Source organism: Sphaerisporangium corydalis (assembly GCF_025506355.1).
Lineage (GTDB): Bacteria > Actinomycetota > Actinomycetes > Streptosporangiales > Streptosporangiaceae > Sphaerisporangium > Sphaerisporangium corydalis.
The window spans coordinates 1-43,013 of record NZ_JANZYP010000080.1 but is presented as its reverse complement, the minus strand read 5'-3'; the positions used below and the strand labels follow the sequence as shown (position 1 = coordinate 43,013).

Below are 43,013 nucleotides of genomic sequence, written 5' to 3'. Positions count from 1 at the left end.
AGGGGCGGAGGGGCGGAGGGGCGGTCAGGGGAGGGTGAAGGGGAGATCGATGCCGTCGAGGGCGGTGCCGCAGGGGCAGGTGCGGTCTGTGGGGAGGTCGGCGGCCACTGCACCCACGAGGGCGCGCATGCGCTCGCTGTTCGCCGCGAAGAATGCGAAGACCTCGTCTTGGGTGACGCCTTCGCCGGTGTCCACGCCGGCGTCGTGGTCGGTGACCAGGGCGAGCGTGGTGTAGCAGAGGGCCAGTTCGCGGGCGAGGACGGCTTCGGGATAGCCGGTCATGCCGACGATCGACCAGCCGTTGGAGGTGAACCATCGTGACTCCGCCCTGGTGGAGAAGCGGGGTCCTTCGATGACGACGAGAGTGCCGCCGTCCGCGGTGTTCCAGCCGCCGGATTCGGCCTTCGCCAGGGCCAGGGCTCTGCCGTTCGGGCAGTAGGGATCGGCGAAGGGGACGTGGACCGCGCCGCTCGCGTCGTAGTAGGTCTGCGCGCGGCCGGAGGTGCGGTCGACGAGCTGGTCGGGGATCACCAGGGTTCCCGGGCCGTACTCCAGGCGCAGGGAGCCCACGGCGCTCGGGGCAAGCACCTGGCGGACGCCGAGGGAGCGGAGGGCCCAGAGGTTGGCGCGATAGGGGATGCGATGGGGAGGAAATCGGTGGTCACGGCCGTGACGGGGCACGAAGGCCACGGCACGCGAGCCGATGTGCCCGATCGTGATGGTGTCGCTCGGGGGCCCGTACGGCGTCACGACGTCGATCTCCTCGGCGTCGTCGAGGAGGGAGTAGAACCCTGAGCCGCCGATGACGCCGATGTCCGCTCTCATGACCATGGCGCAGACACTAGCGTCCGGATCTCGTGGCGAAGAAGCCGGAAGCGGTACCTGTGGATAACTCGCGCCGGAGGGGGAGGGAGAGGGGTTGGTTGTCCTTTGGCGCCAGGGGTCAGCTGGCCATGGGCGCATCCTATTTCGATCGCCCGATTTGCTACGTCACCTGATTGCCGGCTGGCCGCCGTTGGGCGGCGCCGAGTTCGCCGTACAGCTTCCCGCCGCCTCGGCGCCGGGTGGTGGTGGCAACGAGGTGGCATGGCGCTGGGTTGGGCGCGCGAGAACGTAACGAGGTGGAATCGCGCGGGGTTGGGCGCCCGACGTAACGAGGTGGAATGGCGCTGGGTTGGGCGCGCGAGAACGTAACGAGGTGGAATCGCGCGGGGTTGGGCGCCCGACGTAACGAGGTGGAATGGCGCTGGGTTGGGCGCGCGAGAATGTGCCGCGAACCGGGGTGGCATGAGGTACGAGGGATGTGCGGGTGGGTTGTACGGCGAATGGGCCGTACAACCCGGAGGGTCAGGCGGCGGAGCTGGCGGCGGGGGTGGAGTCCTTCTTGGTGGTGCTGGAGCTCTTGGAGTCGGAGTCCTTCGAGCCGCTGGAGCTCTTGGAGTCCGAGTCGCCGGATCCGCCGGAGGAGGACGAGGAAGAAGAGCCACCGGAGGCCGTCGCGGGCACGGAGGAGTTGGACGAGCGGTTGTCGGTCCGGTAGAAGCCGGAGCCCTTGAAGACGATGCCGACGGCCGAGAACACCTTGCGCAGCTGGCCGTCGCAGCTCGGGCACTTGGTCAGAGGGTCGTCGGTGAATCGCTGGACGACCTCGAGCCCTTCACCGCAAGCGGTACAGGCGTACTGGTAGGTGGGCACGGACTCCTCCTCGTGTGGCTCGCGCAGACTGGCACTCTACCCGTGCGACTGCTAATGGTACGCAGCCGATTAGGCTAAACGCCACCCAGGCGGGTTCTAATCCCCGGCAGGGACTCGGCCTGCCGCCGCCTGAGACTCCCTGGGAGGCTCGGTGTGATCGGGCGGCGTGGGGCCTGTAGGAGGCGCTGTTCGCTCCTGACAGTGGGGTCCGTGGGATTCTAGGGCGCCTCCGGGCTCCAGGTCCGGCGAAGCGGGACGAGGCCCGTCGCTTCTACGGACTGGGGCTGCTGATCGCGTCCGGGTTGGGGCGGTTCGCGGCGGGTGTTGGGGAGACCCCTGCCCGAGATCACCGTCTTGCGCCGACGGCTTTCCGGGCTGGGACGCCCTCATGAGTGCCTGTCCCCTGCCAAACACTGCAATATCCAGACAGGGACGGTTCTCGCTGCGGCTCGGGCGTTGAGCCTGACGGCCGACGGCCTATCGCCACTCCGGCACTCCGTTCACCGGTCCATCGCCGCACAAGGCGCCGGAATCGCCGTACCCCGTCGCGCCGCATCGGCGCCCAAAACACGCCAGTGTGTGCGAGGAGATGATCGTGAGATCGGGAGCCGGGAGTCGGGCCGGGGGCCGGGATTCGAGGGTCGGGGGTCGGGGGTGGGAGTTTTGGGCCGAGGGTTGGAGGGCTGGAGTCGGGGGGCGGGGGTCGGTGGGGCAGGGGAATGGCGGCAGGGCCGGTAGGCCATGGGGATACTGCCCGAGCCGAAGGCGAGGACCTTTTCACCGGTTCGGCGCCGTACAGGGCGGCGGCCTCGCCGTACCCTGTCCTGCCGCGTCGGTGCCCAGTACAGGCCAAAGGGTGCGAGAGGTGATGATCGCGGGATCGGGGGGACGGCAGGGCCGCTAAGCCTGGGAATATGCCCGAGCCGAAGGCGAGGACCTTATTCGCCGCGTTCGCCGTACCAGCCGGCCAGTTTGCCTCGGCGGCTGACCGCTCGCATGCGGCGTTCGACCGTTTGCCGGTACGCGGCGGTGGTGACGATCAGGAGCTGGTCCTCGGCGCGCAGGCGGGTGGAGCCTTCGGGGACGAACGAACGGCCCTCGCGTACGACCATCGTGACCGCCGCGTCCGACGGCAGCCGCAGTTCGAAGATCTCGACGCCGTGCAGCCCGGACCCCGGCGGGATGGTGATCTGGAGCAGGTCGGCGTTGAGCTCTTCGAGGGGTGCGGCCTCGACGCCGAGGTCGCGGGCCTCGTCGGGCGCGCTCACCCCCAGCACCCGGGCCAGGAACGGCAGCGTGGGTCCCTGGACCATCGTGAAGACGATCACGATGACGAAGACCTCGTTGAACACGCCTTTCGCGCCGATGAGCCCGGTCGCCCAGGGGATGGTGGCCAGGACGATCGGCACGGCGCCGCGCAGTCCCGCCCATGACAGGAAGGCCTGTTCCTGCCAGGAGAGCCGGTCGATCCGTCCCACCCGTACGAGCAGCGCCGAGACCATGACCGACAGCGGCCTGGCCAGCAGGAGCAGGGCGAGCCCGGCGATCAGCCCGGGGACGATCGCGGCGGGCAGTTCGTGCGGGCTGGCGAGCATGCCCAGCATGACGAACAGGCCGATCTGGGCGAGCCACGCGGCCCCTTCGGCGAAGCCCCGGGTGGCGGCCCTGTGGGGCAGCCGTACGTTGCCCAGGACGAGCGTCGACAGGTACACGGCGAGGAACCCGCTGCCGTGCAGGAGGGCGGCGCCGCTGTAGGCGACGAACGCGAGGGCGAGCACGGCGATGGGGTAGAGGCCGGATGAGGGCAGGGCGACCCGGCGCAGGGCGTATCCGCCGAGCGGGCCGATGCCGAGGCCGACCGCGCAGCCGACGGCCAGTTCGAACGCGGCGTCGAGCACGACGTTCCCGACGGTGGGCATCGGGGTGTTCACCTGGCTGAGCATCGCGACGACGATCACGGTGGGCGCGTCGTTGAACCCGGACTCGGCCTCCAGGATGCCCGCGAGGCGCTGCGGGAGGGGGAGCCGCCGCAGGACGGAGAACACCGCCGCGGCGTCGGTCGAGGCGAGGATGGCGCCGATGAGCAGGGCCGTGCGCCAGTCCATGTCCAGCAGCCAGTACACGGCACCCGCGAGCGCGAGCACGCTCACGGCGACGCCCGCCGTGGCGAGGACCAGCGCGGTCGGTACGGCCCGGCGTACGTGCTGCCAGTTGGTGGTGAGACCGCCCTCGGCCAGGATCACGGCCAGGGCGGCGAGGCCGATCTGCTGGGCGAGATGGGCGTTCTCGAACTGGATGCCCAGTCCCGCCTCGCCGACCAGCAGCCCGATGGCGAGGTAGATCAGCAGGCTGGGCAGCCCTGTGCGGTGCGCTACTCGTACAGAGGCGATGGCGGCGATGACGACGACGGACGCGAGGAGTAGCCAGACGTTCAGGTTCACCTGCCTCCTCTCTCGCGTCACGTCCGTCCATTGTGTCGTATTCGTATACGCCACTACCATGATGAACGGCTATGGGCTACCGTCACACGCGACACATGCGGTGCTATGGCGACGGGTATCAGGTGACGGCGTGATCGACGAGACTTCCCCGGTTCTGGAGAACGCGAGGAAGGACGAATCGGCCGCCGACCAGGACGTCACCCCGGCGAAGCCGCCCAAGAGGAAACGAAGCCTGGTCCGCCGGCTCCTGATCGTGACCGGCCTGATCTTCGCCATGGTGTTCGCCGCGGGGTTCGCTCTGGTGATGGAGCGTCAGATCACGCTGAACGGCAACATCGAGCGCATCCCTGGAGCGTTCCCCGAGGAGGCCGGGCGCCCGGCCAAGGCGGCGGGCGACGCGCAGAACTGGCTGCTCATCGGTTCTGACAAGCGTCCAGGCGAGTCGGGCAACCAGCGGGCCGACACGATCATGATCGTCCACATCCCGGCCGACCGGGACCGGCTCACCCTCATCGGCATCCCCCGCGACTCTTATGTCCGGATCCCCGGTCGCGGAAACAACAAGATCAACGCGGCGTACGCGTTCGGTGGCCCGCAGTTGCTGATCAAGACGGTGGAGAACCTCACGAAGGTCCGTGTCGACCATTTCGCGGCCCTGGACTTCCAGGGGTTCGTCACCATGACGCAGGTGATCGGCGGCGTCGACGTGGACGTGGCCCGCAAGGTGTACGACCCGATGAGCAAGATCACCTGGCCGCAGGGCCGCGTGCATCTGGAGGGGGAGAAGGCCCTGCTGTTCGTCCGGCAGAGGTACAACCTGCCGGGTGGCGACTTCGACCGGATCAAGCGCCAGCAGGCGTTCATCGGGGCGATGGGGCACAAGATCATCAGCAGGGAGCTGCTGACCGATCCGTTCAAACTGAACGGGTTCCTGGAGGCGCTCACGCGGGCGGTCAGCGTCGACTCCGGGGTGACGCTGGGCACGCTGCGCGACCTCGCGCTGGAGCTCAGGGACATCCGGCCGGACACCGTCGACTCCACCACGCTGCCCACGCTCGGCACCGCCACCGTCAAGGGCGCGAGCGTCGTCCGCCTCAACAGGCAGGCGGGGGCGCTGTTCTACGAGGCGATCAGGAACGACACGCTGGGGGAGTACTTCAGGGAGAGCGGCGGCCTGAACGACCTCACGATCCTCCCCTGACGACCGGCGACCGGCGCCTCACGACCACGAGCGACGGCCGACGCCCCACGACCCACGACCCACGACCCACGACCCAGGCCTTACGCCGGGCGAAAGGGTCAGCCCGGGATGGGGACGATTCCCGACGGCAGGGCCGCCACCGACACCGCCTGGTCGTGCGGCTCCGCGGGGACGCCGCCGATCAGCTCCCCCTCGTGCAGCAGCGCGACCCTCGGCACGTTCGGCCCCACCCGTGCCAGCGCCCGGTCGTACGAGCCGCCGCCGCGTCCCAGCCTGATGCCGGTGACCGGGTCGACGGCCAGCGCGGGCACGATCACCAGCGCGGCCGTGCGGATGGTGTCGACGCCCCGCCGGGTGTCCACCGGCTCCATGAGGCCGCGCGGCCCGGGGGCCAGCGAGCCGGGCCCGTCGTAGACGGCCCAGTCGAGGTCGCCGTCCGGCTGGAGCACGGGCAGGATGACCGTGGCGCCGTGCTTCCACAGGGCGAACACCAGTCCGTGGGTGGCCGGTTCTGTGCCCATCGACCAGTAGCACGCGACCAGCCCGGCCATCTGCACCCAAGGCTGGTCGAGTAGCGTTTCCCTGATCGCGGTCGCCGGGCCGCGCGGATCGGCGAGCCCCGCACGTGCGGCGACGATCCTCCGGCGCAGCTCCGCCTTGTCCACTCGGCCCTCCATTAAGGTGCATCCATGGCTGACTACGATCCTGTGACGAAAGTCGTCATCCCCGCCGCCGGTCTCGGTACGCGCTTCCTGCCGGCCACCAAGGCGACCCCCAAAGAGATGCTTCCGATCGTCGACAAGCCGGCCATCCAGTATGTGGTCGAGGAGGCGGTGTCGGCCGGGCTCCTCGATCTCCTCATGGTGACAGGCCGGAACAAGCGCTCCATCGAGGACCACTTCGACAGAGCGTACGAGCTGGAGGAGGTGCTCGCCGCCAAGGGTGATTCGGAGCGGCTCTCCCAGGTGCTCGAACCCGTCGAGATCGCCACGTTCCACTACGTGCGGCAGGGCGAGCCGAAGGGCCTCGGTCACGCCGTCCTGTGCGCGAAGCAGCACGTCGGCAACCACCCGTTCGCCTGCCTGCTGGGCGACGACCTGATCGACCGCCGCGACCACCTCCTCAAGCGCATGATCGAGGTGCGGGACACCTACGGCGGCAGCGTGGTCGCGCTGATGGAGGTGCCGAGGGAGCAGGTCTCCCTGTACGGCTGCGCGGAGATCTCGCCGACGTCGGAGGACGACGTGGTCCGGGTCACCGGCCTGGTGGAGAAGCCCGCCCCGGACGAGGCGCCGTCCAACTGGGCGGTCATCGGGCGGTACGTCATCGACCCCGCGGTGTTCGAGGTGCTGGAGAACACCCCTCCGGGGCGTGGCGGCGAGATCCAGCTCACCGACGCCCTGCTCGAGCTCGCGGGCCGTTCCACCGAGGAGGGCGGCCCCGTGCACGGCCTGCTGTTCCGCGGCCGCCGGTACGACACGGGCAACAAGCTCGACTACCTGCGCACGGTCGTGCAGTTCGCGGCGGACCGGCCGGACCTGGCCCCGGACTTCATGCCGTGGTTGCGCGAGTTCCTGGACGAAGTCGCGCCGTGAGCCCCGTATGCCCCGTATGCCCGGTGAGTTCCGTGGAACCGGCCGATCCCTCCCCCCGCCGGCGGGCGCGATGAAGACGGTCGACGCGCACCTGGCCGAGATCCTCGCCGCGGTCCGCCCGCTGGACCCGGTCGAGCTGGACCTCGACGCGGCGCTCGGCGCCACACTGGCCGAGGACGTCACCTCGCCGGTCGCCCTGCCGCCGTTCGACAACTCGGCCATGGACGGGTACGCCGTGCGCGCGGCGGACGTCGCGGCGGCGGCCGACGACGCCCCTGTGGTGCTGCCGGTCACCGTGGACGTGGCGGCCGGCGACACGGCGCCGAGGAGGGTGGAGCCCGGCCTGGTCACGCGCATCATGACCGGGGCGCCGCTGCCCGATGGCGCCGACGCCGTGGTGCCCGTCGAGTGGACCGACGGGGGCACCGTCAAGGTCGCGATCCGCCGGGCCGCGCCCCTGGGCAACGCCATCCGCAGGTCGGGGGAGGACGTCCTGGCGGGCGGCCTCGTGCTCACGGCGGGCGCCGTGCTCGGCCCGGCCCAGCTCGGCATCCTCGCCGGGGTGGGCCGCCGGACGGTGCTCGCCCATCCGCGTCCCCGGGTGGTGGTGCTGTCCACCGGCGCCGAGCTCGTCGAACCGGGTACGCCGCTGGGGCACGGGCAGATCTGGGAGTCCAACAGCTTCACCATGGTCGCGGCCGTACGGCAGGCGGGCGGGGAGGCGTACCGCCGGCGCGCCGTCGGCGACGATCCCGCCGAGTTCCTCGCCACCCTGAACGGCCTGCTCGGCGAGGCCGACGCCGTGATCACGACCGGCGGCATCTCCATGGGTGCCTACGAGCCGGTCAAGGAGGCGCTGTCCCCGCTGGGGCCGATCCGGTTCGAGAAGATCGCCATGCAGCCGGGGATGCCGCAGGGTTTCGGGCTGCTGGGCGAGCGCGGCGTACCGATCTTCACGCTGCCCGGCAATCCCGTCTCGTCGTACGTCTCGTTCGTGCTGTACGTGAAGCCTGCCCTCGCCCGGATGCGCGGGCTGCCCGCGACGCCGCCGGCCACCGTCACGGCGACGACGATGGCGCCGCTGCGCTCGCCGGCGGGCAGGCGTTCCTTCCTGCGCGGGGTCCTCGGGGTCGCGGACGGGGGTGCGGCCACGGTGGTCCCCGTGCACGGGCAGGGGTCCCACCAGCTTGCGGCGCTCGCGGGGGCGAACGCCCTGATCGTGGTGCCCGAGGACGTCACCGGCCTGCCTGAGGGCGCGACGGTGGAGGTGATCCCGCTGTGAACCGGCGACCCGGGCCCCGCTGTGAACGCGCGAGCGGGTTCCGCTGTGAACGCGCGAGTGGGCTTCGCTGTGAACGTACGACCGGGCCCCGCGACAGTGGAGAGGGTTCCGGCGTGAGGGAGGTGGTGCGCTGTGGGTGAGCTGACGCATCTGGACGAGTCCGGCGCCGCCCGTATGGTCGACGTGTCCGCCAAGGACGTCAGCGTCCGTACGGCGCGCGCCTCCGGGCGGGTGCTGCTGTCGGCGGACGCGGTGGCGGTGCTGCGGTCCGGCACGGTCCCGAAGGGGGACGCGATCGGGGTCGCCCGCATCGCCGGGATCCAGGGGGCCAAGCGCACCCCCGACCTGATCCCGCTGTGTCACCCGATCGCGTTGCACGGCGTCAAGGTGGAGATCGCCGTGGTCGACGCGGGCGTGGAGATCATCGTCCGGGTCAAGACCGCCGACCGTACGGGCGTGGAGATGGAGGCGCTCACGGCCGTGACGGTCGCGGGCCTGGCGATGATCGACATGATCAAGGCGGTGGACCCGGCGGCGGTGATCACCGACGTGCGGGTCGAGGAGAAGACCGGTGGCAAGACCGGCGTCTGGACCCGCCCGTGAGGGCCCTCCGTGGCGGGGGTCGCCGCCGGGCTCCGTCCCTGGACCCGACCGCGAGGACCTTCGCCGGGATTCGCTTGTGAGGGCCCTGGTGGTGACGGCCTCCACCCGGGCCGCCGCCGGGGTCTACCCCGACAAATCAGGGCAACTGCTTGCCTCGTTGCTCGCCGAGGCGGGCTGCGAAACGGTGGACGGCCCTCGGGTGGTGCCCGACGGCGAGCCGGTCGAGACCGCCCTGCGCGAGGGCGTCCGGGACGGGTACGACGTGATCGTCACCACCGGGGGCACCGGCCTCACCCCGCGGGACCTCACCCCGGAGATGACCCGCAGGGTGATCGAACGGGAGATCCCCGGCATCGCCGAAGCCGTGCGCCAGGCGAACCGCGACAAGGTGCCCACCTCGATCCTCTCGCGCGGGCTCGCCGGGCAGGCGGGCACGACCCTCATCGTGAACCTGCCCGGATCATCGGGGGGCGTACGGGACGGGATGGCCGTTCTCGCCCCCGTGCTCCGGCACGCCGTCGACCAGATCAGGGGCGGCGACCACCCCCGCCCCTGAGCGGCCCCCGGCCATGGGAGGCGAGGTCGTGACGGCCGCCATGGCGAATTGGGGGCCGGACAGGGGATGATTGATCCGTGGATCGACTTCGCGGCTGGCCGGTGACCCTTGACGAGGGACCGGTGGGCCTCCGGCCGCTGCGTCTGCGTGACGTCAACGCCTGGCGGGAGACGCGGCTGCGCAACGCCGACTGGCTGCGGCCGTGGGAACCCAGCAACCCCGAGACCCCGCTGTTCCGCACGGGCCTCGGGCCGTACATCTCCATGGTCGGCACGCTTCGGCGCGAGGCGCGGCAGGGGCTCGCGCTGCCGTGGGTCGTGACCTGGCGCGGGGCGTTCGCCGGCCAGCTCACGGTGGGCGCGATCGTCTGGGGCTCCGCGCGGTCGGCCCAGGTCGGCTACTGGGTGAGCGGGGCGCTGGCCGGGCGCGGGATCACCCCGACGGCGCTCGCGATGGCCGTGGACCATTGCTTCTTCACGGTGGGCCTGCACCGGCTTGAGGCGAACATCCGGCCGGAGAACCACGCCAGCCGGCGCGTGGTGGAGAAGCTCGGTTTCCGCGAGGAAGGGGTCCGGCGGCGGCAGCTCCACATCGACGGCGCCTGGCGCGACCACATCTGCTACGCGCTGACCCTCGAGGACGTGCCCCGGGGGCTGCTGGCCCAGTGGAGGCAGACCCGGGAGAAGACCGCTCACGACGGCTCCTCCTAGCCAGCTATATACAGGTTTGACGCAGGCCTGGGGATAAACAGGTTGACGATCTCGCGACACACCGCACTGAATACTCGTCAACCAGTGACACGCGGTCCTACGGTGCGTGACGTGAGCACATTTGCGACGGCGCCCGCCCCGTGGTGTGTTCACGCTGCCCGGGGGTGGGCTGATGCTTAGCGCCTTCCTCTATCTCGGCATCGTGCTCATGTGGTTGTGCGTCCTGGTGCCGATGTGGTTGCGCTATGACCGCCACACGGTCGACATCGACGATCTTTACGAGGAGGGCGAGGAGGGCGAGGAGTCCGACGGCTCCGCCGAGTCGGACGGCGACACGTTGTGCGACGTCCCCGTGCACGAGATCCCGGCCGCCCGCGCGCCGCTCGACGCCGACGCCGACGACGAGGTCACCGTGGAACTCGCCCCCGCCGAGCCACGCGCCGAACAGCGTGCAGAGCCTCGCACCGAGCGGCGCACCGAGTCTCGCGCAGACCAGCGCGCCGACGCACGCTCCGAGCAGCGTGCGGGGCTTCGTGGTCATGCCTCCGATGCGTCGTCCCCCGCGGAGAGGGACGCCCAGGGCCCGGCCGAGGCGTCCGGTCCCGTCGCGCCGCCGGTTTCCGGGGTGTCCGAGCAGGTTTCCGATGTGCCGTCCGATGGTTCGTCCGGTTCCCCATCAGGTATCAATGGGAAGGTGCCGCCGATCGAGTTCCGCCGCCGGGCCAGCGTGATGGCCCGGCGTCGCCGCTGGCTGCTCTGGAGCGTGCTACTGCACATCGCCTCTCTGGTGACGGCGGCCGTGGGCGTGGCGCCGTGGTGGAGCGTGGCGCCTTCCGTCGTGCTGCTGGTGTCCTACCTCGCGGTCCTGCGCGTCGCCGTCGGGGCGGACACCGAGCGGCGCGCCGAGGCCGCGCGGGCCCGCGCGGAACGGGAGCGCCAGGAGCGCGAGCATCGGCTCGCCGTGGAACTCGCCGCGCAGCAGGCCGAGGCCGAGATCATCGAGTTCCGCAGGCGCGTCGAGCCTTTCGACCAGTACGCCGACCGCACCCGCCGCGCCGTGGGCGACTGATCAAGCCTCGGCGGGCACCGAGTCGGCCGTGGCGAGGCGGTCAGAGCCTAGCTCGGGACGCTGCGGCCCTCCGTCCTGGTGATGCTGATCCCGCCGGACGAGCCGCGCAGCCCGAAGCCGTAGCGGTACTGCTGCCGTGCCTGCGCGGTCGTGAGGACGTCGCCGATGGCGGCGGTGCCGAGCCGGCGCCACACCCCGGCGCTCTCCGCGTACGAGGTGATCATCGTGCCGGAGAGCAGGAGTGCGAAGCGGTCGCCCCGCCGCAGGGTCAGCGGCGTCTCGCCGGGAGTGCTGACGAAGGCGCCGCCCACCTGCACGTTGAGCCCCGACTGTTTGCGGGTGTTGTTGTACCAGGCGGTCACGTAACTGTTCCCGTCCTTCACCCAGCCCACGAAGATGCTGTCCTCCGGCGCGCCGGTGCCGGCGAACGTACCGGCGGTCACGATGCTGACCGCGGTCCCCGAGGACGGCAGCCCGGGCCCGGCGATCATGCCGAAGAACGGCTCGGAGTCGGCGCCGGTGAACCTGCCGTCGCCGCTGCTGATCACCGGGATGGTCTCGTTGTTCTCCGGCCGGTACGCGGCGTACGCGCCGGAGGTGTCGTCGGTGAAGCGGTCGAGGACGTCGACGTGCGAGAACGCCGCGAGGGTGAAGGTACCGTCGCCCGGCGCGGCCGCCTCGGCCCCCTTGTCGCCGCCGTGCAAGGAGGGTACGAAGATCACCGCCGCCGTCACGGCCAGCGCCACGGCCGCGGCCGCCGCCGCGAGCACCGGCCACCGGCGCGCGAGCGGTCCGCGGGACGACCTGGTCCCGGCGGCCCTGACCCCCGGCGACGTCGGTTCGAGATCCGGACCGGGCGGTGACCCTGGATCGGTGCCCGGACCGCCGGGCTGCCGCTCCAGGAGGGTGCGGGGGGTGGCGTGGTTGCCGGTGAGGTCGCGCAGCAGGCGCGCGGCGGGCGGGCGGGCCGAGGGCTCCTTGGCCAGGCAGGCGAGGACGATCGCGCGCAACGGATCGGGCACGCCCGAGACGTCCGGCTGACCGTTCAGGATGGCGTGCAGGATCGCCGGGACGGCCTTGGCGGGGAACGCCATCCGCCCCGTCGCGGCGAAGACCATCGTGCTGGCCCACGAGAACATGTCGGACGCCACCGTGACCGGCGCCTCGGTGAACTGCTCGGGCGACATGTAGGCGGGGGTGCCGACCAGGTGGGTGCTGCTCGTCATGTGGTCGAGCGCGCGGGCGATGCCGAAGTCGATCACCACCGGGCCCTCGGGGCCGAGGATCACGTTGGCCGGCTTGAAGTCCCGGTGCACGATCCCGACCTGGTGGATCGAGGCCAGCGCGGTGAGTGTGGCGACCGCCAGCCGTTCCAGCCCGCTGCCGGTGCGCGGCCCGTCCGTCTTGACAAGGTGGTCGAGCGAAGGGCCGGGGACGTACTCGCTGACGATGTACGGCCGGTCGCCCGCCATGCCCGTGCTGATCACCCTGGCCGTGCAGAACGCGGCGACGCTCGCCGCGACCTCGGCCTCGCGCAGGAACCGCCGCCTGACCTCGGCGTCGGGGGAGAACCGGGCGTGCAGCAGCTTGATGGCCACCTGCGTCCCGTCGGCTGATCGCCCGAGGTAGACCGTGCCCTGGCCGCCTTCGCCGAGCAGCGTGGAGATCCGGTAGTCACCGATGCTTTCGGGCTCGCCGGACCTCAGCACGCGAGGAACCGTCACCGCTTCACCCCGCACAATCGGATGATCACCCTATGCCCCGGCCCACCGTAGTCCGTGGCCCTGGACCGGCGCCGGAGAACGACGACATTCCACCGCCTTCCACCTGGAGGTCGGCGACCACAACCCTCATCTCGGCCCCGCCGAAACACCCCTGTCGCCAGGCCGGGCGTGGTGCACGTCGATAAATATTGATGACCGGTCGGTCAGATTGTTTGGTAGAGTCGGGGCATGATCGACGGACGACTTCTGCGCGGGGAACGGACCCGCCAGGCCGTGCTGGACACCGGGGTCTCACTGGCCTCGGTGGAGGGTCTTGAGGGCCTGTCCCTCGCCCGGCTCGCGCAGACCCTCGGCGTCAGCAAATCGGGGCTTTTCGTGCACTGGCCGGACAAGCAGGGTCTCCAGCTCGCGATCATCGAGCACGCCCGCCGGCAGTTCATCGAGCAGATCGTCCGGCCCGCGCTGCGCGCCCCCAAGGGGTTGCCGCGGCTCTGGGCCCTGCACGAACGCCGCCTGGCCTTCTACGAGGCCGGGACGCTCCCCGGCGGCTGCTTCTTCGCCGCCGTCGGCGCCGAACTCGACGACCGGCCGGGTCCCGTCCGCGACTCCGTCGTCCAGGCCAAGGACGAGTGGATGGACCTGCTGAACCGGCTCACCACGCAGGCCGTCGAACGGGGAGAGCTCCGGCCCGGCACCGACGCCGGCCAGCTCGCCTTCGAGGTCGAGGCGCTCGGCGAGGCCGTGGTCGTCCACCACCACCTGCTCCGCCGTGAACGCAGCTACCTCTACGCCCGGCGCGCCGTGCTCGACCGGCTCCGGGCCCTCGCGACCGACCCCAGCGTCCTACCGGAGGCCTGAAATGACCACCGCCCTGCGCATCGGGCACACCCAGCCCGTCCAGATCCACTTCGAGGACCTCGACGCGATGGGCGTCGTCCACAACGGCCGCTACGTGCTGCTGCTGGAACGCGCGCTCACGGCATACTGGGCCACGCACGGCTGGCCGTTCGACCCGGCCCTGCCGCACTTCGCCGAGGTCTTCTTCGTGGTGCGCGAGTTCACCATCACCTACCACGTCCCCGTCACCACGGTGGGCGAGGTCGCCGTCCACTTCTGGGTCGAACACCTCGGCACGACCAGCGTGGTGTACCGCTTCCGCGTCCTGTCCGGGGACCACACGGTCGTCCACGCCGAAGGCCGCCGCGTCCAGGTGAAGATCGACCAGACGACCCTGAACCCCAGCCCGATCGGCCCCTCCGTACGCGAGGCCATCGTCCCGCTGATGCACACCTCGTGACGCACTCCCCGGTGACCGTTTCTCCGCCGATGGTCCAGGCCGCTCACAAGCCGGGACGGCGGGCCATCATGGCCTCGGGTCCCCTTTCTTCACCTGCTCGAAGAGCCCGACCGACCATCGGACGGGCCGGCCGGTCGGCGCGCCGGGCATTTCCCACCTGAGCCGCACCGTGATCCACTTACCCGCGGGCGCGTCGAATTCGCTGATCGCCATGGGGTACGACCCGGTCGTCCATACGGCGCAGTCGCCGGCGACGCCGAGGTCGCGGCCGTTCACCTGGTAGGTGTAACGCATGCGGTCGGCCAGCGTACCCGTGCAGAGCTGGTCCAGGCCCAGCTTGCGGCCCCTGCCCATGACCTTGAACGTGGCCTCCGAGTTCTGCGGCCACGTGCCGTTCCGCACCTCAAGGAGCTTCTCCCCCTCCACACGCTCGGGAAAAGCCTTGGGCGCCCGCGGCCGGCTGGGCGTCTCCGCGGGCAGCCACTCATAGATGGCGAAATGCCAGACGGCTTGGTCCTGCGGTCCGGTCACGGGTTCACAGGTCTTCTTGCCCGAGCCCTGCACACAGGCCGAAGGTTCGCCCCGGCTTATGGTGAACTTGATCGTCACCTCACTGGCGCCCTTGGGCACTGACAGCGGCTTCAGCGTCATCTTCTTCGTGCACGGCCCGATGAAGCTCGATTCGATCGACACCTTCCCGTCGATCGAGGTGATGGGAGGGACCTGTGCCTTCTCACCGCCGTCGCAGGTCGCCGCGATGTCGAGAGGTCTGCCCGACACCGGCACCGTAACGATGGCCTTCGGCCGGCCGGGCGGCTCGAGCCTGGTGACGGCCAGGCGTGTGTACTCGGCCCCGTCGTCGGCGGTGAACCGCCCAGGAAGGTCGGGGGACGGCCGCACGGCCGCTGTCGTGGTGTCGCGGGGCCGGCCGGGCGTCAGGTCCACCAGCGGCAGGGCCATCACGCTCACCGCGGCCAGTACCGCGGCCGCCGCCGCGCCGCGCCGGCGCCGCCGGGTTCGCCTGATGCGCGCCTCGACCTGGGCGTATCGCGCCGGATTCGGCGCGGGCGCGTCATCGCCACGCTCGCGCAGGACACTGCGCAACTCATGCATGCTCATCGACACAGCTCCTTCACGATCGAGTCGTCCATTCGCAGCTTGGCCAGCGCTTTCGCGGTCTGGCTCTTGACCGTGCCGATCCCGCAACCGAGCACATCGGCCGCCTCGGCCAGCGAGAGATCTTCGTAGAAGCGCAGCACCATCACCGCGCGCTGTCTCACCGGCAGCCTGCCGAGGGCACGCCACATCGCGTCGCGCTCATCCGATTTCTCGCTTCCGTCACCGGCGCGTACGCCTTCCGGCAGCTCATCGCTCGGGAGCTCGTGCCGCCAGCGCCTTCGCCGCCAGGAGACATACGTCGTCACCAGCACCTTGCGCGCGTACGCTTCCGGCTCGCTCAATCTCGGCCAGGCGAACCACGTCTTGACCAGCGACTCCTGGAGGAGGTCCTCCGCGGTCGCCCAGTCGTGCGTCAGCATGTACGCGACGCGCAGCAACCGATCGGACCGCGTCGCCACGAAATCCGCGTAGATCGCTCGATCTGCCAAACCCTGCCTCCAGCCACCGCCCGTTGACGGTACTGACGCATCGAGCACGCCCGGAGGTTGTCCGCGCGAGACATCGGATACGCGACGGGTTTCCGCGTCGTCAGTCGTTCTCCAGGTCGAGCAGGCCTCGGCGAAAGGCGACGGCGACGGCGGCCGCGCGGTCGTTCACGCCGAGTTTGAGGTAGATGTGCAGCAGGTGGCTCTTGACGGTGGCCTCGCTGACGAAAAGGCGCGCGGCGACCTCGCGGTTGGTGGTGCCCTGGGCGATGAGGTCCAGGACCTCCAGTTCCCGCGCGCTCAGCGGGTCGGCGGGAGCGCGTACCTGACCGAGGAGGCGGGTGGCCACCGACGGGGACAGCACGGCCTCGCCCCGCCTCGCCGTACGGACGGCGCGGATGAGGTCGTCGCGCTGGGTGTCCTTGAGCAGGTAGCCGGTGGCGCCGGCCTCGATGGCCGTCAGGACGTCCTTGTCGGTGTCGTAGGTGGTGAGGACGAGGACGCGTGCCGTGACCCCGAGCCGCGCGAGTTCCTTGATGGCCGCGACGCCGTCCATCTTCGGCATCCGCAGGTCCATGAGGATCACGTCCGGCTTCAGGGCCCGTGCGAGCTCGACCGCCTGCGCGCCGTCTCCGGCCTCGGCGAGCACCTCGAAGCCCGGGTCGCCGGCGAACATGCCGCGGAGGCCGTCACGGACGATGGGGTGGTCGTCGGCGATCAGCAACCGGATCGGGGGCTCAGCCACGGGCCATCGCCGGAACGCTGGCCGAGATGGCGGTGCCGCCACCGGGCTCCGACTCGATCTCCAGGGTGCCCGCCAGGCGGCTGACGCGCGTGCGCATCGAGGTCAGGCCGAAGCCGCCGCCGTCCCGGACGCGTTCCGGGTCGAATCCGGCGCCGTCGTCGCGCACGTCCAGGGTGACCACGTCCTCCATGTACGAAACGGTCAGCCCGACCCGGGACGCGCCCGCGTGCTTGGCCGCGTTGGCCAGGGCCTCCTGCGCGGTGCGGAGCAGGGTCTCCTCCACCACCGGATGCATGGGACGGACCGTACCGGTCATGGTGACGTCGGCGCGCACCCCGTTGAGCTCGCTCCACCGGGCCACGAGCTCGCGCAACGCCTCGGGCAACGGCGTCGTCTCCAGCTGGCCGGGTCCGACCGCGTTGACGGAGCGCCGCGCTTCGGTGAGGCTCTCCCGCGCCAGCCGTACGGCGTTGTCCACGCGGTGCCGCCAGTCCTCGGCCCGCTGCGCCGCCTGGAGCTGGGTGATGATGCCGGCCAGGCCCTGGGCGAGGGTGTCGTGGATCTCCGCCGCCATGCGCTGCCGCTCGTCCAGCACACCCGCCTCCCGCGCCTGTACCAGGAGCTGGGCCTGGAGACCGGTGTTCTCCTTCATCGCCTTCTCAAGCTGCGCCACGGTCCGCTTCCGCTCGGCGCTGCGCTCGGCCGTGATGTCGCCGAAGAAGCTGAACAGGCCGACCACGGTCACGATGGCGGCGGTGAAGAACAGGTAGGTGAAGATCGCGGATGGGGTGGGGTCGGGCAACCCGCCGTTGTACGCCGCGACGCTGATCGCCGCCGTGGCGGTCACCCCGGCGAACCGCCACGTGCCGTTCAGGTACTGCCATGAGTGCAGGTACCCGGCGAAGCCGAAGAAGCTGGCGAACCATATCCCCTGCGTGCAGAGCACTCCGACCAGGACCACCAGGCCCGTCACGTAGACCACGCCTCGCGGCACCAGCCGGATCCAGGCGGCGGCCGACGCGGCCAGCGCGATCGTCTGCCACGACCGGCCGTTCACGAGGAGGGCGAGCACGGTGGAGATCGTCAGCAGGATGTACGGCGCGGCCGCCATCTGGCGGTCCAGGAGTTTCTCCCACTGGTCGAGCCGCCCGGTCATCTCTCACTCCCAGCGGAAGAACTTGGCCGCGGCGATGCTGATGACCAGGGCGTACGCGGCCATCACCACCAACATCAGCGGATCGGGGGCGCCGCCCGCCCAGACATCCTGCATGCTCTGCCGGAAAGCCCCCAAAGGGGTGTATTCGCCAATACGAGCCAAGATAACGGGCATTTTATCCGTGGGCTGCATCAGTCCCGCGAGAAACGCCATCGGGAAGTACAGCAGGACACCCACCCCGTTGGCGGCCCGCCCGTTCGGGGCCAGGGCCGCGATGAGCAGCCCGATGGCGAACATCGCCGCCGTGCCGAGCAGGAACGTCACCGCGATCAACGGCCCCCGGGTGGGCAGGTGAGCGCCCAGGACGGTGCCTGCGAAGATCACCAGCAGGCCGCAGGAGACCACCGCGAGGACGAACTGCAGGATCAGTTGCACGACCAGCATGCTCGCGGGACGTACCGGCGTGCTCGAAAGCCTGCGCAGGATGCCCCTCTCGCGGTAGGTGGCCATGGTGGTGGGCAGCATGTACAGGCCCACGAGGCCGACGGCGATCGCGAGCGCCATCGGCAGGAGCATGGTGTCGCCCGGCCCGATCGAGCTTCCGAAGATCACCAGAATGAACAGCGGGATGAGAAGCGAGAACATCGCTCCCGGCTCCCGGACCAGCAGCTTCAGTTCGACGAAGGTGAGCTTGGTCATGGTGGTCCTCCGTCAGTGGGTGGGGCCGAACGAACGGCCGGTCAGCGCGATGAACGCGTCGTCGAGGGTGCGCTTGTCGATGCGCAGGTCGCTGACCAGGATGTGATGCCGGGCGAGCCGGCCGGTGACGGCCGTGGCGAAGTCACCTCGGCCCCTGACGACCACCCGGTTTCCGTTCCTGCTCACGCCGGTGACGCCAGGCAGGTCGCCGAGTTCGACCAGGTCGCCGTCCATCAGCGTGAACCTCATGTGGTGCTCGGCGTCGGTCCCGTCGACCAGCCCGGCCGGGGTGTCGATGGCGACGACACGGCCGCCGTCGAACACCGCGACCCTGTCGCAGAGCTCTTCCACCTCGTCCATGAAGTGGCTGACCAGCACCACCGTCACGCCGCTCGCGCGGACCCGCTTGATCAGCTCCCACGTGGCACGGCGGGCCTGCGGGTCGAGTCCGGTGGTCAGCTCGTCGAGAAAGGCCACCGTCGGGCTGCCGACCAGCGCCAGGGCGATGAACAACCGCTGCTTCTGGCCACCCGACAGTTTCCCGAAACGGGCGGTGCGCTTGTCGGCCAGCCCCCACTCCTCGAGAAGCTCGCGCCAGTCGCGCGGCTTGGCGTAGAAGGAGGCGTAGAGGTCCAGCGCCTCCCACACCTTGATGTTCTCCGGCAACTGCGTGTCCTGGAGCTGCACGCCGATCCGCTCACGCAGCCGCCGCCCGTCCTTGACCGGGTCGAGCCCCAGCACCCTGATCGACCCGCCGTCCGGCCGCCGCAGCCCCTCCACGCACTCCACGGCGGTGGTCTTGCCGGTGCCGTTGGGCCCGAGGATGCCGAAGATCTCGCCCTCCGTCACGGAGAACGACACCCTGTCCAGAACCGTCAGATCCGCGTACCTCTTGTGGAGATCGGTGACCTCGATGACTGCCATGGATCAAGCATCTTCGGCCCGCGCTTCGGGCGAATCGGCCTGCCGGGTGTGATCATCCCTGGATGCGGCTGACCGGAGAACCAACCGAATGGTTGATGCCCCGGCCCGAGGTGTTCACCATCCGGCGGCGGGCAGGTGATCGTGCCAGGCGCACCTCGCGGCGGCGGACAGTAGGGTGAGCGCGGCCGCGCCGTGCGCTCCACCGGACACGAGATCCGGCACGAGAAAGAGGGGAAGACCATGGGTACCTTCGTGCTCATCCCAGGGATGTGCCACGGCGGCTGGTGCTTCGAGGAACTCACCGGCGGGCTTCGCGCGCACGGGCATGCCGTCCACCCGCTGACGCTGACCGGGGTCAGCGAGCGCGGCCACCTGCTGCACGGCGGAGTGAACCTCGACACGCACATCCAGGACGTGACTGCTGTGCTGGCCGCCGAGAACATCCAGGACGCGGTGCTGGTCGGCCACAGCTACGGCGGCATGGTGATCACCGGTGCCGCCGACCGCGCGCCCGACCGCGTGGACGCCCTGGTGTACATGGACGCCATGGTGCCGGAGGCCGGCGACTCCGCCTGGAACATCGTCTCCGACGACGAGCGGGGCTGGTACATGGACGTGGTGGAGACCGGCTACGCGGTACGGCCGCTGCCCTTCTTCGACCCACGGGCCACGCCCCACCCGATCGCCTCGCTGCTCCAGCCGCTCCGGCTCACCGGCGACCTCGCGCACATCCGCCGCAGGGACTACGTTTACGCCGCCAACTGGAACGGCGAATCACCGTTCACCCCCGTCTACCAGCGGCTGCGCGAGGACCCCGCGTGGACGACGCACGCGCTGGACGGCGGGCACAACCTCATGCGGGACGCGCCGAACGACCTGCTGAAGGTCCTCCTCCAGGTCGCCGACTCCACCGACGGCGCGGACCGCGGCTGACCACGCCGCGGAACCCCGACTGCGCGGGCCGTGCTGACCACGCCGCGGAACCCCGACTGCGCGAACTGCGGCTGACCACGCCGCGGAACCCGGCCGACGCGGGCCGCGGCGGGCTCGAGGCGGACCGGCCTAAGCCTCGGATCGCTTCTCCAGCCGGCTGCCGCGCGGCAGGGTGACGGTCATGATGTTGCTGGGGGTGTCCAGCTCGATCCGGTGCCCCCGCCCGCGCGGGACGATCGCGGCGGTCCCGGCCGTCAGCCTGATCTCCTCCTCCTGTTGTCCCGGCCGCTCCGGACGCAGGTAGAGCCGGATGATCCCGATAAGGCAGGACACGACCGTCTCGGCCTCGGGGTTGACCTCCCAGTGGTCGGAGTGCACGTCGGCATTGGTCTTCGCATGGAAGGCCGACAGCTGCCAGCCGTCCTGGCCGGAGCCGAGCGGCCGGTTCCCGGCGTGGATCTCGCCTTGGTGGAGGCGGAGGAACGACGCGAAGAGATCGATCGGGGTGACGGTCATGCCGACACGTCCTTCGAGCGGCGGTCTTCCGCTCAGTGGCTCGCGTGATGCGGCGGCCCCCGGGCTCATGTAACGGCGACTCGCCCTGACTTGAATCGTGAGCATGCCACCATCGTGGTCTTCAAGCGGGCCGCGGTCGTCCTGCCCGGGGAGACTCCTCCGTCCGGCACCTGGGCAGTAGAGACGGCCCCGATACATCGCCGGGAGTAGTGTCCGCTCAGATGCGGGATCAGTCGCGACGAGAACCTCCGCTCCGCCACAGGTGAGCCGGTCGGCGTTACCGGTATGGGCGGTCGATCGCCAGGTCCGCCGGCGGTGGGCTGACGTCGGGGAACGAGCCGTCGCCGAACATGATCCGCGCCGCCAGGGCACGACCGGCACGACCGCGCAGGACGGTCACCGCAGCCTCTGCCGCGACAGGGGAGCGGATGCCGGCGAACACGCGGCGCAGCGTCAGCCGGACGCGGAACCGGGTCCGCAACGCGTTCCCGTCGTACCGGCCCAGCATGCGCCGGTCGCCGGTACGCAGGTACCCGGCGGTGACCGCCGCGGCCAGTTCGGACATGCGCAGGCACGGGTCCAACCCGCCGGCCGTCAGCGGCGACACCGCGCCCGCCGCGTCTCCGACGAGCAGCCCGGCGGGGCACGCCAGCCGTCGCAGCACACCGCCGACCGGGATCGGCCCCCCTCGGCGCTCGACCGGCCCGGCGGGCGGGGTACGGCCGGGTGCGTCCGCCGCGAAAGCGTCCAGCAGGTGGCGGATGCCGGTGCGCATCGCGTGCGGATACCCCGCGACGCCGACGTGCGCGTGCCGTCCGTCGTCGATGACCCATCCCAGGTACCCCGGAGCGATCCGGGGATCCAGCACGCAGTGGAACGCCGGGGTGGTCGTGCCCGACGCGACCGGGTGGACGAGCTCGGCACCGACGAGGAAGCGCCGGTTGACGTCAAGACCGAGATCACGGGCCACCCGGGACCGAGCACCGTCCGCACCGACGATGAACCGGACCGCCACCGGTTCCGCACCCGCGAACCACACAAGGCCCATCGACGCGCCGACATACCGCACGCCCAGGTGAACCCGTGCCCCGGCCGACTCCGCCGCGCGCCGCGCGTGCTCGTAGACGGCCGCCATGTCGGCCACGCGGTACTCGTCCCGGTCACTGGTGAGCCGGACCGGCGCCCGCCGCGACGGCGGATACAGCAGCACGTCCCGGACACCCGGCCCGAGCAGGTGATCCGGCACGTCGAAGTCATCGAGAGTCCGGCGGACGAAGATCCCCGTCGTACGGATGCCCACCGACAGCGACCTGCGCCGGTCGACCATCATCACGTCAAGTCCCCGCAACGCGAGCAAACGAGCCGTATGCAACCCGGCCAGCCCCGCCCCCACGACCAGCACATCCACGGTCCGCATACTTAGCGACGCTAGGAGCGATATCTCACCCACACGATGATTTGCACGCTACCTGCCGCATACCTCCCCACCACCGCCACAACCGACCGTGGATATCCCCTCAAGACGCATTGCAGGCGCTCGCAGCGATCCAACACCACCGATGGCCGCCGTTCACGGGCTGCGGGGTTGTGTCATGAGGGAAGCCATGCGGGCCACCACGGTAGAACGCAATCGCCTGGGGTGCCCTCTGTGGCCAGGTCGTACAGGGTCATCGCTACCGGTCCGGCGACGGAACCGGCGACGGTGAGAGCGAGCAGGATGAGGCTCGACCATATGCGCCCGGCCGGCCAGGGCAGCCGGGCGACCAGATGGAATGACTGCGCGAGAAGTGCTGACAGTACTGAGACGATCGGAAAGATCACTAATCGGCTCAGGGACCACAAAGTGCCGGCGAAGTTCTCTCCCGAGCTCAGGTCGCCCAGGCAGTAGACCTGCGCGTGGGCCACCAGGTAGATGTCGAGGAAGGTGCCGAATGTGGCGCACGCCACGGCGATGATCGTGGAGAGCCCGCATCCGAACGTCCAGTAGATCTCGCGCGCTTCTGGCGCTCTCCATTTGATCATGACGTCAGCAAAGCAGACACGTATGCGAGCGACGTGCAGCCCTTGTGAGGACATGGTGCAGACGTGGTGGCGTTCGTGAAGGCGTCGGCCGTTGTCTGAGGGCCGCAGTTGTTGCCGCTGGTCACAGCCGGGCCGTCGTCGTCAGGGTGGCGGCGGTCAGGGTGGCGAGCAGGGTCCAGGCGGGGGTGAAAGTGCCGGTCAGGTCTGTGAGCAGGCCGAGCACGGGGGGCGCCAGGATGACCGCCACCTGGTTGACGGCCATGGCCAGGCCGAGGGCGAAGCCGGTGTGGTCCGGTGGTGCCGATTCGGCGGCGTAGGCGACCCAGGGGCCGTACCAGCCGATTCCGAAGAAGCCGAGCCAGACGAAGAGCAGGCAGGCCGCGACGGGGGATCGGCCGATGGGGGTCGTCAGCACCGTCATCCCGATGATCACGGCGGCCAGGCAGGTCAGGACGCAGGTATAGCGGCCGGATCGGCGGCGGTCGCTCCACGCCGCCAGGCAGATTCGGCCCAGCGCGCCCGCGCACTGAACCGCGACGTAGACCAGCGCCGCCGAGGCGGGGTCCATGGACGTCACCTCGTGCAGGTACAGCACGGTGAGGACGCCCACGCCGCTGTGCACCGACACCATGCTCGTACCGGACAAGATGATCTTCTTCATGTACGGTTCGCGGAGCGGTTCCAGCCGCAGACGGGACGTGGCCGGCATCGGGCGTCGGTCCGGTGGGCGGCGGTAGAAGGTCATGAAGGCGACGGCGCCCGACAGGGCGACGAGCGAGCCGGCCACGAGCGTCGACCGCCACCCGAAGGCCGTCGCCAGTGCGGGAAGGGCGAAGGCGGCGAAGACGCCCCCGAGCGGGAGCCCCGCCTGGCGGATGCCCATGGCCAGGCCACGCTGCGAGGCGTCGAACCAGGACGCGACCGATTTGCTGCCGCCCGGCTGAATGGTGCTGTACCCCGCGCCGACGATCAGCAGCACGACGAGCAGGGAGACGTACCCGGGGGCCGCGCTGCCGGCGGCCAGGGCGGCGGCGACCACGAGAGCACCGATCCCGACGACCCAGCGTTCGTCGTGGCGGTCCAGCAGTCGTCCCGCCACGAGGAGTCCGGCCAGCGGAAGTAGCTGGGCCGCCGACAGCAGCAGGCCCAGTTGGGTGGTGTTCAGCTCCAGGTCTCGTCGCAGGAGAACGCTCATCGCGCCGATGCCCTGCACGAAGAACGCGGCCGCGGCCTGGGTGAAGGTCGCGACACCCAGAATGACCCAGCGGTACCGCGATGAGTTCACGGCTTCCAGCACAGTAGGGGATCGGGGTGGTCGGAGAATCCGAGCTGCCGATAGAGCGGTTCCGCCTCGTGGGAGGCGGTGAGGTCGACCCGTACGGCGTCGCGGTCGCGGAACCAGTCGAGCAGGCCGAGCATGATCGCCCGGCTGTGCCCGCGCCGCCGGTACGACGGGTCGGTGACCATGCCGATGACGTGGCCGATCCGCCCGTTGCGGGAGTGGGGGCCGGGGAACCACTGTTCGATCGTGCCGATGCCGCAGGCGGCCAGGCCGGTGTCGCCGTCCACGACCAGGATCTGGCAGTCGGGTTCGGTCAGCTTCCGCGTGGAGACCCGTGCGAGCGTGTCGCGCCAGTCGTCGCCGGCGTTCGCGGGGGTGAAGAAGTCTCCGCCGAGGTCGTCGAAGAGCAGCGCCCTGAGGCGGACGAGTTCCGAAATATCGTGCTCTGTTGCTGTTCGCGGCATGGCGTCAAGGATGATGTAATGGTCTTGTGCACCTCAACCCTTACGGCGCGGACGTGGTGAACTTCGCCGCGGACCTGGCGAACCGCCCACCGGCGAGCGCCGGCGAACTCGCCGACCGTTGCCGCACGGCCGGTCTGGTGCTGGAACGCCCCGTCGAACCGGTGGATCTCGACCAGACCCTCGCCGTCATCGCCGCCTGGACGAACGTCGTCGATGCCACGGACGAGCGCGCGAAGGCCGAGCTGGTCAACGAGATGCTGGCCCGGTCGGCCGCCTACCCCCGGCTGACCGACCACGCCCATGGCTGGCACCTGCACTACCGCGACGACCTGCAGCCGCTCGGCGCGGTGCTGTTCGCGCTGATCTCCGTGGGCACGGCGATGCACCTCGTCAGCCGGGGCATGGACCGGCTCGGACGGTGTGCAGCCGCCGGTTGCGAGATGATCTTCTCGGACACCTCACGCACCGCGCGTCAGCGTTACTGCTCCCAGCCCTGCGCCAACCGCGACGCGGTACGCCGCCACCGCGCCCGACGGCCCACGCACGTCACCTGACTTGCTTCCCGCGCCGGGACAGGCGGCGGGAAGCGCGAAGGGCACCGTCACTCTCCCTGTTGGCGACGACGGTAGGCGCGGGTCTTGTGCCTGTTGCCGCATACCTCCATCCTGCACCAGCGGCCTCTGCCGTTGCGTGAGGTGTCGTAGAAGGCCCGGCGGCAGTCAGCCGAGGAGCACAGCTTCATGCGCTTCCAGCCGCCGCCGGCCACGCTCGTCGCCACCGTCTCGATGATGGCGTCGAGGCCGGCCACCCCGCTGGCGGCGGCGATGCGCAGTTGCCCGGACGAGTCCAGTGCCAGGCGCAGGGGAAACAGGGCGAGCGCCTGCGCGGCTTTCGCGCTGTCAGTGCCATCGGTGAGCGCGTCCCGCAGGGTGTCACGCAGGGCCACCGCGGGGGCCAGGTCGGATGGGCGCACTTCCTGCCCCGCGGTGGCCAGGCCATGCTCCTCGAGCCAGGCGGACAGGGCCTCGACCGAGGTGAGCCTGTCGCTGGGGACGAACTTCTCCCCGTGCCAGCTGAAGGACCTTTCGTCGAGCGTGTTGAGGAACTGCTCGACCACGTTCAGATCCACGACGGCGCCAGTCATGACACCACTGTAACGAAAAACTGGTGTTGACGACCCTCGACACCGGCTATAGCTTTTATAGGTGTCGAACTCACAGAAGATCCTAAGGACGAATGCCGACCCCCTGCTGGCGGTGCCCGACGCCGACCTCGACGATCTACGAGCCCGGCTGCGCGGGACGAGGTGGGCGAAGCCGTGGCCTGTCGCCGGATGGGAGGCGGGCACCGACGGTGAGGAATTGAGGCGACTGGTCGACTACTGGGCCTACGGCTACGACTGGCGCGAGCACGAGGCCGCCGTCAACGCGCTGCCTTCCCGGTTCGCCGACATCGACGGCACGCTCCTGCACTACCTGCGCTTCGACGCCGAGCGCGAAGGAGCCCTGCCCCTGGTCCTGACGAACGGCTGGCCGAGCACGTTCTACGAGCTGATCGAACTGGCACGAAGGCTCTCGACACCCTCACGGTACGGCGGTGACCCGCAGGACGCCTTCACGGTCATCGTGCCGTCCCTCCCCGGATTCACCTTCTCCTCCCAGCTTCCGGCCCTGGACGGGACGCTTCCCACGCACGAACTCTGGCACCGGCTCATGCACGACGAACTCGGCTTCGCCCGCTATGGCGCCCACGGCGGCGATCTCGGTGCGGGAATCACCGCCCTGCTGGCCCAGGCCCATCCCGAGTCCGTCATCGGCATTCACCTGTTGGACGTCGTGAGCACACCGCCCGACGTCGGCGCCGAAATGACCGACGAGGAACGTACCTATCTGAACGCTTTCGGTGCCTGGGCCTATGAAGAAGGCGCGTTCGCCCACCAGCAGCGCACCCGCCCGCTCACCCTGGCCCAAGGACTGAGCGACTCCCCCTCGGGCCTGCTCGCCTGGATACTGGAGAAGTACCGGGCCTGGAGCGACTGCGACGGAGATCTCGCCACCCGGTTCAGCGACGACTTCCTGCTCACCCAAGCCTCGCTGTACTGGTTCACCAACACGATCTCGACATCATTCGTGCCGTACTACGAAAGCGGCCAGGGACTCGTGCCCAAGCTCGAACGCGTCGAAGTGCCGACCGCACTCGCCCTGTTCCCCGCCAACCTCGGCGTCGTCGCACCCCGCGGCTTTGTGGAACGCAAGTACCACCTCACCCGATACACGCACCTGCCACGCGGCGGCCACTTCCCCGCTCACGAAGAACCCGAACTGCTGGCCGGCGACATCACCGCCTTCTTCCAGCAGACGGTAGAGGGGTAAAACTTGTCACCGGCCGCACGCGGGAGCAGGGGATCCTTGACTTCGCGACGTGTTCCCGAGCGTGTCCACGGGACCTCCACTCCCTGCCGCAGCGCCCCCCTGGGACCCTGGAACCAACGAACGCGAGCGGACCGTTACCCGCCCGGCCCGTGCCGCGCGGGGGCGCCGTTCGCCGGCTGATCAACCTTGCACGAAGTGGAGAACATGGTGCGCATCGGATTCACGCTCCCGCAGATGGGAGATCTGGCTCATTACCCGCGCGAGGTCGCGCGATTCGCTCAACAGGCCGAGCAACTGGGCGCGGACAGCCTGTGGGTGGGCGACCGGCTGCTGGCCCCGGTCGACCCGACCGTGGGATACGGCGGCGGCGACACCATCCCCGCCGCCTTCCACGCGCTCCTGGACCCGTTCGTCCTTCTGTCGATCGCGGCGGTCTCCACCGAGCGAGTCCGGCTCGGTACGAACGTCCTCAACGCCCCCTGGTATCCGCCGGCTTTGCTGGCCCGTTCCCTGACCAGTATCGACCTGGTCAGCGGCGGCAGACTGGTCCTGGGGTTCGGGGTGGGCTGGTCGCCGGAGGAATACGTCGCCGCCGGCGTTCCCATGGCGGAGCGCGGGGCACGCCTGGACGAGTGCCTGGACGCCCTGGACGCTTACTGGTCTCAGAATCCGGTCGAATATCAGGGCAGGCACTGGACCATTCCGGCGACGTACGCGGATCTCAAGCCCGTCCAGCGTCCCCGGCCGCCGATCTACCTGGGCGGATACTCCCCGGCGGCGATGGGCCGGGCAGCGCGGCGCGCGGACGGCTGGTTGCCGGTGGTGAGGCCGGGTTACGGCACACCTTGGGAGTTCAACGCCGCCCAGATCAACGGCCCGGTCGACCAGCTCAGGAGCAGGGCGGTGGAACACGGCCGCGATCCCGCTCAACTTGATCTCATCCTTCGCGTCTACCCGACCGAGGAGGCCACCGTGGACCAGATCGTCGACGCCCTCACCGGTGCGGAGCGGCACACCCCCGTGGAGCACGCGTTCGTCGACCTCATGGAAGTCGGCCAGGACATCGACCACGCACTCGAATTGGTCGGCCACATCCTGACCCGTGCACGAAACGCCTGACGAACTTCCCCCCGCAGGACGGACACCACAGGGACGCACACAGCGGGTGGGCTCTCGACGAGCCCTATCTTCCCAGCTCAGGGGCGCTTTTCTCATGTAAACGATCAATCCGCTGGTAAGGGCGGTGCTCATCGGCGCCTGTGCCGGTAGCGGTCGCTGATCAGAGCGGCGATGCCGGCGAGCGCGATCAGGCCGAAGGCGTTGGAGATGAGGAGGTTGCCGATGGTGACCGAGGTGACCACGTTGACGACGGAGCTGATCACCACCACCGACCACAGGACACGACGCGCCTTGCCGCTGGGGAGGGTGACGGACTGCGGCGTCTGAGCGGTTTCTCCGGTGGCGTGGATGCCGGCCATGGTGTGCTCCTTGTCCGATGCGATCGACAGGTCGTTTGCGATGCATCGAAGTTTACGGACGATCACCGCTGGCAGCGATCCCGCCAATAGGACAAACGGGGTATAGCCTGCTGTACTCCCGGTCAGCGATCTACGACGATCCGGGTGTCCTGCGGTCTGGTCGAGGAGGTACGGATGCCGACCGGTGAGGCCCGTGCCGACCAGGGGACGGCCGATCGGTGGGACGTTCTCGCCCGCGCCCGCGCCACCCTGGACGCACTCGAGCACCTTTTCAGCGGGCTGGGCACCGTGGTCCTGGCACTGATCGCACTCCTGTTGGTGATCGGCACCGCGCTGACCTGCCTGGTCGGTGTGGGGTTGTTGCTGGTGCCCTTCACGCTGCGTGGGCTGCGGGCGATCGCCGATCGGGAGCGTGCCCGGCTGTCACGCTGGGGTGGTCCGGAGTTGATCAGCCCGGAGTCGGTGCCGTCCGGGCCGCGTGCCGCCATCGCCGATCGGGCCACGCGCCGGGAGCTGGGCTGGGTGGGCGCCCACGTCACCCTCGGGCTGGTTCTTTCCGTGGTCGGGATCACGCTGCCCATGTACGTGGTGCGTAACGCTACATTCCCGTTTTGGTGGTGGTCGTTGCCGCAGGATGAGGCGGCGAGCATGTCCATGGGGCTGTGGCCGGTGCGGGATCTGTACGGCGCGATCGGAGTCGGTCTGCTGAGTGTGGCGTGGCTCGTCATCGCCATGGTGATCCTTCCGGGTATGGCGCGGCTGCAGGCATGGCCCGGACGGCGACTCCTGGCCCCTGACCCCGGTACCGACCTCGCACTGCGTGTCGCGCAGCTCACCGCGACCCGCGCCGCCGCACTGGACGCGCACGCCAGCGAGTTGCGGCGCATCGAACGGTCGCTGCACGACGGGACGCAGAACCGGATCGTGGCGGTCACCGTTCTGGTCGGCGCGGCGCGCCGCGCGCTGGCGCGTGACCCGGCCACCGCCGAGGACATCCTCGGACGCGCGCAGGACGCGGCCGAGCAGGCGCTCGCCGAGCTTCGCGGGGTCGTCCGCAGCATCCTGCCGCCGGTGCTGACCGACCGGAGCCTCGCCGACGCCCTCACCGGCCTGGCCACGGCGTGTCCGGTGCCCTGCCGGATCGACGCCGACATCCCCATACGGTGCGCCGCGTCCGTCGAGGCCACGGCCTATTTCGTGGCGGCCGAGACGCTCACCAACATCGCCAAGCACAGCCAGGCCCGGCACGCCACCGTCAAGGTCCGCCGCGACGATGACCGGCTCAGCCTCCAGATCACCGACGACGGCCACGGCGGGGCGGAGGAGCGCGGCGGGTCAGGTCTGGTCGGCATCCGCCGGCGTATCGAAGCACACGATGGGACATTCATGCTGGACAGCCCCCCCGGTGGACCCACCACCCTCACTGTGAGCCTGCCATGCGGATCGTGATCGCCGAGGACGACGCGCTGCTGCGCGAAGGCCTCGCGCTGCTGCTGCGCGCCGAGTCACTCGACGTCGTGGCCACCGCCGCCGATGCCGGCGGTTTCCTGGACGCCATCGACGCCCACAAACCGGACGTCGCCATCGTCGACGTCCGCATGCCGCCGACCCACACCGACGAGGGGATCGTCGCGGCGGTGGAGGCCCGGCGACGTCAGCCGGGCCTGGCCGTGCTCGTGCTGTCGGCCTACGTCGAGCAGGCGTTCGCCACCGAACTGCTCGCCCACGGCAGCTCGGGCCTGGGATACCTGCTGAAGGAGAGGGTCGGGCGAGTCCAGGAATTCCTGAGCGCGCTGCACCGGGTGGCGGACGGAGGTACGGCCATCGACCCCGATGTCGTCGCGCAACTGCTGGTACGCACCCGGCCCGACGTCCAGCTGGACCGCCTCAGCCCTCGTGAGCGCGACGTGCTGGCCCTGATGGCCGAGGGTCTGGGCAACGCCGCCATCGCCGAACGGCTCTTCGTCACCGACGGCGCCGTCCACAAGCACATTCGCAGCATCTTCGCCAAGCTCGAGCTGGCGCCCACCGACCGGGCGGACCGGCGCGTCACCGCCGTCCTGCACTACCTCGAGGACTCCGACCGCCGAGCCTGACCGCCGTCCACCCTTGGCACCATTGACCGCCGCCTCCGCCACCGCCGCGACCGGCCCCGGCCACACCTCCGAGATCGTAAGGGAACACCTGGAACGCCTGGTCAAGAGCGGTGCCTTCCCCGCCGCGCTGGCCTCGACGCGTGACGCCGCGGGGCGGACCCGCAACTACACCACCGGTGTGGCGGACCTGAGGAGGCGATGATCGCTGACAACCACGTTGCCGGTGGCGGAGCAGGATGCCGCTCGCGAGGTCGCGGAAGACGCGCTGTACGAGGGCGTTGTACGGAGATCAGAAAGGCCACTTCCGATGATGGAAGTGGCCTTTGACCTGGGTGGAGCTGAGGGGATTCGAACCCCTGACCCCTTCGATGCGAACGAAGTGCGCTACCGGACTGCGCTACAGCCCCGTGGGACTCGACCAGATTAGCAAACTTTGGCCACTGCCCGCGCCACTGGTGGGCCGGGGTTGGTCCGGGGCCCGGGATGGGGGCCCGTTGGTCAGTGGGTGGCGCAGGTTATGCAGGTTGTCGTGGCGGGGCGGGCTTTGAGGCGGTCGAGGGGGATGGGGTGGCCGCAGCCCTCGCATACGCCGTAGGTGCCGGCGTGGAGGCGGTCGAGGGCGCGGTCGAGGTCGGTGAGGTGGGTGCGGGCCTGGTCGAGCAAGGACTGGACGTGGGCCCGTTCGAAGGCGGTCGAGGAGCCTTCGGGGTCGTGCTCGTCGTCGGTCGCCACCAATGAGGATGATTCGACCATGTCATCCCAGTCGCGGGTCAGGGCGGTGATCCGGGCCATGGTCAGCTCGCGGTCCGCGCCGAGGAGGTCGCGCATGGTCGTCTCCTCGGCCGTAGACAGGGCGGTGGGAGGTCTGTCGGGCATTGGTGGTGCCCTCCTTAGGCGGGGTGGTGGGAGGTCTGCAGGGCATCGTCAGACGGGGGTGTGGGAGGTCTGTCGGGCGTCGGTGTGCACTCCTTGTGCCAGTTTGGGGTGGCCGCTCGGGATGGGGTGGGGTGTTTCTGGTGTGTGGGGTCGGTTCCCGGTGTTCTGGATGGGGAAACGCGGGAGAGGGTTTCTTTAGTAGGAGACGAGGGGACTCTTCTTTGCCGTTTCCGGCGTTTCCTCGATAATCGCTGAAGGAGACTTCGTGGCGTGCCAGAGTAGTTAACCCGGTGCCCGCTGGAGGCGCCGATATTCGTGAAGTGAAACGCCGGCACGCGTTTGGTCCGTCGGAGGTCTGGGTGGCGACAGTCGGCAACGGGAACGGCGATGGGGACGGGAAGCGGCCCGGATGGCGCAGGATCATGGTGCCGGCTCTCGTGGGCACGGCCGTGGTGCTCATCGCGTCCGCGATCGGCTACTCCGCCACGACCCAGCCGGCCCCGCCGCCGTCGGATCCGGCCGTCTCCGGCGCCTCCCCCGAGGAGGCCGCCGAACGGTCCTGCGAGCCGCTGCCCTCCAGGGCGAACGTGCACCAGATGAGTGACACCATCACGTTCCCCGAGATCTCGTACTCGGTCGACGAGGCGGGCGACCGGCCGCGCATCGACCTGGCCGGGACGTACCGGGGGGACATCGACGAGGGGCGGCGCATCGCCGTCATCGCGCGTGCGGACCCCGGCTCGCGTGACGCCGGTCCCGAGCACCGTCCGGGCGACGGTCACTACTACTACGTGCAGGAACTGCAGGTCGATGAGGAGGCGCACTGCTGGTCGGCGCTCTCGCTCAACCCGGCGGACAGCGGGTCCAGGGGGCTCGACTGGCATCTCTACCTGGTCCTGGTCCCCGTCGACTTCGGCGTCACGTCGGTGTCGGCCCGCAACCAGGTCGAGGACGGCGTCTTCGAGGAACTGGAGTCGCTCGCCGTGTTCAGGGTGAACATCTAGCCGGCCGGGTGTGCGCCAACGTCCGCCCGGGTCGGTGCACCAACGTCTGGCGCCCAGGTGTGTGCCAACGTCCGACGGCGGGGTGTGTGCCACGTCTGGTCGGCCGCTGTACGGGCTTTGTGGGGTCATGGGTCGGTGTCGGGAATAGGGAATGGCGTTCTGGGTAAGCGGGGGACATTTATAGGAAAGTGCCTTATATCTCGTTATCCACGCTTATCGTTGCGAGCCATGGCGAAGGGGTAGGAAGGTAGCGTCAACACGCCGTTATCAAGGGGGGCACATGATCAGGTCACTCCACCGAATGGGAATCCGGTCCGGCATGATGTACACGGCCGGGATCATTTCCGTCGGCGCGTCGTTCGTTTCGTGGATCCTGTCCAAGGAATACGAGGGCGACATCGCCCGCGCCGACCGCTGGGGTCTGTTCGTCGGCGAGTGGGCACCGACCTTCTTCGCGATGGGCGTCGCCCTCAAGATCGAGGAGACGCGCGAGGAGATCATGACCGGCCGCACCGAAGAGGACCGACGCCAGCAGGATCGGATGGGCCGTCGCATGGGTGGCCGCATGACCGCCGGAGTCTGAGGAGATATCCCCTGTTCGTTATGGTCGTCCGTGCGCCGGGAGGTGCGCGGACGACCTGTGTGACAGGAGATGGTTCGTCGTTTTGTGTACCAGGTGCTCGTGCGCCCCTGCGACGAGGCCGGTGGACGAGGCCGGTGCCAGGTCAGTTCAGGCGTTGGGCCTTGCTGAGGAGGCGTTGGGCGATCACCACGAGGGCGAGGAAGCCGCCGCTGACCACCTGCTGGAAGGACGAGGTCAGGTCGCCGATCTGGTTGATGAGGCTCTGGATCACCCCGAGCAGCAGCACCCCGGAGACCGTGCCGGTCACGCTGCCCGCGCCGCCGGTGAGCAGGGTGCCGCCGATGACGACCGCCGCGATCACGTCCAGTTCGAGGCCGATGCCGAGGATGGTGACCCCCGAGGAGAGCCGGGCCGCGTTCAGCGCGCCCGCGAGCCCGGCGAGCAGGCCGGACATCAGGTACACCAGCACCTTGGTCCGGACGACCGGGACGCCCATCAGGGTCGCGGCGTGCTCGTTGCCGCCGATGGCGAAGACGTTCTGCCCGAAGCCGGTCCGCTGCAGCAGGAGCATGCACAGCAGGGCGAGCGCGGCGGCGATGTAGACCGGGTACGTGAGACCGAACAGTTCTCCTTGGCCGAGCGCGGCGAAGGCCGGGTTCTTGACCAGGTAGGTCGTCGCGCCCTCGTTCGAGAGGGCGAGCATCAGGCCGCGGACGCCGAGCAGGCCGGCGAGGGTCACGATGAACGGGGCCATGCCGGTGCGGGCGATGATCAGGCCTTGGACCAGCCCGAACGTCCCGCAGACCGCCAGGGGGAGCAGCAGCGCCACCACGACCCCCGCCTGCGAGCCGTACGCCGCGAGGACGCCGCCGAGGACGAAGAGCGAGCCGACGGACAGGTCGATGCCACCGCTGATGATCACGAAGGTCATGCCGAGGGCGATGATGGCGAGGAACGAGGAGGAGACCACGACGCTCGCCGCGTTCTCCGGTGTGGCGAAGAAGTCGAAGGCGACGCTGCCGACGACGACGAGGACGGCGAGGACGATCAGGGCACCGTGGTGCTGCAGCAGCCGGCCCACGTGCTCGCGCCGCGCCGCGGCCGCCGTCCGGGCGGCGGGGGCGTCGTGCGCCGGCAGCACCTCGGAGTCGGTCATCATGCTCCACGCTCCAGGGAGGGGTCGGCATCGGAGTCGATCATGTTGGGGCCACTCCGCTCGCGTCGGGGCGGATCGCCGGGCGGCCGCGTGAGGGAGGACGTGCGCACCCGGGGGGTGGGGTCATCGGGGGCCGCGTTCTCGGGTGACGTAGACGGCGGTGAGGATGATGACCGCCTGGACCATCTGGGTCCAGGACTGGGGGAGGTTGTGCTTGATCAGGGTGGCGGAGAGGAGTTGCATCAGCAGGGCTCCCATGACGGTGCTGAGGACCCTGATGCGCCCGCCGGCCAGCGGGGTGCCGCCGACCACCACGGCCGTGATCGCGGAGAGTTCGATGAACAGGCCGAGCGAGGTGGGGTCGCTGGCCTGCAGGCGGGCCGTGGCCAGTACCCCCGCGAGCGCGGCCAGCGCCCCGGAGATCATGTAGACCGTCATCAGGACGCGTTTCACCGGCAGGCCGGACAGCTCGCTCGCCGTGCGGTTGCCGCCGATCGCGACCACCTGCCGGCCGAACGTGGTCCGGCGGACGAGGAAGGCCATGAGCAGGGTCAGGGCCGCCGCGATGACCACGATGATCGGCACTCCGGCGACGGAGCTGCTGCCGAGCGCGATCAGGTCCGGGTTGCGGAACTCCATGAGCTGCGGCACGAGCACGTTGGCCAGGCCGCGCACGCCGACGAGCAGCGCGAGCGTGGCGACGATCGGCTGCACACCCACGTAGGCGACCAGCGAGCCGCCGGCCGCTCCGACGGCGGCGCCCGCGACGAGCGCCACGATGAGGGCGGGCAGGACGCCGTACCCGAGGTAGAGCACGACCATGGCCGCCGACAGCGCCATCACCGACCCGACCGACAGGTCGATCCCCTGTGTGCCGATCACCAGCGCCATCCCCAGCGAGACGATCACGATGGGGGTGACCTGGACGAGCTGGGTGCGGAAGTTGGCGACGTCCAGGAAGCGGGGGGTGAAGAGCACGTTGAGCACCAGGAGGGTCAGTACGGCGGCGTACACCCCGTACTCCTGGAGCCAGGCGAACAGGCGCGTCCGGTCCACGCGCGTGGCCGGCGCCGCGGTCGTGGTGTCAGTCATGGGATTCCGCTTTCGAGGAGTGGTCCGCCCGTGTGACCGGTTCCACGGCCAAGGGGCCGGAGGTGGGGGAGTGGTGGGCTATGGAGGTCATGATGCCCTGCTCGGTGACGTCGGCGCCGGAGAGTTCGGCCACGACGGCGCCCTCGCGCAGGACGATGATGCGGTCGGAGCCCTCGGCCAGTTCCTCCAGGTCGGAGGAGATCAGCAGGACGCCGAGGCCCTCGTCCGCCAGTTCGTCGATCAGGGCCTGGACCTCGGCCTTGGCGCCCACGTCGATGCCCCGGGTGGGCTCGTCCAGCAGCAGCACCTTGGGGCGTACGGCGAGCCACCGGGCCAGCAGGACCTTCTGCTGGTTGCCGCCGGACAGCTCGGAGACCTTCTGGTGCGGCGAGGAGGCCTTGATCCGGAGCTTGCGGATGAAGGCGTCGACCACCTCGTCGACCCGCGCGTCCGACACGACGCCGCCGCGCGCGAGGCGGGAGAGCGAGGCCAGGACGATGTTCTCGCGCACCGAAAGGTTGGGGATGATGCCCTCGGCCTTGCGGTCCTCGGGGAGCAGGCTGACGCCGGCCCGGATCGCGGTGGTCGTGGAGCCGCGCCGCAGCGGCAGCCCGGCGACGAGCACCACACCGGAGTCGAGCGGCAGTGCCCCGAGGATCGCCTTGGCGGTCTCGCTGCGCCCGGCGCCGAGCAGCCCGCCGAGGCCGACGACCTCGCCGGGCCGCACGCTGACCGACACGTCCCGGAGCACGTGCCTGCTGGTGAGGGACCGCGCCTCCATGACGGGCGCGCCGGTGGCTTCGGCGTCGTGGTCGCGGGAGAACCGGGTGGCGCCGCTCGTCCTGACCTCGTCGAGGGCGCGGCCGAGCATGAGGGAGATGAGCCGGAGCCGGTCCAGGCCGGCCATCGGCCCGGTGTGCGCCAGGCGGCCGTCCCGCAGGACGGTCACCCGGTCGCAGACCTGGTACAGCTCGTCGAGCCGGTGGCTGACGTAGACCACGGCGATCCCGTCGTCGCGGAGCCGCCTGATCACCCCGAACAGGGTCTCCACCTCGCGCGGTTCCAGCGACGAGGTGGGTTCGTCCATGATCACGACGCGTGCGTCGACCGAGATGGCCCTGGCCAGGGCGACCATCTGCTGGGCGCCCATGCCGAGCGTGCGCAGGGGACGGCGTACGTCCGTCCGCACCCCGTACCCGGCGAGCAGGGCCTCGGCCTCGGCGTACATGCGGGTGGCGTCGATCACCCCCAGCCGGTTGCGGGGCTCGCGTCCGAGCAGCAGGTTGCGGGCCACGCTCATCATCGGGACGAGGTTGACCTCCTGATAGATCGTCGAGATGCCGGACCTCTGGGCCTCAAGGGGCGTGCCGAAGGCGACGCGTTCCCCCTGGTAGCGCAGCTCGCCGCCGTCCGGCCGGTAGACGCCCGTGAAGACCTTGATCAGGGTCGACTTCCCGGCCCCGTTCTCGCCGACCAGGGCGTGCACCTCGCCCGGGAGCACGGCGAACGACACCCCGTCCAGCGCCACGACGCCGGGAAAGCGTTTGGTGACCTGCCTGGCTTCCAGCACGGGCTCCTCGGACGCGCCCACTGACCTCCCCCTTCACGTCGGTTCCCGGTACGAGCGGCGCGTGCCGCCCGCGCCGGCCTGGGTCAGTACGCCTCGTCCAGGCCCGCCTTGGCGGTGTCCCCGGCGTACTCCCGGTCGGAGATGATCACCTTGTCGGGGATCGCCTGGCCGTCCAGGAACTTCTGGGCGGTCTCGAATGCGAGCGGGCCGAACCTCGGGTTGGATTCGATCACGGAATACAGCCAGCCGTCGACGATGCCCTGAACGGCGCTCCGGGTGCCGTCCACCGACACGATCTTGATGTCCCCGGCCTCCTTGCCCGCGCCCTTGAGCGCGGTCACCGCGCCGAGCGCCATCTCGTCGTTCTCCGCGTAGATCCCGTTGATGTCCGGGTTGGACTGGATGAGCTGCTCGGTGACCTGCTGGCCCTTCTCCCGGGCGAACTCGCCGGTCTGCTCGAACGAGATCTCGATGCCGGGCGCCTGCTTCCGCACCTGCTCCTTGAAGCCGTTGGTGCGCTCTGTGGTCACGTTGTTGCCCGGCGCCCCGAGCAGGATCGCGACCTTGCCCTTGCCGTCCAGCGCCTTGATCATCTGGTCGGCCGCGCGCCTGCCCTGCTCGTAGAAGTTGGAGCCGATGAAGGTCAGGTAGTCGCCGCAGGACGTGGCGTTGATCTTCCGGTCGACCGTGATGATCGGGATCTTCTTGGCGGACGCCTGCTGGAGCACCGGCTCCCAGCCGTCGGAGTTCAGCGGGGCGATGACCAGGAGCTGGGCGCCCTGAGCGATCAGTTGCTGCACGTCGGTGATCTGCTTGGAGAACTGGGACTGCGCGTTGGTCACCCTGAGCTTCTGAATGCCGAGCTTGGCGGCCTCGTCCTTGATCGACCTGGTTTCGGCGATGCGGAAGGGGTTGGCCTCCTTCTCCGACTGGGAGAAGCCCACCGTCGCCGCCTTGAGGTCGAACTTCGTGCCGCCGAACTTGGCGAGCGTGCAGGTGGGACCGGCGTCGCCGGTGGGCGTCTGCACCACCTGCCGTCCCTGGGTGTCGCTCGCGGCCGGTGCGGCCGTGGTCTCCTCCGACTTCGCGCAGCCGGCGGCCGCGAGGACCACGGCCAGGGCGATGGCGGCTGTGCGGGTGTGACGGCCGGGCTCCATGGTCATGAGCTTTCCTTCCCCTGGGGGGTGTGCCGTACGCGGCGACGCCCTTCGAGCGGCCGACGTCTTGCGCGCAGAATCGGATGTCGCGAAATCGAGCGGGTCTGGATGGATGCTGCCCCAAAATAAGCATCAATGGACCAAAACAGTCAAGAGTTCCGATCACAAACGCTCTAACTCGGTCACGATCGGCGGTGACCCAGGCCCTCGCCGTACGGCTCGCGGCGGTGTCGGCGGGCCGACTATGATCAGAATCGGACAAGTGTTATACGGGCGGCACGGATGACAAGGTGGGAGCCGTGGGCGACACCGGGGGATCGGGTGAGGTCCGCCGGCCTGTGTTCGCCGCCGAGCGACGGCAGCGCATCATCGAGCTGGTCCGCGTCAACGGCGCGGTCTCGCTGAGGGAGCTGGCCCAGGCGGTGCGGTCGTCGGAGGTCACGGTGCGCCGTGACCTGCGGGCCCTTGAGGCCGAAGGCCTGCTCAACCGCCACCACGGCGGCGCGACGCTGCCCGGCGAGCTGTCGCGCGAGCCGACGCACTCACAGAAGTCCCAGGTCGCCTCCATCGAGAAGAGCGTGATCGCCGACCTCGCCGCCTCGCTGGTCGAGGACGGCGACGCCATCGTGGTCGGGCCCGGCACGACCACCCAGGAGTTCGCCCGCAGGCTCAGCAGGAACACCGAACTGGCCGTCGTGACGAACTCGCTGCTGGTCGCCCAGGCGCTCGCCGGCTCCCCCCGCGTCGAGGTGGTCCTCACCGGCGGCACCCTGCGCGGCTCCATCCACGCGCTCGTCGGCAGCGCGGCCGAGCGGTCGCTCGCCGGGCTGCGCGTGCGGCGGGCGTTCATCTCGGGCAACGGGCTGTCGGCGGAACGCGGGCTCTCCACGCCGAACCTGCAGGTCGCGAGCGTGGACCGCGCCCTCGCGGCGGCGGCGGAGGAGGTCGTCGTGCTGGCCGACCACACCAAGATCGGCATCGACACGATGGTGCAGACGGTGGCGACCGAGCAGATCGACCACCTGGTCACCGACGACGGCGCGCCCCGTGACGTCCTCGACGAGCTGACCGGCCGGGGCGTACGGCTCCATGTCGCCCGGCTGGGCTGACCCGTCCGGCCCGCGTCGTCCCGCCGGACCGTCCGGGAGCGTACGGTGTGCGGCCTGGCAGGGTCGTGGCGAGGCGTGACTGGTTTTGATCGTCCGTGATCCGATAAGTTTCCTTCTGTTACGAGAATGTGTCATTCCCCGATCACCATCGGTCTCACCGAGGTGTCTCCTCTCGCCGAGCCAGGTCGTCCGGGGAGGAAGCTTGTGACAGGTAGCAGCGTGGTCCTCCAGGCCGCCGGCGTTCTGAAGAGCTTCCCCGGCGTCCGCGCGCTCGACCACGTGTCGGTGGCCGTCGCCGAGGGGGAGGTCCACGCGCTCGTCGGCGGCAACGGCGCGGGGAAGTCCACTCTGGTCAAGGTGTTCTCCGGCGTGTACCAGCCGGACGGGGGAGAGGTCCGCCACCTCGGTGAGCCCGTGAGGTTCGCCGGCCCGCTCCAGGCGCTGCGCGCGGGGATCTCGACGATCTACCAGAAGGGCAACCTCGCTCCCCAGATGAGCGTGGCCCGCAACATCTTCCTCGGCCGGGAGCCGCGCGGGCGCCTCGGGCTCATCGACTTCACCCGGATGCACGCGGACGCCGAGGAGATCCTCGCCGGGTACGGCGTGCGCGCCGACGTGCGCCGGCCGGTGGCGGCGCTGCCCGCCGGCACGCAGCAGCTGGTCGCCCTCGCGCGCGCCGTCTCCGCCGGGGCCAAGGTCGTGATCATGGACGAGCCCACGTCCTCGATGGAACCCGGCGAGGTCGAGACGCTCTTCCGCGTGATCGACGGGCTCAGGGACGGCGGCCGTTCGGTGATCTACGTGAGCCACCGGTTGGAGGAGCTCTACCGCGTCTGCGACCGGGTCACGGTCCTGCGGGACGGCAGGGTCGTGCACACCGGCCCGATGTCCGGCCTGGACCGCTTCAGGCTCGTCTCGCTCATGCTGGGCATGCCGTTCAACCCGCCGAGCGGCCCCGCGCAGGCAGGCGGCCCGGCCGACGAGCCCGCCGACCTGCCGATCCTGGAGGCCACCGGCCTCAGCCGGCGCCACGTCCTGGCCGACATCTCCATCGCCCTGCGCCCCGGAGAGGTCGTCGGCCTCGGCGGCCTGCTCGGCGCCGGGCGCAGCGAGACGGCGCGGGCCATCGCCGGGGTGGAGCCCCTGGACGCCGGGCAGGTGACCGTCGCGGGCGCCCCGCTCGGCAAGTGGTCGATCAGGAGCGCCATCCGGGCCGGCATCGGGCTGGTCCCGGAGAACCGCAGGACCGAGGGGATCATCCCCAGCCTGTCGGTGCGGGACAACATCGCGCTGGCGGCGCTCCCCCGCCTGTCACGGGCCGGGATCGTGTCGGACGCCCGCGTCGACCGGATCGTGGCCACCTTCATGCGGCGGCTGCGCATCAAGGCGGTGTCGCCGGGCCAGCGGGCCGGGGAGCTGTCGGGCGGCAACCAGCAGAAGGTGCTGCTGGCCCGCTGGCTCGCGATGAACCCGAAGGTGCTGCTCCTGGACGAGCCCAGCCACGGCGTCGACGTCCCCAGCAGGGCGGAGATGCGGTCGCTCATCGACGAGCTGGCGGTCGACGGCCTCGCGGTGCTGCTGATCTCCTCGGACGTGGGCGAGCTGGTGGAGAACTGCGACCGCGTCGTGGTCCTGCGGGACGGGACGGTCGCCCGCGAGCTCACCGGCCATGACGTGACCGAGGACAACATCATGTCGGCCATCGCGGCACCCGCCCTAGGCCCCGCCGAGACCTGACCCGCCTCTCAGGACAGCTCAGGAGAGGGCGACGTACTGGCGGGGGCGGAGGGCCTGGCCGCGCAGGGCGGCGAGCGCGGCGGCCCGGCCGACCGGCGTCAGCGTCGCCGGCGCGGGCTCGCGGGAAGCGGCGCCGGAGCGCCCACCCCCCGGGGAACCCGCGGACACGGCACCCGAGGCCGTGGACCCGGTGGACCCGTCGGGGGAGGTGATCTGCGCGGGGGAGGCGCACAGGTCGAGCGCCTCCAGGCGGTGGCGCAGCTCCACCAGGGGACGGGCCACGTCGGCGGGGGTGGCGGTGCGCCAGCCCTCGCCCACGACGACTTCGGTGATGCGCTCGGCGAGCGACTCGCACGGCAGCTCCCGGCCGTCGCTCATGATCATCAGCCCGACCTCGCGGACCGACATCTCCATCTCCCGCTCGCCCGTCGCCGGTGTCAGCAGCGCGGCGGACACGGCCTGCCACATGGCGGCCGGGTCGGCGAGCAGCCTGCCGCCCGCCGGGGTGATCAGGAGCCGCCGGCCGATGCGGCGCACGGCCTGCATCTCGTGCTCGGCGATGCGGCGCAGGGTGCGCAGGGCGGCCGTGCCGTGCTCGCTGCGCGCGGCGGTCATCTCCCAGCCGAACCGCTCGGCCGCCTCGACGACAAAGGCGCGGGCGATGTTGTGCCGCTGGGTGAGGGGCAGGCCCTCGGGGCGGGAGGCGGCCGTGAGCAGCCAGCGCAGGGCGTCGAAATGGGCGCCGTCGGGGGCGGGGACAGGGGCGTGGAGGCGGACCTCGAAGGGCTGGGCCAGCTCGCGGCGGGCCGCGCCCCGGCCGAGCACCCAGCGGTTGAGCCGCTCGCCGTGCACCCGGTTGAGCCAGTTGTCGCCGCCCAGTTCGGTGCGGGGGGCGGTGAGCCAGCGGCGGGTCAGCGCCTCGGCGCGGGGTTTCCAGGTGCCGGCCGCGGGGTCGAGCTCGCCGGACACGATGGCGAGCTCCAGGGCGGCCGAGCAGGCGAGGTGGGCGCCTAACTCCTCCGGCCCCATGATCGAGCTCCAGAGCAGTTCCGGCACGTCGGGCGGGAGCACGCCGGTGGCGCTGAGGGCGCGCTGGTAGGCCGCCGTGCCGGCCTCCTCGCCCTCGCGGGCGTAGGCGCGCAGGATCTGGGCCGTGGCCGGGGACACGCACAGGGCGGCGTAGCGGTCCATGCCGCCGAGGCGCAGCAGCCTGCCCAGCGCGCGGGCGATGTCGCCGTGGTCGCCGGTCACCTTCAGGGGCAGGGTGAACCAGAGGAACTCGCACACATCGAGCTGAGTGATCGTTTCGAGTGGCTCGGCGCCGGTCAGCCACTCGACGGCGATCCTGGCGTCGTCGGCGACGTCCGGATCGGAGCGCTCCAGCTCGGTGAGGAGCGCGGCAACGTCGGGTGCAGGCATGCCCCGCAGTCTGCCGTATAGGCCTGGGCCCTGACGACGACCACCACCACGGACGATTTCCACGTCACCTACCTGTAAGGCCAGAAAGGGCAGAAGGGCTGGGTTGTACCGGTCGGCGGGTCATATCCAGCGGTCCAGCAGCATGCGCCGGTGCCAATCGTCGTAGGGAATGATCTCGGCGGCGATAACGGGGTACAGCCACCAGAAGTTAATCAGTGTTACGAGCAGGAAGGCACCCGAAAGCGAGGCTCCGATGATCCGCCTCATGGGTTCGGCGTCGGCGGGTCCGATGAGGAGTCCGGCGGCCAGGGTGAGGGCGAGGATCATGAAGGGGAGCATGGGGGCGACGTAGAACAGGAACATGGTGCGGTGGTCGGCGATGGCGTAGTAGAACCAGGGCAGCCATCCCACGGCGTAGGCCAGCAGGACCGCGCCGGCCCGCCAGTCGCGGGTGGCGACGTACCAGGCGATCAGCGCGATCAGGGCGATCACCGCCCCGTACCAGATCACCGGCGTCCCCACCCCGAGCACGGCCTGGGAGCACTTCGCGGCCCCGCAGCCGCCGGGGCTCTCGTAGAAGAAGGCGACGGGCCGCAGCAGCAGCGGCCACTGCCAGGGCTGCGACTGGTAGGGGTGGGTGGAGTCCAGGCCCGTGTGGAAGCTCAGGACCATCCACTGGTAGTTCCACCAGGACCGCAGCGAGTCGAAGATGAAGTAGACCCAGCCGCTTGAGGTGGCCTGGGCCCAGTTTCGGCCGTATCCGTAGGCCGAGGCGAACCACCCGGTCCACGACGCCATGTACGCCACCGCCGGCACCAGACCCATCGCGGCCAAAGCCGTCGGCAC

Annotated in this window: 44 protein-coding genes, 1 tRNA gene and 1 pseudogene; 20 read left to right on the top strand and 26 right to left on the bottom strand. The window is 70.1% G+C overall.

Features of this window, described 5'->3' with window-relative positions; genetic code table 11:
* Window positions 1–24: 24 nt before the first annotated feature.
* From NYZ98_RS36610 to NYZ98_RS36600, 3 genes are all read right to left on the bottom strand, one after another.
* On the bottom strand, window positions 25–831 hold the full coding sequence (locus tag NYZ98_RS36610) for an S-methyl-5'-thioadenosine phosphorylase (RefSeq protein ID WP_262849072.1): 807 nt from the start codon (window positions 829–831) through the stop codon (window positions 25–27).
* A 516-nt stretch (window positions 832–1,347) separates the two neighbouring features.
* Window positions 1,348–1,695 carry an FmdB family zinc ribbon protein gene (locus NYZ98_RS36605; protein WP_262849070.1) on the bottom strand — a complete coding sequence of 116 codons (348 nt, stop codon included), beginning with the start codon at window positions 1,693–1,695 and terminating at the stop codon, window positions 1,348–1,350.
* 938 nt (window positions 1,696–2,633) lie between these two features.
* On the bottom strand, window positions 2,634–4,136 hold the full coding sequence (locus NYZ98_RS36600; RefSeq protein ID WP_262849068.1) for a potassium/proton antiporter: 1,503 nt from the start codon (window positions 4,134–4,136) through the stop codon (window positions 2,634–2,636).
* A 130-nt stretch (window positions 4,137–4,266) separates the two neighbouring features.
* Between NYZ98_RS36600 and NYZ98_RS36595 the strand changes: the two genes are divergently transcribed.
* Entirely contained in the window at window positions 4,267–5,337 is a 1,071-nt protein-coding gene (locus tag NYZ98_RS36595; protein WP_262849066.1) for an LCP family protein, read from the top strand.
* 98 nt (window positions 5,338–5,435) lie between these two features.
* On the opposite strand, the gene NYZ98_RS36590 is transcribed toward NYZ98_RS36595, so the two are convergent.
* The gene (locus NYZ98_RS36590) at window positions 5,436–6,002 is read right to left on the bottom strand and encodes a 5-formyltetrahydrofolate cyclo-ligase (RefSeq protein WP_262849063.1); all 567 of its coding nucleotides are present in this window, start codon (window positions 6,000–6,002) and stop codon (window positions 5,436–5,438) included.
* 24 nt (window positions 6,003–6,026) lie between these two features.
* Here NYZ98_RS36590 and galU point away from each other — a divergent pair, with 24 nt between their 5' ends.
* The 6 genes from galU (at window position 6,027) to NYZ98_RS36560 (ending at window position 11,152) form a co-directional block, all read left to right on the top strand.
* On the top strand, window positions 6,027–6,932 hold the full coding sequence (galU, locus tag NYZ98_RS36585; protein WP_262849061.1) for a UTP--glucose-1-phosphate uridylyltransferase GalU: 906 nt from the start codon (window positions 6,027–6,029) through the stop codon (window positions 6,930–6,932).
* A 70-nt stretch (window positions 6,933–7,002) separates the two neighbouring features.
* Window positions 7,003–8,214: a molybdotransferase-like divisome protein Glp gene (gene glp / locus NYZ98_RS36580; RefSeq protein ID WP_262849058.1), complete on the top strand. Its 1,212-nt coding sequence runs from the start codon at window positions 7,003–7,005 to the stop codon at window positions 8,212–8,214.
* 174 nt (window positions 8,215–8,388) lie between these two features.
* A complete protein-coding gene (moaC, locus tag NYZ98_RS36575) occupies window positions 8,389–8,817 on the top strand; it encodes a cyclic pyranopterin monophosphate synthase MoaC (protein ID WP_262849074.1) in 429 nt (142 codons plus the stop codon).
* Window positions 8,818–8,893: 76 nt separating this feature from the next.
* Window positions 8,894–9,373, top strand: coding sequence for a MogA/MoaB family molybdenum cofactor biosynthesis protein (locus NYZ98_RS36570; RefSeq protein ID WP_262849056.1), 480 nt, complete (start codon window positions 8,894–8,896; stop codon window positions 9,371–9,373).
* A gap of 77 nt (window positions 9,374–9,450) precedes the next feature.
* On the top strand, window positions 9,451–10,083 hold the full coding sequence (locus NYZ98_RS36565) for a GNAT family N-acetyltransferase (protein ID WP_262849054.1): 633 nt from the start codon (window positions 9,451–9,453) through the stop codon (window positions 10,081–10,083).
* A 172-nt stretch (window positions 10,084–10,255) separates the two neighbouring features.
* Window positions 10,256–11,152, top strand: a complete 897-nt coding sequence (locus tag NYZ98_RS36560; protein ID WP_262849051.1) for a hypothetical protein — start codon at window positions 10,256–10,258, stop codon at window positions 11,150–11,152.
* Window positions 11,153–11,199: 47 nt separating this feature from the next.
* On the opposite strand, the gene NYZ98_RS36555 is transcribed toward NYZ98_RS36560, so the two are convergent.
* Window positions 11,200–12,876, bottom strand: coding sequence for a serine/threonine-protein kinase (locus NYZ98_RS36555; RefSeq protein ID WP_262849049.1), 1,677 nt, complete (start codon window positions 12,874–12,876; stop codon window positions 11,200–11,202).
* Between the two features lie 228 nt (window positions 12,877–13,104).
* Here NYZ98_RS36555 and NYZ98_RS36550 point away from each other — a divergent pair, with 228 nt between their 5' ends.
* Together NYZ98_RS36550 and NYZ98_RS36545 are read left to right on the top strand one after the other, a co-directional pair.
* Window positions 13,105–13,734 (top strand): TetR/AcrR family transcriptional regulator, encoded by a 630-nt coding sequence (locus tag NYZ98_RS36550; protein WP_262849047.1) that lies wholly within the window; start codon window positions 13,105–13,107, stop codon window positions 13,732–13,734.
* A 1-nt stretch (window position 13,735) separates the two neighbouring features.
* Complete coding sequence (locus NYZ98_RS36545) at window positions 13,736–14,173, top strand: acyl-CoA thioesterase (protein WP_262849044.1); 438 nt, start codon at window positions 13,736–13,738, stop codon at window positions 14,171–14,173.
* Between the two features lie 66 nt (window positions 14,174–14,239).
* Here NYZ98_RS36545 and NYZ98_RS36540 read toward each other — a convergent pair whose 3' ends face one another.
* From NYZ98_RS36540 to NYZ98_RS36515, 6 genes are all read right to left on the bottom strand, one after another.
* On the bottom strand, window positions 14,240–15,292 hold the full coding sequence (locus NYZ98_RS36540) for a hypothetical protein (RefSeq protein WP_262849042.1): 1,053 nt from the start codon (window positions 15,290–15,292) through the stop codon (window positions 14,240–14,242).
* Window positions 15,289–15,780 (bottom strand): SigE family RNA polymerase sigma factor, encoded by a 492-nt coding sequence (locus NYZ98_RS36535; protein WP_262849040.1) that lies wholly within the window; start codon window positions 15,778–15,780, stop codon window positions 15,289–15,291. The genes NYZ98_RS36540 and NYZ98_RS36535 overlap by 4 nt, the downstream gene beginning before the upstream one ends.
* A gap of 100 nt (window positions 15,781–15,880) precedes the next feature.
* On the bottom strand, window positions 15,881–16,522 hold the full coding sequence (locus NYZ98_RS36530) for a response regulator (RefSeq protein ID WP_262849038.1): 642 nt from the start codon (window positions 16,520–16,522) through the stop codon (window positions 15,881–15,883).
* A complete protein-coding gene (locus tag NYZ98_RS36525) occupies window positions 16,515–17,678 on the bottom strand; it encodes a sensor histidine kinase (RefSeq protein ID WP_262849036.1) in 1,164 nt (387 codons plus the stop codon). Before NYZ98_RS36525 ends, NYZ98_RS36530 begins: the two co-directional genes overlap by 8 nt.
* Window positions 17,679–17,681: 3 nt before the next feature.
* Window positions 17,682–18,377 (bottom strand): ABC transporter permease, encoded by a 696-nt coding sequence (locus NYZ98_RS36520; RefSeq protein WP_262849034.1) that lies wholly within the window; start codon window positions 18,375–18,377, stop codon window positions 17,682–17,684.
* 12 nt (window positions 18,378–18,389) lie between these two features.
* Window positions 18,390–19,301, bottom strand: a complete 912-nt coding sequence (locus NYZ98_RS36515) for an ABC transporter ATP-binding protein (protein WP_262849032.1) — start codon at window positions 19,299–19,301, stop codon at window positions 18,390–18,392.
* A 240-nt stretch (window positions 19,302–19,541) separates the two neighbouring features.
* On the opposite strand from NYZ98_RS36515, the gene NYZ98_RS36510 reads away from it, so the two are divergent.
* Window positions 19,542–20,234: an alpha/beta fold hydrolase gene (locus NYZ98_RS36510; protein WP_262849030.1), complete on the top strand. Its 693-nt coding sequence runs from the start codon at window positions 19,542–19,544 to the stop codon at window positions 20,232–20,234.
* Window positions 20,235–20,363: 129 nt separating this feature from the next.
* Here the strand turns inward: NYZ98_RS36510 and NYZ98_RS36505 are convergent, their stop codons facing one another.
* The 5 genes from NYZ98_RS36505 to NYZ98_RS36485 all read right to left on the bottom strand — a co-directional run bounded on the left by NYZ98_RS36505 (window position 20,364) and on the right by NYZ98_RS36485 (window position 24,518).
* On the bottom strand, window positions 20,364–20,750 hold the full coding sequence (locus NYZ98_RS36505) for a cupin (RefSeq protein WP_262849028.1): 387 nt from the start codon (window positions 20,748–20,750) through the stop codon (window positions 20,364–20,366).
* A gap of 277 nt (window positions 20,751–21,027) precedes the next feature.
* Window positions 21,028–22,167 (bottom strand): FAD-dependent oxidoreductase, encoded by a 1,140-nt coding sequence (locus tag NYZ98_RS36500; RefSeq protein ID WP_262849026.1) that lies wholly within the window; start codon window positions 22,165–22,167, stop codon window positions 21,028–21,030.
* Between the two features lie 173 nt (window positions 22,168–22,340).
* Entirely contained in the window at window positions 22,341–22,772 is a 432-nt protein-coding gene (locus tag NYZ98_RS36495; protein ID WP_262849024.1) for a hypothetical protein, read from the bottom strand.
* Window positions 22,773–22,893: 121 nt separating this feature from the next.
* Entirely contained in the window at window positions 22,894–24,057 is a 1,164-nt protein-coding gene (locus tag NYZ98_RS36490; RefSeq protein ID WP_262849021.1) for an MFS transporter, read from the bottom strand.
* The gene (locus NYZ98_RS36485; protein ID WP_262849019.1) at window positions 24,054–24,518 is read right to left on the bottom strand and encodes a GNAT family N-acetyltransferase; all 465 of its coding nucleotides are present in this window, start codon (window positions 24,516–24,518) and stop codon (window positions 24,054–24,056) included. Before NYZ98_RS36485 ends, NYZ98_RS36490 begins: the two co-directional genes overlap by 4 nt.
* Before the next feature lie 26 nt (window positions 24,519–24,544).
* Here NYZ98_RS36485 and NYZ98_RS36480 point away from each other — a divergent pair, with 26 nt between their 5' ends.
* Complete coding sequence (locus NYZ98_RS36480; protein WP_262849016.1) at window positions 24,545–25,072, top strand: CGNR zinc finger domain-containing protein; 528 nt, start codon at window positions 24,545–24,547, stop codon at window positions 25,070–25,072.
* Window positions 25,073–25,119: 47 nt separating this feature from the next.
* Here the strand turns inward: NYZ98_RS36480 and NYZ98_RS36475 are convergent, their stop codons facing one another.
* Complete coding sequence (locus tag NYZ98_RS36475; RefSeq protein ID WP_262849014.1) at window positions 25,120–25,662, bottom strand: CGNR zinc finger domain-containing protein; 543 nt, start codon at window positions 25,660–25,662, stop codon at window positions 25,120–25,122.
* Between the two features lie 61 nt (window positions 25,663–25,723).
* Here NYZ98_RS36475 and NYZ98_RS36470 point away from each other — a divergent pair, with 61 nt between their 5' ends.
* Together NYZ98_RS36470 and NYZ98_RS36465 are read left to right on the top strand one after the other, a co-directional pair.
* Window positions 25,724–26,890, top strand: a complete 1,167-nt coding sequence (locus NYZ98_RS36470) for an epoxide hydrolase family protein (RefSeq protein ID WP_262849012.1) — start codon at window positions 25,724–25,726, stop codon at window positions 26,888–26,890.
* 204 nt (window positions 26,891–27,094) lie between these two features.
* Complete coding sequence (locus NYZ98_RS36465; RefSeq protein WP_262849010.1) at window positions 27,095–28,009, top strand: TIGR03619 family F420-dependent LLM class oxidoreductase; 915 nt, start codon at window positions 27,095–27,097, stop codon at window positions 28,007–28,009.
* Between the two features lie 128 nt (window positions 28,010–28,137).
* Here the strand turns inward: NYZ98_RS36465 and NYZ98_RS36460 are convergent, their stop codons facing one another.
* On the bottom strand, window positions 28,138–28,368 hold the full coding sequence (locus tag NYZ98_RS36460) for a hypothetical protein (RefSeq protein WP_262849008.1): 231 nt from the start codon (window positions 28,366–28,368) through the stop codon (window positions 28,138–28,140).
* Between the two features lie 174 nt (window positions 28,369–28,542).
* Between NYZ98_RS36460 and NYZ98_RS36455 the strand changes: the two genes are divergently transcribed.
* Genes NYZ98_RS36455 through NYZ98_RS36445 form a run of 3 tightly spaced genes read left to right on the top strand, consistent with a single transcriptional unit; the run spans window position 28,543 to window position 30,666 of the window.
* The gene (locus NYZ98_RS36455) at window positions 28,543–29,817 is read left to right on the top strand and encodes a sensor histidine kinase (RefSeq protein WP_262849006.1); all 1,275 of its coding nucleotides are present in this window, start codon (window positions 28,543–28,545) and stop codon (window positions 29,815–29,817) included.
* Window positions 29,805–30,464, top strand: a complete 660-nt coding sequence (locus tag NYZ98_RS36450; protein WP_262849004.1) for a response regulator — start codon at window positions 29,805–29,807, stop codon at window positions 30,462–30,464. The genes NYZ98_RS36455 and NYZ98_RS36450 overlap by 13 nt, the downstream gene beginning before the upstream one ends.
* Window positions 30,465–30,486: 22 nt before the next feature.
* Complete coding sequence (locus NYZ98_RS36445; protein WP_262849003.1) at window positions 30,487–30,666, top strand: hypothetical protein; 180 nt, start codon at window positions 30,487–30,489, stop codon at window positions 30,664–30,666.
* A gap of 131 nt (window positions 30,667–30,797) precedes the next feature.
* Here the strand turns inward: NYZ98_RS36445 and NYZ98_RS36440 are convergent.
* Window positions 30,798–30,871, bottom strand: a tRNA-Ala gene (locus NYZ98_RS36440).
* Between the two features lie 91 nt (window positions 30,872–30,962).
* Window positions 30,963–31,340 carry a TraR/DksA family transcriptional regulator gene (locus NYZ98_RS36435; protein WP_262849000.1) on the bottom strand — a complete coding sequence of 126 codons (378 nt, stop codon included), beginning with the start codon at window positions 31,338–31,340 and terminating at the stop codon, window positions 30,963–30,965.
* Window positions 31,341–31,699: 359 nt separating this feature from the next.
* Here NYZ98_RS36435 and NYZ98_RS36430 point away from each other — a divergent pair, with 359 nt between their 5' ends.
* Together NYZ98_RS36430 and NYZ98_RS36425 are read left to right on the top strand one after the other, a co-directional pair.
* Window positions 31,700–32,344, top strand: coding sequence for a hypothetical protein (locus NYZ98_RS36430; protein ID WP_262848997.1), 645 nt, complete (start codon window positions 31,700–31,702; stop codon window positions 32,342–32,344).
* A gap of 319 nt (window positions 32,345–32,663) precedes the next feature.
* Window positions 32,664–32,927 (top strand): hypothetical protein, encoded by a 264-nt coding sequence (locus NYZ98_RS36425; RefSeq protein WP_262848995.1) that lies wholly within the window; start codon window positions 32,664–32,666, stop codon window positions 32,925–32,927.
* A 142-nt stretch (window positions 32,928–33,069) separates the two neighbouring features.
* Here the strand turns inward: NYZ98_RS36425 and NYZ98_RS36420 are convergent, their stop codons facing one another.
* From NYZ98_RS36420 to NYZ98_RS36405, 4 genes are all read right to left on the bottom strand, one after another.
* Window positions 33,070–34,086 carry an ABC transporter permease gene (locus NYZ98_RS36420; RefSeq protein ID WP_262848993.1) on the bottom strand — a complete coding sequence of 339 codons (1,017 nt, stop codon included), beginning with the start codon at window positions 34,084–34,086 and terminating at the stop codon, window positions 33,070–33,072.
* Window positions 34,087–34,206: 120 nt separating this feature from the next.
* On the bottom strand, window positions 34,207–35,175 hold the full coding sequence (locus NYZ98_RS36415) for an ABC transporter permease (protein WP_262848991.1): 969 nt from the start codon (window positions 35,173–35,175) through the stop codon (window positions 34,207–34,209).
* Entirely contained in the window at window positions 35,168–36,766 is a 1,599-nt protein-coding gene (locus tag NYZ98_RS36410; RefSeq protein WP_262848989.1) for a sugar ABC transporter ATP-binding protein, read from the bottom strand. Before NYZ98_RS36410 ends, NYZ98_RS36415 begins: the two co-directional genes overlap by 8 nt.
* Window positions 36,767–36,828: 62 nt before the next feature.
* Window positions 36,829–37,908: an ABC transporter substrate-binding protein gene (locus NYZ98_RS36405; RefSeq protein ID WP_262848987.1), complete on the bottom strand. Its 1,080-nt coding sequence runs from the start codon at window positions 37,906–37,908 to the stop codon at window positions 36,829–36,831.
* Window positions 37,909–38,201: 293 nt separating this feature from the next.
* On the opposite strand from NYZ98_RS36405, the gene NYZ98_RS36400 reads away from it, so the two are divergent.
* A complete protein-coding gene (locus NYZ98_RS36400; protein ID WP_262848984.1) occupies window positions 38,202–39,011 on the top strand; it encodes a DeoR/GlpR family DNA-binding transcription regulator in 810 nt (269 codons plus the stop codon).
* Between the two features lie 204 nt (window positions 39,012–39,215).
* Window positions 39,216–40,748 carry a sugar ABC transporter ATP-binding protein gene (locus NYZ98_RS36395; RefSeq protein ID WP_262848982.1) on the top strand — a complete coding sequence of 511 codons (1,533 nt, stop codon included), beginning with the start codon at window positions 39,216–39,218 and terminating at the stop codon, window positions 40,746–40,748.
* 18 nt (window positions 40,749–40,766) lie between these two features.
* Here NYZ98_RS36395 and NYZ98_RS36390 read toward each other — a convergent pair whose 3' ends face one another.
* Complete coding sequence (locus tag NYZ98_RS36390) at window positions 40,767–42,167, bottom strand: hypothetical protein (RefSeq protein WP_262848980.1); 1,401 nt, start codon at window positions 42,165–42,167, stop codon at window positions 40,767–40,769.
* 120 nt (window positions 42,168–42,287) lie between these two features.
* Window positions 42,288–43,013: pseudogene (locus tag NYZ98_RS36385) on the bottom strand (phospholipid carrier-dependent glycosyltransferase); the annotation flags it as partial.

Excerpts from the sequence above, each read along its gene's own strand:
- NYZ98_RS36610 (WP_262849072.1), bottom strand. The coding sequence starts at position 831 with ATGGTCATGAGAGCGGACATCGGCGTCATCGGCGGCTCAGGGTTCTAC.
- galU (WP_262849061.1), top strand. The coding sequence starts at position 6,027 with ATGGCTGACTACGATCCTGTGACGAAAGTCGTCATCCCCGCCGCCGGT.
- glp (WP_262849058.1), top strand. The coding sequence starts at position 7,003 with ATGAAGACGGTCGACGCGCACCTGGCCGAGATCCTCGCCGCGGTCCGC.
- moaC (WP_262849074.1), top strand. The coding sequence starts at position 8,389 with ATGGTCGACGTGTCCGCCAAGGACGTCAGCGTCCGTACGGCGCGCGCC.
- NYZ98_RS36560 (WP_262849051.1), top strand. The coding sequence starts at position 10,256 with ATGCTTAGCGCCTTCCTCTATCTCGGCATCGTGCTCATGTGGTTGTGC.
- NYZ98_RS36550 (WP_262849047.1), top strand. The coding sequence starts at position 13,105 with ATGATCGACGGACGACTTCTGCGCGGGGAACGGACCCGCCAGGCCGTG.
- NYZ98_RS36545 (WP_262849044.1), top strand. The coding sequence starts at position 13,736 with ATGACCACCGCCCTGCGCATCGGGCACACCCAGCCCGTCCAGATCCAC.
- NYZ98_RS36540 (WP_262849042.1), bottom strand. The coding sequence starts at position 15,292 with ATGAGCATGCATGAGTTGCGCAGTGTCCTGCGCGAGCGTGGCGATGAC.
- NYZ98_RS36525 (WP_262849036.1), bottom strand. The coding sequence starts at position 17,678 with ATGACCGGGCGGCTCGACCAGTGGGAGAAACTCCTGGACCGCCAGATG.
- NYZ98_RS36520 (WP_262849034.1), bottom strand. The coding sequence starts at position 18,377 with ATGACCAAGCTCACCTTCGTCGAACTGAAGCTGCTGGTCCGGGAGCCG.
- NYZ98_RS36515 (WP_262849032.1), bottom strand. The coding sequence starts at position 19,301 with ATGGCAGTCATCGAGGTCACCGATCTCCACAAGAGGTACGCGGATCTG.
- NYZ98_RS36510 (WP_262849030.1), top strand. The coding sequence starts at position 19,542 with ATGGGTACCTTCGTGCTCATCCCAGGGATGTGCCACGGCGGCTGGTGC.
- NYZ98_RS36505 (WP_262849028.1), bottom strand. The coding sequence starts at position 20,750 with ATGACCGTCACCCCGATCGATCTCTTCGCGTCGTTCCTCCGCCTCCAC.
- NYZ98_RS36500 (WP_262849026.1), bottom strand. The coding sequence starts at position 22,167 with ATGCGGACCGTGGATGTGCTGGTCGTGGGGGCGGGGCTGGCCGGGTTG.
- NYZ98_RS36495 (WP_262849024.1), bottom strand. The coding sequence starts at position 22,772 with ATGATCAAATGGAGAGCGCCAGAAGCGCGCGAGATCTACTGGACGTTC.
- NYZ98_RS36485 (WP_262849019.1), bottom strand. The coding sequence starts at position 24,518 with ATGCCGCGAACAGCAACAGAGCACGATATTTCGGAACTCGTCCGCCTC.
- NYZ98_RS36475 (WP_262849014.1), bottom strand. The coding sequence starts at position 25,662 with ATGACTGGCGCCGTCGTGGATCTGAACGTGGTCGAGCAGTTCCTCAAC.
- NYZ98_RS36465 (WP_262849010.1), top strand. The coding sequence starts at position 27,095 with ATGGTGCGCATCGGATTCACGCTCCCGCAGATGGGAGATCTGGCTCAT.
- NYZ98_RS36460 (WP_262849008.1), bottom strand. The coding sequence starts at position 28,368 with ATGGCCGGCATCCACGCCACCGGAGAAACCGCTCAGACGCCGCAGTCC.
- NYZ98_RS36455 (WP_262849006.1), top strand. The coding sequence starts at position 28,543 with ATGCCGACCGGTGAGGCCCGTGCCGACCAGGGGACGGCCGATCGGTGG.
- NYZ98_RS36450 (WP_262849004.1), top strand. The coding sequence starts at position 29,805 with ATGCGGATCGTGATCGCCGAGGACGACGCGCTGCTGCGCGAAGGCCTC.
- NYZ98_RS36435 (WP_262849000.1), bottom strand. The coding sequence starts at position 31,340 with ATGCCCGACAGACCTCCCACCGCCCTGTCTACGGCCGAGGAGACGACC.
- NYZ98_RS36425 (WP_262848995.1), top strand. The coding sequence starts at position 32,664 with ATGATGTACACGGCCGGGATCATTTCCGTCGGCGCGTCGTTCGTTTCG.
- NYZ98_RS36420 (WP_262848993.1), bottom strand. The coding sequence starts at position 34,086 with ATGATGACCGACTCCGAGGTGCTGCCGGCGCACGACGCCCCCGCCGCC.
- NYZ98_RS36415 (WP_262848991.1), bottom strand. The coding sequence starts at position 35,175 with ATGACTGACACCACGACCGCGGCGCCGGCCACGCGCGTGGACCGGACG.
- NYZ98_RS36405 (WP_262848987.1), bottom strand. The coding sequence starts at position 37,908 with ATGACCATGGAGCCCGGCCGTCACACCCGCACAGCCGCCATCGCCCTG.
- NYZ98_RS36390 (WP_262848980.1), bottom strand. The coding sequence starts at position 42,167 with ATGCCTGCACCCGACGTTGCCGCGCTCCTCACCGAGCTGGAGCGCTCC.